Origin of the sequence: Maridesulfovibrio bastinii DSM 16055, from assembly GCF_000429985.1 — a bacterium.
GTDB lineage: Bacteria > Desulfobacterota > Desulfovibrionia > Desulfovibrionales > Desulfovibrionaceae > Maridesulfovibrio > Maridesulfovibrio bastinii.
Genome location: NZ_AUCX01000024.1, coordinates 1 through 54151 on the forward strand (window position 1 = coordinate 1; position 54151 = coordinate 54151).

At 41.8% G+C, this 54151-nt stretch carries 42 protein-coding genes, 1 tRNA gene, 2 rRNA genes and 1 CRISPR repeat array; of the genes, 19 read left to right on the forward strand and 26 right to left on the reverse strand.

Going from position 1 to position 54151, the window contains the following annotated elements; all coding sequences use genetic code 11:
* Both G496_RS0112425 and rrf read left to right on the forward strand, forming a co-directional pair.
* Window positions 1-151 (forward strand): 23S ribosomal RNA (locus G496_RS0112425); the annotation flags it as partial.
* 40 nt (window positions 152-191) lie between these two features.
* Window positions 192-306 (forward strand): 5S ribosomal RNA (gene rrf / locus G496_RS0112430).
* A 255-nt stretch (window positions 307-561) separates the two neighbouring features.
* Window positions 562-1124: a CRISPR direct-repeat array (repeat unit 28 nt; unit sequence TTTCTAAGCTGCCTATCCGGCAGTGAAC).
* Between the two features lie 303 nt (window positions 1125-1427).
* Here the strand turns inward: rrf and G496_RS0112435 are convergent.
* The 8 genes from G496_RS0112435 to G496_RS20630 all read right to left on the reverse strand — a co-directional run bounded on the left by G496_RS0112435 (window position 1428) and on the right by G496_RS20630 (window position 10338).
* Window positions 1428-2597: a hypothetical protein gene (locus tag G496_RS0112435; RefSeq protein WP_027179569.1), complete on the reverse strand. Its 1170-nt coding sequence runs from the start codon at window positions 2595-2597 to the stop codon at window positions 1428-1430.
* Between the two features lie 36 nt (window positions 2598-2633).
* Window positions 2634-3155 (reverse strand): adenylyl-sulfate kinase, encoded by a 522-nt coding sequence (locus tag G496_RS0112440; protein ID WP_027179570.1) that lies wholly within the window; start codon window positions 3153-3155, stop codon window positions 2634-2636.
* 2 nt (window positions 3156-3157) lie between these two features.
* Complete coding sequence (locus tag G496_RS0112445) at window positions 3158-3928, reverse strand: class I SAM-dependent methyltransferase (RefSeq protein WP_027179571.1); 771 nt, start codon at window positions 3926-3928, stop codon at window positions 3158-3160.
* Between the two features lie 15 nt (window positions 3929-3943).
* Entirely contained in the window at window positions 3944-4690 is a 747-nt protein-coding gene (locus tag G496_RS0112450) for a phosphocholine cytidylyltransferase family protein (RefSeq protein ID WP_027179572.1), read from the reverse strand.
* An 85-nt stretch (window positions 4691-4775) separates the two neighbouring features.
* Window positions 4776-5411, reverse strand: coding sequence for a gamma-glutamyl-gamma-aminobutyrate hydrolase family protein (locus G496_RS19645; protein ID WP_051295017.1), 636 nt, complete (start codon window positions 5409-5411; stop codon window positions 4776-4778).
* A 2-nt stretch (window positions 5412-5413) separates the two neighbouring features.
* Window positions 5414-7807, reverse strand: coding sequence for a PEP/pyruvate-binding domain-containing protein (locus G496_RS0112460; RefSeq protein WP_027179573.1), 2394 nt, complete (start codon window positions 7805-7807; stop codon window positions 5414-5416).
* A 114-nt stretch (window positions 7808-7921) separates the two neighbouring features.
* A complete protein-coding gene (locus tag G496_RS20625) occupies window positions 7922-9244 on the reverse strand; it encodes a glycosyltransferase family A protein (RefSeq protein ID WP_169725759.1) in 1323 nt (440 codons plus the stop codon).
* Between the two features lie 35 nt (window positions 9245-9279).
* On the reverse strand, window positions 9280-10338 hold the full coding sequence (locus G496_RS20630; protein WP_051295019.1) for a glycosyltransferase: 1059 nt from the start codon (window positions 10336-10338) through the stop codon (window positions 9280-9282).
* A gap of 238 nt (window positions 10339-10576) precedes the next feature.
* Between G496_RS20630 and G496_RS0112475 the strand changes: the two genes are divergently transcribed.
* Window positions 10577-11638 carry a Gfo/Idh/MocA family protein gene (locus G496_RS0112475; RefSeq protein WP_027179574.1) on the forward strand — a complete coding sequence of 354 codons (1062 nt, stop codon included), beginning with the start codon at window positions 10577-10579 and terminating at the stop codon, window positions 11636-11638.
* 69 nt (window positions 11639-11707) lie between these two features.
* Window positions 11708-12817, forward strand: a complete 1110-nt coding sequence (locus G496_RS0112480) for a DegT/DnrJ/EryC1/StrS family aminotransferase (RefSeq protein WP_027179575.1) — start codon at window positions 11708-11710, stop codon at window positions 12815-12817.
* 64 nt (window positions 12818-12881) lie between these two features.
* On the opposite strand, the gene G496_RS0112485 is transcribed toward G496_RS0112480, so the two are convergent.
* The gene (locus G496_RS0112485) at window positions 12882-13343 is read right to left on the reverse strand and encodes an acyltransferase (RefSeq protein ID WP_027179576.1); all 462 of its coding nucleotides are present in this window, start codon (window positions 13341-13343) and stop codon (window positions 12882-12884) included.
* A gap of 195 nt (window positions 13344-13538) precedes the next feature.
* Window positions 13539-14600, reverse strand: a complete 1062-nt coding sequence (locus G496_RS0112490) for an HD-GYP domain-containing protein (RefSeq protein WP_027179577.1) — start codon at window positions 14598-14600, stop codon at window positions 13539-13541.
* Window positions 14601-14999: 399 nt separating this feature from the next.
* Between G496_RS0112490 and G496_RS21150 the strand changes: the two genes are divergently transcribed.
* Window positions 15000-15179, forward strand: coding sequence for a hypothetical protein (locus G496_RS21150; RefSeq protein ID WP_156900649.1), 180 nt, complete (start codon window positions 15000-15002; stop codon window positions 15177-15179).
* Entirely contained in the window at window positions 15157-15948 is a 792-nt protein-coding gene (locus tag G496_RS0112500; protein WP_027179578.1) for a substrate-binding periplasmic protein, read from the forward strand. The genes G496_RS21150 and G496_RS0112500 overlap by 23 nt, the downstream gene beginning before the upstream one ends.
* A gap of 86 nt (window positions 15949-16034) precedes the next feature.
* Here G496_RS0112500 and G496_RS0112505 read toward each other — a convergent pair whose 3' ends face one another.
* On the reverse strand, window positions 16035-17777 hold the full coding sequence (locus G496_RS0112505) for a chloride channel protein (protein ID WP_027179579.1): 1743 nt from the start codon (window positions 17775-17777) through the stop codon (window positions 16035-16037).
* Between the two features lie 613 nt (window positions 17778-18390).
* Here G496_RS0112505 and G496_RS0112510 point away from each other — a divergent pair.
* A complete protein-coding gene (locus G496_RS0112510) occupies window positions 18391-18849 on the forward strand; it encodes a chemotaxis protein CheX (protein ID WP_027179580.1) in 459 nt (152 codons plus the stop codon).
* Window positions 18850-18918: 69 nt separating this feature from the next.
* A complete protein-coding gene (locus G496_RS0112515; protein WP_342665379.1) occupies window positions 18919-20469 on the forward strand; it encodes a HEAT repeat domain-containing protein in 1551 nt (516 codons plus the stop codon).
* A gap of 656 nt (window positions 20470-21125) precedes the next feature.
* Here G496_RS0112515 and G496_RS0112520 read toward each other — a convergent pair.
* Window positions 21126-21950, reverse strand: a complete 825-nt coding sequence (locus G496_RS0112520) for an esterase/lipase family protein (RefSeq protein ID WP_027179582.1) — start codon at window positions 21948-21950, stop codon at window positions 21126-21128.
* Window positions 21951-22122: 172 nt separating this feature from the next.
* Between G496_RS0112520 and G496_RS0112525 the strand changes: the two genes are divergently transcribed.
* A complete protein-coding gene (locus tag G496_RS0112525) occupies window positions 22123-23160 on the forward strand; it encodes a DUF1786 domain-containing protein (RefSeq protein WP_027179583.1) in 1038 nt (345 codons plus the stop codon).
* A gap of 133 nt (window positions 23161-23293) precedes the next feature.
* Window positions 23294-25492 carry a PAS domain-containing hybrid sensor histidine kinase/response regulator gene (locus G496_RS19660; RefSeq protein ID WP_051295020.1) on the forward strand — a complete coding sequence of 733 codons (2199 nt, stop codon included), beginning with the start codon at window positions 23294-23296 and terminating at the stop codon, window positions 25490-25492.
* A 25-nt stretch (window positions 25493-25517) separates the two neighbouring features.
* Here G496_RS19660 and G496_RS0112535 read toward each other — a convergent pair whose 3' ends face one another.
* The gene (locus tag G496_RS0112535) at window positions 25518-25937 is read right to left on the reverse strand and encodes a hypothetical protein (RefSeq protein WP_027179584.1); all 420 of its coding nucleotides are present in this window, start codon (window positions 25935-25937) and stop codon (window positions 25518-25520) included.
* Window positions 25938-26060: 123 nt separating this feature from the next.
* On the opposite strand from G496_RS0112535, the gene G496_RS0112540 reads away from it, so the two are divergent.
* A complete protein-coding gene (locus tag G496_RS0112540) occupies window positions 26061-26477 on the forward strand; it encodes a secondary thiamine-phosphate synthase enzyme YjbQ (protein WP_027179585.1) in 417 nt (138 codons plus the stop codon).
* A gap of 53 nt (window positions 26478-26530) precedes the next feature.
* Here the strand turns inward: G496_RS0112540 and G496_RS0112545 are convergent, their stop codons facing one another.
* The 4 genes from G496_RS0112545 to rocD form a co-directional block, all read right to left on the reverse strand.
* Window positions 26531-30733 (reverse strand): hybrid sensor histidine kinase/response regulator, encoded by a 4203-nt coding sequence (locus tag G496_RS0112545; RefSeq protein ID WP_245577920.1) that lies wholly within the window; start codon window positions 30731-30733, stop codon window positions 26531-26533.
* Window positions 30734-30973: 240 nt separating this feature from the next.
* Window positions 30974-31609, reverse strand: coding sequence for an HAD family hydrolase (locus G496_RS0112550; RefSeq protein WP_027179587.1), 636 nt, complete (start codon window positions 31607-31609; stop codon window positions 30974-30976).
* A 198-nt stretch (window positions 31610-31807) separates the two neighbouring features.
* Window positions 31808-32770 carry an AEC family transporter gene (locus G496_RS0112555; RefSeq protein WP_027179588.1) on the reverse strand — a complete coding sequence of 321 codons (963 nt, stop codon included), beginning with the start codon at window positions 32768-32770 and terminating at the stop codon, window positions 31808-31810.
* 311 nt (window positions 32771-33081) lie between these two features.
* The gene (gene rocD / locus G496_RS0112560; RefSeq protein ID WP_281171280.1) at window positions 33082-34269 is read right to left on the reverse strand and encodes an ornithine--oxo-acid transaminase; all 1188 of its coding nucleotides are present in this window, start codon (window positions 34267-34269) and stop codon (window positions 33082-33084) included.
* Window positions 34270-34502: 233 nt separating this feature from the next.
* Between rocD and G496_RS19665 the strand changes: the two genes are divergently transcribed.
* Together G496_RS19665 and G496_RS0112570 are read left to right on the forward strand one after the other, a co-directional pair.
* Window positions 34503-35684, forward strand: coding sequence for an HD domain-containing phosphohydrolase (locus G496_RS19665; RefSeq protein ID WP_051295021.1), 1182 nt, complete (start codon window positions 34503-34505; stop codon window positions 35682-35684).
* Entirely contained in the window at window positions 35681-36973 is a 1293-nt protein-coding gene (locus G496_RS0112570) for a cyclic di-GMP phosphodiesterase (RefSeq protein ID WP_034633211.1), read from the forward strand. The genes G496_RS19665 and G496_RS0112570 overlap by 4 nt, the downstream gene beginning before the upstream one ends.
* A gap of 76 nt (window positions 36974-37049) precedes the next feature.
* Here the strand turns inward: G496_RS0112570 and G496_RS0112575 are convergent, their stop codons facing one another.
* The 4 genes from G496_RS0112575 to G496_RS0112590 form a co-directional block, all read right to left on the reverse strand.
* The gene (locus G496_RS0112575) at window positions 37050-37649 is read right to left on the reverse strand and encodes an LOG family protein (protein ID WP_027179591.1); all 600 of its coding nucleotides are present in this window, start codon (window positions 37647-37649) and stop codon (window positions 37050-37052) included.
* A 29-nt stretch (window positions 37650-37678) separates the two neighbouring features.
* The gene (locus G496_RS0112580) at window positions 37679-38527 is read right to left on the reverse strand and encodes a hypothetical protein (protein WP_027179592.1); all 849 of its coding nucleotides are present in this window, start codon (window positions 38525-38527) and stop codon (window positions 37679-37681) included.
* A complete protein-coding gene (locus G496_RS0112585) occupies window positions 38524-40695 on the reverse strand; it encodes a SpoIIE family protein phosphatase (RefSeq protein WP_027179593.1) in 2172 nt (723 codons plus the stop codon). The genes G496_RS0112580 and G496_RS0112585 overlap by 4 nt, the downstream gene beginning before the upstream one ends.
* 64 nt (window positions 40696-40759) lie before the next feature.
* Window positions 40760-41443, reverse strand: a complete 684-nt coding sequence (locus G496_RS0112590; protein ID WP_027179594.1) for a DUF554 domain-containing protein — start codon at window positions 41441-41443, stop codon at window positions 40760-40762.
* A 344-nt stretch (window positions 41444-41787) separates the two neighbouring features.
* On the opposite strand from G496_RS0112590, the gene G496_RS0112595 reads away from it, so the two are divergent.
* A tRNA-Leu gene (locus G496_RS0112595) sits at window positions 41788-41874 on the forward strand.
* A 391-nt stretch (window positions 41875-42265) separates the two neighbouring features.
* On the opposite strand, the gene G496_RS21350 is transcribed toward G496_RS0112595, so the two are convergent.
* From G496_RS21350 to G496_RS0112610, 3 genes are all read right to left on the reverse strand, one after another.
* Window positions 42266-42625, reverse strand: coding sequence for a hypothetical protein (locus tag G496_RS21350; RefSeq protein WP_211233847.1), 360 nt, complete (start codon window positions 42623-42625; stop codon window positions 42266-42268).
* Between the two features lie 98 nt (window positions 42626-42723).
* Window positions 42724-43764 (reverse strand): non-hydrolyzing UDP-N-acetylglucosamine 2-epimerase, encoded by a 1041-nt coding sequence (gene wecB, locus G496_RS0112605; RefSeq protein WP_027179596.1) that lies wholly within the window; start codon window positions 43762-43764, stop codon window positions 42724-42726.
* A 10-nt stretch (window positions 43765-43774) separates the two neighbouring features.
* Complete coding sequence (locus tag G496_RS0112610; RefSeq protein WP_342665380.1) at window positions 43775-45337, reverse strand: Gfo/Idh/MocA family oxidoreductase; 1563 nt, start codon at window positions 45335-45337, stop codon at window positions 43775-43777.
* A gap of 480 nt (window positions 45338-45817) precedes the next feature.
* Between G496_RS0112610 and G496_RS0112615 the strand changes: the two genes are divergently transcribed.
* Together G496_RS0112615 and G496_RS19670 are read left to right on the forward strand one after the other, a co-directional pair.
* A complete protein-coding gene (locus tag G496_RS0112615) occupies window positions 45818-46054 on the forward strand; it encodes a hypothetical protein (protein ID WP_027179598.1) in 237 nt (78 codons plus the stop codon).
* A 570-nt stretch (window positions 46055-46624) separates the two neighbouring features.
* A complete protein-coding gene (locus tag G496_RS19670) occupies window positions 46625-49642 on the forward strand; it encodes a hypothetical protein (protein ID WP_034633213.1) in 3018 nt (1005 codons plus the stop codon).
* A 116-nt stretch (window positions 49643-49758) separates the two neighbouring features.
* Here G496_RS19670 and G496_RS19675 read toward each other — a convergent pair whose 3' ends face one another.
* Both G496_RS19675 and G496_RS0112630 read right to left on the reverse strand, forming a co-directional pair.
* The gene (locus tag G496_RS19675; protein ID WP_084407566.1) at window positions 49759-50058 is read right to left on the reverse strand and encodes a TIGR03905 family TSCPD domain-containing protein; all 300 of its coding nucleotides are present in this window, start codon (window positions 50056-50058) and stop codon (window positions 49759-49761) included.
* Between the two features lie 192 nt (window positions 50059-50250).
* Window positions 50251-50676 carry a hypothetical protein gene (locus G496_RS0112630; RefSeq protein ID WP_027179599.1) on the reverse strand — a complete coding sequence of 142 codons (426 nt, stop codon included), beginning with the start codon at window positions 50674-50676 and terminating at the stop codon, window positions 50251-50253.
* Window positions 50677-51245: 569 nt separating this feature from the next.
* Here G496_RS0112630 and G496_RS0112635 point away from each other — a divergent pair.
* The 3 genes from G496_RS0112635 to G496_RS0112645 form a co-directional block, all read left to right on the forward strand.
* Window positions 51246-52664 (forward strand): NAD-binding protein, encoded by a 1419-nt coding sequence (locus G496_RS0112635; protein ID WP_027179600.1) that lies wholly within the window; start codon window positions 51246-51248, stop codon window positions 52662-52664.
* A 2-nt stretch (window positions 52665-52666) separates the two neighbouring features.
* Window positions 52667-53824 carry a cation:proton antiporter gene (locus G496_RS0112640; protein WP_027179601.1) on the forward strand — a complete coding sequence of 386 codons (1158 nt, stop codon included), beginning with the start codon at window positions 52667-52669 and terminating at the stop codon, window positions 53822-53824.
* A 77-nt stretch (window positions 53825-53901) separates the two neighbouring features.
* Window positions 53902-54151 (forward strand): transposase (locus G496_RS0112645; RefSeq protein WP_169725760.1); only part of this gene is annotated, 250 nt, incomplete at its 3' end.

Genomic DNA, 54151 nt, shown 5'->3' on the forward strand with positions numbered 1-54151 from the left:
AGCATCTAAGCGGGAAGCCTGCCTTGAGATTAGTTCTCCCTATGCTTAGCATCTAAAGATTCCAGGTAGACCACCTGGTTGATAGGCCGGAGGTGTAAGAGCTGTGAAGCTCTCAGCTGACCGGTACTAATAAATCGTGAGTCTTATCTTTCTTCTCTTCCCTATTTTACTATATATTTTTAAATATTTGTCCTTGCGACCATAGAGGAGGGGCCACACCCGATCCCATTCCGAACTCGGAAGTTAAGCCCTCCATCGCCAATGATACTGCTAGGTAGCTAGTGGGAAAGTAGGTCGTCGCAAGGACTTTTTTTTTAAAGCCCTGAGTAATTCACTCAGGGCCTTTTTTTTGCCCTCTGATAAGTTCTCACGCATCCCAACCGTAAATTTCTCCCTCTTGGTATACCGCAAACGACCTCATCAAAATCCCACTGGATTCACGACTCTCCGGAAAGAATCCTTACAATCAAAATAGGTACTGTGGATAAGAGACTAATAATGTGAGCAATCTAAAGATTAACCGCGGTGGTAGGCATTTGATACCTGTACAACTTGGTGAGTTTCTATAGCTGCCTATCCGGCAGTGAACTCACTGATGAAATAACAACTTTGATGCAGGAATTTTCTAAGCTGCCTATCCGGCAGTGAACGATATATTCGTGTAAATATTCCTAATTTAATATTTCTAAGCTGCCTATCCGGCAGTGAACCACAAGTATTTCAAGCTTTCGTTAAAGGACTTTTTCTAAGCTGCCTATCCGGCAGTGAACATTCAATTTTAGGATCAGTTGAAATTGAATCCTTTCTAAGCTGCCTATCCGGCAGTGAACTTTACTGCGAAATGGAACTATACATTAAAAGCTTTCTAAGCTGCCTATCCGGCAGTGAACCCTTTGATTTGAACGGTTTCGGCTATCTCTCCTTTCTAAGCTGCCTATCCGGCAGTGTATAACCCCGGAACGTACAGTTTTAAACTTTTCTAAGCTGCCTATCCGGCAGTGAACCAGCATTAAGCATGTCTGCAAGCAATATCCGTTTTCTAAGCTGCCTATCCGGCAGTGAACGCCTGATGCTAACGGAGTTTGGATATCTTATTTTTCTAAGCTGCCTATCCGGCAGTGAACTAGAGTAGTTTATCTATTCTTCGTTAGAAATCAAAGGGTATGCCCCAAATAGTAAAAAAAACCTTTTTTTTATTATCTTTCATAACATGTTAAATTTTATGATTTAATTTTGACGCTTAAAAAAAGGGTTAAAAAGGTAAGATATTGTATGATAGCTTTTTAGAAGATGCAGCTGGTAAAAAAATCAGCAAATACAAATAAAGTTGATTCACATTAAATAATGAGTGTTTAAAATATTTTCCCAATCAATGAAATTCGAGTTTAGCATATCAAAAGTCCGTGGGTGTAGAGGCGAAAAATTTATCACATGGTTTTTATCAAATATCCATCAAGCCCAAAGGTTCCTTTACTGTATGCACTTAAAATAGACTTAGCTGTTTTAACGTCTGCCCCTTCAAGTGTGTAGTCTCCGAAACATCTTTTTTGAATTATAGGCAGTTTTTCGTAAAAATTATCCCAATAGGACTGACTGCTAATTATACTAATAAGATTTTCTGTATTTTCTATATCAAAAATTTGGCCGTAATAGTGGATACAACGATGACTGATGGATTTGTATGGTGGGGTAGGCGCGAGAGCTTTATATGATTTTAGCTTCTGGCTATCCCTGCCTGCGTGGAATACCTGTTGAGTATGATAGGGGATAACATTTAATCCTAACATCAATGAAGAAGCAAACGTTCCTGAACAAAATCCGGCAAAAATAAAATCAGCGCTGAAGCGTAATAAGTTGGGAGCCAATGATCTGTTTTTCCAGAAAATAACATCTTCACTTAAAGCTTCCAGACAGGGGTCAAATCCTCCAACGGTTTTATAGATAACTGTGGCATGCTTAGACAATTTTCTTAGGCCACGTATGACAGCTTCATCATCTGAAATCTCATCACGGAAGAAAACAACCAGAGGTTTATCAGTATCAAGTTTCAATCCTAAAATTTTTTCAAGCTTAGGTCGCAGTTCTTCTTTTGGGGTATTTCGTTTTTCAAGCCATTTGCCGATGTGATAGGGACCGGTATAAGTATATTCCAGTTTTTGATTTACCGGTAGCTTCATAGCTTTTGAAAAAAGTTCCTTTTCTTTTATCGTGACAGCCGTACTCCAATATTTCGAACTGCCATAATCTAAACTGGCTTTATGAGCACCAATAGTAAAATTTACATAAGGTGAATCATGAATATCGGCATCAGTAGCATGCACCAATCTGCATACTGTTTTTCCATGTAGAGATTGCGGTGTTAAAGTTGAAAATCTTGATTGAGGTAAATCCCCTGCATCAAGAACGATAAAGTCATAGTAGCTCAGTAGGGCGATGTTAAATGGTATAAAATTATACCCTTTTTGGATGAGCTCTTCAGCTTCAACTGGGAGGTAGTGATTATATAGAATATGAATCAGGTCCGGCGGAATGTTTTCAATAATAGGCTTAAAGAATTTGAATGTAACGCCTTGTACAATGAAGGCTATTTTTTTCATTTTGTAAAAGACCTTATGCTTATTTTTGATGGTTGATCATAGCAGATTACATTTTTTAAGTATTTTTTGTGCATTCTTTTCAACTTCGTTTAGCTGACCGTTATTTTCTATTATTAGGTCAGGATTTAAAGGAAATTGGGGTTCCAAATCCATTCCGGGGAGATTTTCGGCTTTTCCACTACTAAAATTTTTGTAAAGCCCTTTAGGATCTCGTTGTTTTAATGTTTCTAAATCCGCCTTAATAAGGACCTCAAAATAATCTGGGAAGTTATTACGATTCCAGCTATGGATTTCATGGTAAAGGGACATGGTGGCCACAATTACCACCAGTCCCTGCCGTGAGAATAAATTGGCAAAGCGGCTAATTCTATATGCGTTTATAATCCTGTTTTCAGGATCATGTCCACAATTGTGATCAGCAATAGCCTCGCGGACCTCATCTCCATCAAGACGTATTGGAATAATTCCCTTACTATGGAGAATTTGCTGCATCTTCCGGGCTATGGTTGACTTACCAGACGCAGACAATCCTGTAAGCCAAATTACTTTGCCTTTCATAATTATTTCTTTTGCGCGATCCATGCGCGAGTTTGGTAGTGAGCGTTAATGTGCTGCTCACCATTTGTTCTTTCTTTTATGTAATCAATGAATTTTTCGAATCTTTCAGGTCCGGCCTGAACCTGAACATCGTTTACGGAGCGCCATAGTCCGATATAATGTTCAAGAGTCTGTTCTTCAACATGAAAACCTTCTAAATATGCTGCATCTGCAAAATTTTCACATTTGGCCAGTCTGTCTGTTAAATTATCACAAAAATCAGAACGGCCTGAAGATTTTCTTTTCATTTCAGGAACAAGTTCCTTCAGGTATTGCTCGATATCTGCCGTAACCGGGTCTCTCTCCACAGCTCTTGTATTCCAAAGAGCTGTAAAGAACCCTCCGGGCTTTAAAATTCTATTGAATTCCTGTGTAGCCTGATCAAAATCAGGCCAATGGAAGGAAGAAGCCATGGTAATCAGATGGCAGGAATTGTCCTTTATATCGATTTTTTCAGCAGGGCTTTCAATGTATGCAACATCATGGTTTTCACAATCCTTGATGCCGAATTTGCGCATATCATCATTTGGTTCAGCTGCTACGACAGAAAAACCTCTCGCTGCGAGCATTCTGCTAAAAATACCGGTACCGGCCCCAGCATCGAGAGCCTTTAACTCTTCATTCCTAAATTTTCCTTTTACTGCGTCGCTAATAATATCAACAACAAACCTTGAATATCCGGGCCGGTAAAGGCTGTAGTTTTCTGCCAGCCCAGTAAAATCACCATGTTTCATTTTCAACTCCTTTGATTACCGCCAATCATGACTCCATTCTTTAACCTGAGATAACGTATTTTCATAGGCTGCAATGTCTTCCATGGAATCCGCTTCCGCCCATTTGCCGGCAACTGAAACCACGCCTATTTCTATTCCTCTATCAAGCAGCAAACGCAGCATAGCTGTCATGTCCAGCTTGTCCACTTTTTCCTGTCCCAGCTCTGAAAACAGGTTAGACAAGATAGTCCATCCACGGTTGGTCAAACGCAATAACCCCATATATTGACCTTTTATTTCGTCAATGCTTGATGCCTTGCCCCCAATTTCTAAAAGTTTCCCGTCCTCTGCGCGAAAAGTTTCCGCATCGCTTAAAGGATCCTCAAAGCGTATTTTCCAGAGATTTTCCCATAAGGTGTCATAAGTTATTGAAATGTCATACTCACTTTTGCTCAAGGCTTTTATGTGTTCTGCACTGTAAACAATATCGGAATAGGAAATAATGGATGATCCTTTTTCCAGCCATGCTGAGGCGTGACGCAGTGTTTCAACCATATTTGAATCAGCCCAGCGCGGATTATCCACGGTAGAAAAATCACCATTCAACTTTTCTGCCATATATCCACGCACGATAAGAATATCGCTAACCCCGCCCTTGCGTAAGGCTTCAAGCTGCCAGTGCAGGAGTGGTTTACCCATGAGTTCTACAAGACATTTGGGCCTGTCCTGAGTTGCTTTTTTCATTCGTGAACCGCGTCCTGCGGCTAATATAATCGCCTGCATAGTGTTTTTGCCTTCAGAGTAAATCGAATATCTCTTTTAAAATTTGCTTTTTGGTTTTATGTAGCTAGATTTTTCATTGATCATGTTATTCATGGCCTCCTTTGCCAAAAACAAGGTGAATCAATTCATAATCAATCGGGCTTGGCTCAAATGTCCGTTCCGGGTGCCACATAAGTCCCAGTATTTTATTTTCAAGTTGAAAAAAGGCTTCTATATTTTCATCGTCATCAACTGCAATGGGACTTAAATTCGGAGCCAGATCATTTTCTTTTATCCCGTTGCCATGAAAGGAATTTACTTTAGCTTTTGTCGCACCGTAAATTTCTCTCTTTAAAAATATTGTATGCTTTGTTGCTACATGTTTTTCTTTGGCAACGGAAGAAATCCGCCCCCCGAAATAAATATTTAGTACCTGCATTCCACGGCAAACACCAAGTACCGGGTAGCCGTTTTCAAGACAAAACCTGATAAGCTCAAACTCTGTTTCATCACGAGCAGGGTTTTCACCAAAATTTTCCCCGCCTGTAAGGATTAAACCGTTAATTCCAAAACCCTTTACATGGCGCACCGTTTCTTTTCCCAGACTTGGGATTGCTGTCCAAACTGCCTCTGGAAAAGCTTTTCTCATGAAGTCAATCCAATCAAGAGCTAATCCCTGACGAGGTTCCACATAATCCACTGCGTCACAACTGCGCATTGTCAGGCCAAGTTTTAAGGACATGGTTACTGCATCTCACAAGGGGTTATTTTCTTTAGATCAGCATCAAGGCAGCAAAAGCCGGCACTGCTTATTTTTTCATAGAGCAATTGACCGCAACCGATTGCCGCAGGTAATCCGTATTCCGCACAACGGATGGCCATGTGGGAATTTGTTCCACCATACTTTGTGACCAGCCCGGCTATTTTTCTGGTAAAAATCCAGTCGTATCCAGGATCAGCGCTTTCAATGCAAACAATTGCTCCAGCCAGCTCCTCACTTTCAGTGGAGGTGCTGCTCACTTTGACTATGGGGGCTTCTACTCTTTTGCTGGAAATGAAATTTGGAGCGCAGCGATGTTGAGGAACAACATAAACATCCGCTGAAGAACGGATTAAGTAACTTAATTTAAAATAGTTAGCCAACTCGTACTGTTTTTTCCCTTTGCGGACTAATTCTTCATAATGCCCATAAACGGAGCTATCGAGGTGGGAGTAAAGTGAGTCCATTATGTCCGGCAGATTGAGCATGGCCACTTCTTCCTTGATCAGCCCGATTTTTTCTCCCCACAGAGCAAGGCCGTCAAGAACAAGGGACAGGTTTTTGGTGAAAATAAATTTTGCATACTCCCTTCCGGAAATTGATTTGGCTGCGTAATTAAGGAAGATATCTGCATCAACGCTTTTTATTCCGCTTTCTGATAAGATTTTATTAATGTTTCTGCGTTCAGTCGGACTTAATACAAAATCTTTGTGCATCTGTACTGTTACCTGACTGCGCGAAACGTTTGAAAATAAATTGTGTCTGTCTGAATATTTGAGTGAAAGAATGTCGTAGGTTCCCGGACGCAGGTGACCGTACCTGTCCAGAAAATCTTTTTGGGCGGCTTCATCGGCGGCACTGTTTGAACAGATTTCATTAAAATGTCTACTCATTTCACCGGAGACAGTTTCAATGGATCTTTTGAATTCATCTACCCGTTTCCTGCTTATTCCATTTTTATTTATGAGGCTTCTTAACAGTGACTCCGTAATAAAACCATGCCGTGCAATAATAGAAAATGGAATTGTCCCGAACTCAATGCAATCATTCAGAAGTGAGCGGAGGATGGAAGTCAGCTCAAAAAAGTTTATAGCTGAGTTGAGCTTAGGATACGTTTTTTGCCGAGACTTTAACTGTTCAATTTTTTCATAAGCCGGCAAAAGGGTGTTTTCAGGTTTTAAATTAAAATTTGTCAGTTCGAGTAGTTTTTCTCGGTACTGGTTGAATTCAGATTCAGTTAACAGACCGGGATAACGATTTTTAAAATTTTCATCAAAACATGGGTCATAGACCGTTGCTGCAATTTCGAACTCCACTTTATCGTGGTACTGAGGATTATTGTCCAAACGCTCAATATATGCGCTAACCACTTTCTCAGCTATTTCTGGCTCCAGATCTGCCGGCAGAAAAGAGTTGAAACTATTACGAACATCTATATAGGGCCTCCCTGCTACCAGAACCATTAATTCTTCTGGAACATTTTTTCTATAGCCCATAATTTCCCTACTCTTTCTCCATGTAGAGCGGGTGATAAGCTCACGGTACAGCGAGGCTGCAAGAGGTTTCGGGGTTACACCTATTATCTCTGCCGGGTTCCAGTCGGGCATTACTCCCAGTATGGTACGTTCGCCAAAAACTCCGAACCGTTTTTGAAAATAGTTGGAAACAAAATTTTCAACAAAGCTGATCTTGGTTGAAACTATACTCTCCACATTGGGGTGCCAGTTTTTAACCGTGCAAATTTTGCGGACCTGAAAAAGGTGCATTTCAAGATTGCGGTCAAGGGCAAATTCAATATCCAAGGGGATATTAGGAAAGACCTTTTCCAGAGCATAAACAAGCTCCATCATTTTTTTGACGCGATTAGAGTTGAAGTCACTCAGAGAAAAACCTTTGTATATGTAAAGTGTTTTGCTTGCGCCGCTTCCACCGGTTATTGAGTCGGTTTTACCTGATTCATCATCGTAGTTTATAACATAGTATGGAGAGCCGTCTTCAAGGCAGCGGGTCATAATCACTCCGCTGGCTTCAATATTTGAGATCATGGGCTGGATCAGCACCTGATCTCCTTTAGAGCTGTCGTAGGAGGCAATAACTTTTTCTATGGAATCTTTAAGGGCTGTGCGGTCGCGAATGTCAATATTAAGGATGGATTCAAAAGCACCTGCAGCCGAAGCTTCATGGCCATCTTCTGCAATGGAACTGCTGCGCACAACGATAGCTTCATATTCGGAAAACTCACTGATAATACTGTTTAAAATATCATCAGGATCATACTGCCAATCCTCGGTCCCAAAATAAAAAACTTTGGGGACGTTAAATCCTGCGCCTAGTAAAGCTTCTAAAGTTTCTGCTTTTGTGCCGAGGTTGAGGTGCATAAAAACTCCGTTTTTTGACGTGAAAAAAGGATGATATCAATTTTAATGCAAATTAAATACCAAGACTTTTTTAGAATCCTAGTGCCTGGAATTTTATGCTTTTTGCTGTAGAATTTAATTTATGGTGTCTAAAAGATTTTCATTCCATGGCATCAGATCAAGATAGAAAGAAGCTGCACTAAGAGCCTCATTTAGAAAACCAGCCTTGCGCAAGCTGTTTATAAAAAGGGTAACGGCGTTTTTTTTCAGCGGATAAAGTGAGAGCAGCAGGGCGCTTAGATCAAGTGCTGCATCTGGATCATTCTGCTCGATTTTTAAAATTCGTGCATTGAGCTGGTTGTATAATTTTTCAAATTCCTCAGCCTTACCAGTTCCACTCTCGGGGGCGGAAAAGCGGTTTTTTAGCTGTGGCACTATAATGCCTAAATGGTTTAGAATTTTTTTGGCAAGTGCGGATTGGTCAACCTCTGGAATATGGCGCAGTCTGATTTTAAAATCAGGGCGCACCAGTTGTGGAGGAATCCAGTTTGAATAGGTCATTTCCGTCATAACCGATTTTAATTTTGATTTGTCGTATATATCAGGATGCAAGAGTATAATCTGGGTTTTTATGGCTACATCGCGTTCCCTTGAATCGGTGATCATTGAATTTTCTTTGCGGCGATAGAAAAAAAGCGGTTCTTCTATCTGGGTCCCCAGCCAGCCCATTTTTGTTGCCCTGATCCACAGTTCCCAGTCCTCATAGCCGTTGACCATTTCCTTTTCATAGCCCCCGACTTCTTCCCACATAGATTTGCGGAAAAGAGTGGTGCAGGTCTGCTGGTTTTTAGAAATGAAAAGGACCGGTTCAAATTTTGGCCTTGGCCAAATCAGATTTGAATGCCCGAAAAAAAGAGCCAGGGTGCTTACATAGCCAAGATGGTTGGATTCATTTAAAATTTTTACTGTTTTACTTAAAAATGACGGTGCTAAAAGATCGTCAGAATCAAGAGGAAGAATATATTTACCTTTAGCCAGCACGCAGCCCCTGTTGCGGGTGTTTACCAGCCCGCTGTTTTCCTGCTCCACGTAGCGAATCCGGTAATTGCTGAATTCTTTCACTAATCCGTTAGCCACTTCATTAGTGTTATCAGTGCTGCCATCATTTATGATGATTATTTCAAATGCAGGAAAATCTTGCCGCAAAACAGAAAGAACTGTCTCACGCAGGTAACTGGCTTGGTTGTAGCAGGGAATAATGCAGGAAACTATAGGCTCCCCGGAATGAGGCGGCAGCAGTTCTCCTGCTGCAAGCAGGCTGTCCATAACCCACTTTGTCAGAATTTCCGAATCTCCTTCATTTCGTAAAAAATCAACTACAGCCCTGAACAGATTTTTAGGAGATTTTCTATTGGGAGGAAGTTCTTTAACCGCTTGTTCCAGTGTTTCTTTATTCATGGGCATTTTCTCTGCTGAATACCGTAATTTTCCGGTTACATTGATTCTGTCAGTTTATTAGAAATTATACCTAACAATTGTCTGGCTCTGTTGCTGATAGACTCCTCAGTTTTTTGGGATAAAACTTTCTTTATATGCGGCAGAGCTTCTTGATACTCGGCCTCATTTATAAGCTGTTCCGCTTTTCTGAGATGGTAAATCATTAACAACTGTCCGGCACCTTCTTTTATCTGGAGGGGTGCATTGCTATTTAGAATTTCATTTATATAAGTCAGGGCAGACTCGTAATCTGCGCAGTTAAAAAAGTTTTCTACCAGTTTAATGCGGTAAAACATGGGTGCGATTTCGGCAGGTACATTAAATCCGGCGTTGGAAGCCAGCGCTTCGATGGAATGGGTACTTAAAAATTTATTTACAGCTGCGGCAGCGTATAGATTGCCTATGGGTTTTTCACCAAGTGAAACACGAGTCCTACGGTAATAAAATGAAGTAAAATCTGAGTGTCTTATTTCAGTATGGCCTGAAACCCGCATAAACCATTCATAATCCTGAGACCTGACGAAATCTGGGTCATATCCGCCAAATTTATCATAAAGTTTTTTCCGGCAGACCGCGGCCGGGTCATGCAATCTGTTGCCAAGAGGCAGCAAGGCCTGAAGCATGGCTTGGCGTCCAACCCAGTTTTCGTATTTCATTTCCCGTGTGGGAGTCAGATTTTCATCTGTCATAAGCATATTGCTTTGAAATATGTCTGTCTCAGGAAATTCATTTATGAGGGCTGCGTATTTTTTAAGGGTTCCAGCAGCAAGAACGTCATCAGAACTGAACCATAAAATATATTCGCCGCGGGCTTCTTTGATACATCTGTTTCTTGATTTGGGACGCCCGGAGTTTTCTTTATAAAAATAGCGAAGTTTTGGATTTGAGTAGCCTTCTATAATTTCAGCTGTTTTGTCTGTGGAACCGTCATCGACAATAACAAGCTCAAAATCGTCAAAATCCTGACTAAGAATACTTTCAATGGATTCAGATACAAATTTTTCACCATTATAAACGAAAATACAGACGGAGATTAGAACTTTATTTTCAAGCAAAGTTAACTCCTTATACAAATTACATTATTAATTGGTTGATATTTTTTTATTTATGACAAATCAAGAGAAATGATGCACTATTCTTGCATGCTTTTTTTTACTATGCTTGGGTACAAGTAATTAGTTTAAAAAAACAGATTGCTTAGAACCAGAAGATGGATTTTAATAAAATATAATTGAACAAGGTGGCAAGCTGCTTTGGCTTTTCGCATTTAACTTAGACTATAAGGACAATAAAATGCTTAGATTCGCATTAGTCGGATGTGGTCGCATATCTAAACGGCATTCAGAATTATTGGGCGGTAACATAATTCCCGGAGCCTGCTTATCCGCTGTCTGCGACATTGATTCCGAAAAAGCAAGAAAGCTTGGGGAAGCTTATGACGTTCCATGGTTTACCGATATGCATGAGATGATGCGCAGACATGGTGACAATATAGATGTCCTGACCATCCTCACCGAAAGTGGTAACCATGCCAGACATGTAGTCGAGCTGGCGCAGTATCATAAGGATCTGGTCGTTGAAAAGCCAATGGCTTTAACTCTGGATGACGCGGACAGAATGATCGAAGAGTGCGATAGGTACGGGGTTAAACTTTTTGTTATCAAGCAGAACAGATTTAATGTTCCTGTTGTTAAACTTCGTGAAGCTCTGGAAGAGGGCCGTTTCGGCAAGCTCATCATGGGTACCGTCAGGGTTCGCTGGTGCAGGAAGCAGGAATATTATGATCAGGACGACTGGCGGGGAACATGGAAATATGACGGTGGCGTTTTAACCAATCAGGCCAGCCATCATGTGGATTTGCTGGAATGGATGATGGGCGAAGTTGACAGTGTTTTTGCGAAATCCAGAAGGGCTTTAGCCGACATAGAAGCCGAAGATACAGCTGTTGCCGTACTTAAATTTAAAAATGGAGCACTGGGCATAATTGAAGCCACTACCGCAACCAGACCCCGTGATCTTGAAGGAAGTATTTCCATACTGGGAGAAAAGGGAAGCGTTGTTATTGAAGGTTTTGCCGTAAATGAGATGAAAACATGGAATTTTACCGAAGAAAGGGAATCCGATAAGGATGTTCTGGAAAAATATTCTGTAAACCCTCCGAATGTTTATGGTTTTGGCCATCAGGAATATTATAATCATGTGGTTTCATGCATAGATGAAGGAAAAAAACTTCTGGTTAACGGCCTTGTGGGGCGCAAAAGTCTTGAACTCATTTCCGCGATTTATGAATCCATTGAGACAGGCAAAGAAATAAAGCTCAGATTCTCCCCTCAGAAATGCAAACTTGGCGGCTAAGCCTGAGTTTTACATCTGTTGTTAACAGCTTTCTATCTTTAAAATTAACCTTAGTGTTGAGATTCTCTAATGAAAATACCTTTAGTGGATTTAAAAGCTCAGCTTGAAACTATCCGTAGTGAAATTTATGAGGCCATTGGCGAAGTTGTTGAGAGTACCGCCTTTGTAAAAGGGCCTCATACAAAGAAATTTGAAAATGAATTTGCCGCCTTTGTTAAAGCTTCTCATTGCATCGGAGTAGGCAATGGCACCGATGCTCTTGAAATAGCCCTTCGTTCTTTGGGCGTTTCAGCTGGTGATGAAGTTATTGTCCCGGCAATGAGTTTTATTTCAACTGCTGAAGCTGTGACCACCGCCGGCGGCAAAGTTATTTTTGCTGATATAGATCCACAGACAAAAGGTCTTGATCCCGCAAAGCTTAAAGCAGCGATCACCCCGAAAACAAAGGGAATGATAGTCGTTCATCTATACGGTTGTCCTGCGAATATGGAAGCGTTGAAAGCTGTTGCAGATGAGCATGGCTTATGGATACTTGAGGATTGTGCTCAGGCTCACGCCGCGCATATCGGCGGGCAGCATGTAGGAACTTTTGGGGATATTTCTTCGTTTTCTTTTTTTCCGGGAAAGAACCTTGGAGCCTATGGCGATGCCGGAGCCATTGTTACCAGTAATGAGGAATTGGCGTTAAAGGTCCGCATGGAAGCAAATCATGGGCGAGTTGGCAAATATGACCATGAGTTTGAGGGCAGAAATTCACGGCTTGATAGTATTCAGGGCGCGGTGCTCTCTGTAAAGCTGCCCAGACTTTTGGAGTGGACTGAAAAAAGGCGTGAAGTGGCTGGCAGTTATAGAATAAAATTGCAGCAACTGTCGGAAAAAGGTCTGCTTAAATTACCTGCGGACATACCCGGTCATGCTTATCATCTATTTGTGGTTGAAACACCAAAGCGTGATTCGCTGCTCGAGCATCTGCACAGTAAAGGTATCGGGGCCGGAGTTCATTACCCCATTGCCCTGCACAATATGAAAGCTTATGAATATTTACAGCATAAGCCTGATGATTTTCCTGTAGCTGATGCCCTGTCTCAGCAATGTTTGTCCCTGCCGATTTATGCAGAGCTGACAGACTTGCAGCTAGATTATATCTGCAAGGAAATTATAAATTTTTTAGCTGAATAGGCTTGTTTATAAGTAATACTAGGTGGTTATATCTCTATTAGTTGCACCGTGAAGTTTTTAAGATTTACAGGCTGCGGAGAAATTTTGCAGGATTCCCCACATAGACTCCTGCTTTGGTGATGTCTTTAGTTACCACGGCTCCAGCACCGATAATTGTATTATCACAGATAGTTACCGGAAGTATGGTCGCATTGGAGCCGATGCTGACATTATTGCCGATAACCGTACTTTCCCAAGACTCTTTTATGCCTCCGGAAGGACCTCCGGCAGAGAATCTGTCATTAATGAACATAACTCCATGTCCGATGAAGCAGTCCTGCCCGATTGTAACCAGCGAACAGATAAAAGAATGAGACTGGACTTTAGTCCTAGCCCCTATATGCGCATCGCACTGTATCTCAACAAAAGGTCCGATAAAGCAATCTGATTCGATTTTGCAGCCATACAAATTGCAGGGTTCTATTATTCTGACATTATCGCCCAAAGCAACGTCATCTTTGATACATACTTTTTCATTTTTATTCATAAAATATCCATAAGCCGTTAAGAGCCGCATACTTAATTTCGGAAATTAAGCTCGGCTTATACTTTACAGAAAATACTTAATGTAACCCTCAGTGTCATATCCTTATTGATAGCCTGCCTTATTTTGTCCAGTCAAAAGTAACACTTGCAATGGAGTGGAGAGTTAAATTAAAAGATGTTTTATGGCGTTTTAATGCTATTTCGACATGTTAGCGGCTAGCTCATGTAGTTTTGCCAGCTTCTGCTTATCCTGAATTATTTGTTTCATTTCAGAATTATGAGAGATGATGAACTTGAGCAGGGCGTTTACCACATTTTTATCAAACAACTCAGACTGTTTAGTTAGAACAATAGATGCCAGAATAGGGTTGATCGGGTTGCGGTACGGCCTTGATGATATCATGGCACAGAAGGCATCAGCCACAGCACATACCCGTGATTCAAGGTTAAGCCGGTCAGCTTTTTTACCTTTGGGGTAGCCGGAACCGTTCAACCTCTCATGGTGATCAGTGATACAAGTGAGGGTTGTTTCATTGGTAATTTCAAGTCGGCTGACCATTTTTTCAGCTATATCTATATGTTCCTGTATCCGTTGCTTTTCCTTGTAGAGTAGTGCTCCCTTTTTATTTATCAGTGATCTGGAGACCTGCGTCATACCCATATCGTGCAGAATAAGGCCGAGAGCAAAGTCGTTAGTGACTTTTAAATCTGTTTTGTTTTTATTAAGTGCCAGATAAAGAGATATCCCGGTAAAAAGAGTATTGACTGAATGCTCTGCCAGCGATCCGTTTTTATCCAGTGCGTTAAAGAAAAATAATGCCCTCTCCTGATCTATCCACAAGTATTCATTAAATATTGCCAGATTATTTTTGATTTCTTCAAGGTTGTCAAAAATAGGGTTACTGAAAAAAGCTCTTATATTTTCTGTGAGTCCGTCATGGAAAATTTTTGCTGCAACGGATTCATCAAGAAAATGTTCAGTTAACAGGGAACCAAGATTTTTACTGAGGTGCTCTGCTAAAATCTGATATTCATTTTTAGGGACAAACAGATTTCCGCTGTCGCATAATTCAACAATTTTTTCTTTTTTCTTAGGAGTGATGCGGGTTTCTTTTTCAAGATAAATTTCAACCCTGTTCATTTCATCTGAAAATGTGCAAAGTGAAACAGGAATTCTGCTCTTGAAAGTAGAAAGTATGTTACTGCTTATTTGCAGATATTCTTCTGCCGAGATTTCTTCGTTTATTTTTTCAGCCATACTTAAGACTCCTGAGCAAAAAAATATTCTAATTTAAAACATCTCTGTATATTTGATAATTTAAATTATATTTTTTAACAATAGTTGTTTTAAAATATATAAATACTAAAAACTAACATGGCCGTTTAATATCCATAACTTGCTAGTATATTGGTAATTAATAGTTTCAATTAATTATGCTTGGGATCATAAAAAATCCTGAATCGACTTGCCTGAATATTTTGTGATAGTTGGTGGATTTTGAAAAATTGATGGTTTTGCCATGATCTTTGCGGATGAAAGATTTAATTATCCAGTTGTATTAAATTATAAAATATTATTAAAATAACAGTTTTATGTTTACATCTGATAATCTGTGCTATAAAAAATAATCAAAAGTCTTACTCGGAAGGTGTGATTTTGGGATTGAAACTGTCTGATAAATTTCTCCAAAATTCTAGAGAGATAATGGATATTTCTCCTGAACTATATAAGATTCTTCAAGTTAAAATGGGGAAAGCCGCAAACAGAGCCCTGCACGATAAAGGATTGGTTGAATCTGGAAAATCAGTTGAAAATGAAGTTAAGAAAACTAAATAAATTTTTTTTCAGGCTTTTTATTGTAATCTGTCTGGTTGCCACCTCTTATCCCGCCTTTAGTGAACCGGTTGTTAAAATTGCAGTAGGTAATTTTCCCCCCTGGGTTTATATGGACGGAAATGATGTCAGGGGAGCGGATTATGACCTGATTGTTAAAATATTGGATAGGATGCATATAAAATATGAATCTGAACCAATGATATTTTCCGATATTATTGAAGGGCTTAAAGAGGGAACCGTTGATATTTCTTCAGGGCTTTTTTATCGTGAAGATAGGGACAAATATATTCAGTATGTCTCCCCTCCGCTACGGACAAGAAATATGAAAGGGTTCTATGTGCTCAGGTCCGGTAATGTCCATATAAGCAAATATAATGACCTGTTGGGCAGGAGAGTGGCGGTATGTTCCGGGGTAAGATATTTTCCGGTGTTTGATGTTGATCACAGGATAGAGAAAGTTCAGACCACTTCTCTGGAAGAATCACTGGATTTGTTATTGAATAAGCGTGTTGATGTTGTTGCCAGCGGATTACTGCTTGCTGACAGTGTGATAAGCAGCCTTGGAATGCGTGATAAGGTCATAAGGTCTGACTTTGTTTACAATCCCAGATCAGCTCCGAGTTATCTGGGAATATCCAGAAAATCTTTTCTGCTTGAAAGATCTGAAGAGTTAGGTGCTGTTTTAAAGCTTTTTCAAAAGAACGGCGAGCAGGAGAGGATAATGAGGAAATATCTTGGGGCTGATGCTGATAAGTATTTGATTAAATAACGTTGCGAACTTCCTGCCGGGTTTTCTCAAAAGCCTTGTAAACTTTTCAGACCGTATTCCCTAATTCTTTAAGGAAAGATGTTATTTTAGAACAGGTGATCCTGCTGGGAAGCCATCTTCAGCTCTTTTCTGTAGGCATTAAGTATATCACCTTTGGTAATTATTCCTTTGAATTTTCCGTTTTCGACTACTGGAAGTGTATTTCGGTCACTTTTTTCCATTATTTCTATTATTTCAGCAGCTCCCATGTTCATCGTAATTTGAGGGGCATTCTGGTCCAGAGCAATTTCACTTATATAGTTCTCAGAGCGGTCGGGGTTCAGGATTGAAGCCCGTGCGGCGATGACATCAACCATTCCTTTGAACGCCCCGGTATCTTTTTCTATTATGGGGATATGTGTCTGGTATGATGACTGGAGCAGTTTTATAAATGTCTGGACGGACATGTCAGGTTCGCTGGTGACAAGGTCGGAGCGGATAAGATCCTGTGGATTTATATCGGTTAGAATGCGGGCATCGGTTTTAGGTCTGATAAGCATCCCTTTTTCAACCAGATCTTTAAAATAAAAAGAGGTTGGCTCGAATATATGGGTGAGAGTGGAAGACAGGAATGCCGCAATCATTACATGTATAACCGCATGGTAATCGTTTGTTATTTCCAAGACCAGAAAAGTGCTTGTCAGCGGTGCCTGCATCACTCCACTGACTATTCCGGCCATACCCAGAAGAGCGTAGCTGCCTTCACCGGAGATATCGGCAGACATAAACGGCTGGACCATGCGGTGGAAGGTAACTCCGAAAAGTGAACCGATAACAAGGCAGGGAGCGAATATTCCTCCCGGTCCACCACTTCCCAGAGTAAATGAAGTTGTCGCAATTCTTGAGATCAGCATCACCACCATCAAAGCGATTCCCGGTTGAAAGCTTCCGGTTATGGCATGTCGTATGGAAGAATATCCTTCACCGAGTGCATCGGGAAACCAGAGTCCTATAATGCCGACCGCCAGACCTCCCAGACATGCCCGTAGCCACGGGCGCGAGGTTATCTTTGTAGCCAGACTTCCGGAAAGCCTTATGGAACGGACAAAAAAGACCGAGATGATTGATGCGCCAAGAGCCAGCAGAACTGATGTCTGGAGATCAACTATTCCCATGTGCGGCAGGGTTTCGCCAAAAGGGATGACATTTCCTGTCAGGATTCTGGCCACTTCTGTGGCAACAACTGAAGAAATAGCTATGGGAACAAGGTTGTAGGGCGTCCACTCCCCGAGGATTATTTCAACCGCGAATATCATGCCTGTAACAGGGGCATTGAAGATAGCGGAAATAGAGCCTGCGGCTCCGCAGCCAACCAGAGTCATGCGGGACTGTCCGCTCATGCGGAATAAACGCGCAAGGTTTGAACCCATTGACGAACCACTGACAACGACCGGGGCTTCTGGTCCGGCTGAGCCTCCGCTTGAGATCGTCAGCAGACAGGTCACAAGTGCGCTGATCATGGCAATGGGTTTTACAACACCTTTTTTGAGGCCGACGCTGGCAATAATTTCTCCAACACCATGTGCTCCTGATTCGTGAAAAATCCTGCGGCTGAGGACCACGGCCAGAGTTGCTCCTATTGCCGGAAGAAAGAGCATCCACCAGCTGTCAGTGTACGAGACTCGGAGATTTCCCAGATATTCCAGAGAAAGGTTCAATCCTGTTGCGGCCAGCGCTGCGCATGCTCCCACCGCGGCGGCAACAATCAGTATGGAGAGATTGTTAAGCGGAGTACGGCGGTGAAGGAATCTTTTTAAAAGTGGGGTGCTTTCTGAAGTTTCTGCGGGCATGCGGTTATGTAAAATCCTTTTCTTGTTTCAATATAAAGTATCTGAGGCGGCACATTGCTAATTAAGAAAATCAATCAGAATCGGGACTCAGTATATCATTTTATTTCTACATGGCAATTGGCGGTTTATTGTGCCTTTAAGCTGTGAAGCTGCAAATTGGTAGCAGTGGTAAATCCTTTTATGAATATGGAACTTAGAAGAAAGTTTAATCTGATCTGTTTATTTTTTTAACTATAAGAATCTTCCCCGATAATTTATTACAATCCAGTATTTCAATGTGTTTTTAAGAATTATGGTGAAGAAAAAGAACACATAAAAACATATAAACGATTCAAAGGTTATCTATAACTGAAAATACTTCAATAACAGTAAATTTTTAAAACAAATAAGCATATTATGATGGGGGCAATCATATCTTCGGGTCAGTTTATTTTCGTGGTTCAGGTCCTTCCTTTATGATAATCAGATTTTTTGCTTTGAAATTATCTCCAACTGCCTTGAACCTTTTCCAATTAGCAGTTAAAGTTTGTTAGATGTTTAATAGTGTCTTGATGCAATGTCCGGTCGGGACCGGGGTTATCCTGTCAGATAAGGGGTCAAAGGGAAATTTAATATGAAAGTTGAATATGCCAAACCGTTCGTTAAGGCTGTTACAGACGTACTTTCCATGATGGCGATGATTACTCCCAAAGCAGGGAAACCGTATGTCAAAAAGGGGAATACGGCAAATGGAGATGTTACGGGACTTGTTGGAATAACAGGTGAGCTTAACGGCAGTATCTCCATTACTTTTACAAAGTCATGCGCTGTGGCAGTTGTAAAGAATATGCTTGGTGGGGAACTTCAGGACGTAATGCAGGATGTCAGGGACGCTGTCGGTGAAATAACAAATATGATTTCAGGTCAGGCCCGTGCAGGTCTGGCAGAGCAGGGGCTGGTCTTTTCAGGAGCTACTCCTTCAGTTATAATGGGTGACAACCACACTATAGCTCATGTGGCCAATACTCCGGTAATGGCCATTCCATTTTCATGCGAGGCCGGTGATTTTACAGTTGAATTCAGTTTTGAGTAGCTGAAAATTTGCAGATAAAGAGAGAGTTGATATATGTCTATTTTGAGCGGATTTCGGGATAAATCGTTTTTGGATAAGATTACCATACTCAACGATATTGCCACAAACAGGGACGCGGCGGAGCTTGAAGGGCTTCTGGAACTTTTTAATAATCCTCTTGGTGACACATCCGTTGATTATATGGTTGTGACGGCCCTGAACGGGGTTCTATCCACTGACGAAAAAAATGTGGTTGATCTTCTGGAATCCGAAAATACCAAGCTGAAAACCCTGTGCATCAGGTTGAGCGGAGAGTTCGGATTCAAAAGTGCTGTTCCCGTGCTTGTCAGAATGGCACAGGGAGAGAAGGATTCTGATCTCCTGTTTGAGGAAATGACGGCCCTTTCACGAATCGGGGACCCTGAAGCCTTATCTGTTTTCAGAGCTAACCTTGATAATGGTGAAGATCTTGTACGAGCTTTATGCATCGAGATGGTTGGAGAGCTTGGCGACACTGATTCTATCCCGCAGCTTAAAAAGATTATTGAAATTAATAATGAAGATGGAAATTATGAAGTCTGCGATCTGACCACATGGAAAGCTGTGGAGGCCCTTGCCTTTATAAAATCAGATGAAGCCCTTTCATTTATCGTTGAGAATCTTCATCACAGAAATCCAACAGTGCGCCGTGTTGTAACGGATTCACTTGTTGATACCGGCGAGGACTCTCTCAAGTTTCTTAAGAAGGTCTTTTCCGCAGACGCCAATGTTGATGACATGATTCTCTCTGCCAATGTTATCGGTTTCATTGGTGAGAAAAGTGGCCTTGATATCCTGATGGATGCTCTTGATAAGGGATTCATCAAAGATCCCAACGTAAAATACGCTGTTTATGAAGCTCTTGGCAGAATCGGCACCATGAAAGGCGTTATTCGGCTTATGGATGGTCTTGAGGAAGACGATGAGCTGATTATGATAGCTTGTGTCTCCGGCCTTGATTCACTGATTAACCCCGGAGTGGTTAAGAAATTGGTGGAACTTATAGGATCAGGTGGATCGCGCGCCGGTAAAATTATAAGAGCCATTGTAACAGCCAAGGCATTGAATATTTTTGAACAGCTGTATGCAGAGGAAAAAATCGGCCGTTTTGTTATGAATGCGGTTGTAGCTTCTAAAGACAGCGAGATTCATAGTGCATTCAGAGGAAAGCTGCTTGAGATCGGTGGTGATAATTCCACAAAGGATATTGAGCGTCTTCCTGAAGAAACACAGGATGTTTTAAGAAAAGCTCTCGCCGCTGACGACTCTAAATCAATGCTTGCTCTTTACCGCAGTATCCTTACTGGTGTCGGCTTTGAACCATGCGTGGCTGAAAATGGTCAGGTTGCGTATGAATTTGTAGAGCAGGGTGAAGAGTTTGATATCATCATAACTGATATGAATATGCCGGTGATGGATGGCATGGAGCTTGTCTCAAAACTGCGCAATACTCCCGGATTTGAAGATAAACCAATCATTATGGTTACTACGGAATCTGAATCTTCACAGCGCGATCTGGCTGCGAAAACTGGGGTAACAGCTTTTATCACCAAACCTTTTACTCCTGAACAGCTGCGGGCAAAGATCGCAGAACTTGTTTAAAATAGATTTTTAAATCGAAATTAAAAACGCCCTTTCGTTTGTTCGGAAGGGCGTTTTTTTAGCTGAGTAAAAAGCGAAAGTTGAGTTTTGAAAAGTCAACATGCCGCCTCCGCGATTGAGACAGAAGGGGGAGGCGGCATGAAGGGGGCATGTTATGCGGAAATTTGGGTTCGCTGATTGAACAGCAATTCAATTAGTTCAAAACAAGTCAAAATGCAACTATGAAGTTGCTGGTTATAATCAGGTCGGTTCATGGAGGAATAAGATTGTGATTAGTGATGTACTATAATGGATGGGAGAGGATGAGATCAATATATGGGGAACTGCAAACAGCTGTACTAAAAGAGATCAGATCTGAATATAATCGCTCATTTTTTCTTGGGGTTAAGCTGAACGATCATTCAGTATTGAGATTATCGCGAGGATAGTTTTTCACCTTTATAGGTGAATGATTTCTTTATCATTTTATAAAAAGACCCTTTGTTTATTCCAATACTTTTCCCGCACGATTCGCAACGAAGTCTGTCTCCGTCCGTGGAAGATTTATATAGCTGGGTGATCCTGCTTTTATGGCAGCGCAGTACCTCTCCGGGACCTATCTTCTTATATTTAAACAGCTTTGACCTGCAATAAGCGCATTTTATTATCAGCATTAATTAGTGACTCCCCTTAATGATCGCTATCAGCCGAGAGACTGTTTCAGGATTATAAAGCATGGAAACGTGGCTGACAGGCGGAGTCTTCACAATATCCCATTTTGTAGCTGAATCCTGCGTATCCGGGACAAGGTTCTTCCATGGAAGGACCATTTCATCAACAGGTGAAATCAATGCTGTTTTAGAAAAATTTGTGTCCCGGCAAAATTCTTTACCTGCATTGAAAATATGGCTTTGGGGGTTAAGACTGCGCCCGAGATGCCCAAAAGCAATGACCGCAAGTATGCTCCCTCTGTACGGTGTGCCGAGTGTAATCAATTGTTCACATAAGGTTGCTGTTTTTATATCTGACGCCGCTCCGGCCGCGATCAGGCCGCCAAGACTGTGACCTATCAGGATTACTTTTTCATTTTTATTGCTGGAGGATATCTTCGCGATCATTTTCTGGGCTTTGAGAACCAGTTCAGGATATGAGCTGGTAAAGCTGTTGTAGTTCAGCGTGTGAATGTTCGTCATTCCGGCTCTTTTGAGTCGTAATTTAATATAAATCCATGCTGTTTTATTGTGATAGAGGCCGTGGATAAGGAGAATCGGCTTTCCTTTAATTTCATGCTTGAAACCCAGATTTAGAAATAGAAATGGCCTTATCAGCAGTGCTACAGGCAGTGCCGCCACTGCTGTCAGGTAACCGCGGATAAGATTCTTAATTGTTACGGTGCTCCATTCAGTTCTGATTTTTTTGAAGTTGGCGGCAACTGTAGTGATGTATAAAACTAAAGGAATTAATATAAAAAAAAGAAGTATGGATATTAAAATTTCAGGCATGGTTCGGCTAATTTTCTTCAACTCTCATTGAATGGTTTGATTTTATAATTCAGGCAGGTTTAACCTTTTTTTTTAAAAGGTTAAAGCCTTCAGCTTATTGCCTGAGTGTAAATGCAGTGATATGTAATTAACTGTGCTGGTTGCATAAATTACATTTAATGGAGTGGTTGAAGTGTCTCAAAGTATATTATGTCTGGATATAGGAAGTGGAACGCAGGATGTGCTTTATTATGTAGATGGTTTTGAAATTGAAAACTGTCCCAAATTTATTCTTCCCTCACCTGCGCGCAGGGTTGGAGCTCGCATAAGGGAGCTGACCGCGGCAGGTAGAGATATTTACTTGAGCGGAACAAATATGGGTGGTGGATTCACCCGTGCTGTTACGGCTCATGCCAAAGCCGGTCTGAAAGTCTATGCCCATCCTGAAGCAGCTCTGGCTCTTGGCGATGATCTCAAGTTTGTTGAGGCTAAAGGTGTTTCCATTACGGAAAGCATGCCCCGGAATACCGTTCAGGTCCATCTGGCCGATTACGATTCCGGATTCTGGAGGGCTTTTCTTTCCGCCGCAGGGCTTGAGGAGCCTGACAGAATAATGGCCTCTGTTCAGGATCATGGTTTCCATCCGGGGAAAAGCAATCGTATCGGCAGGTTTAATTTGTGGAAAAAACTGCTGATTGAAGATGAAGGACGTCCAGAATGCCTTTTATTTGATAAGGTTCCTGTAGAGTTCACAAGGCTGGCCGTTTTACAAAAATCAATAGGTTACGGTGTGGTCTGTGATACTGGGGCCGCGGCCGTGCTGGGAATTCTTTATGATGAAGATATTTTGCGGTTGAGCTTTGAAAGGGGAATATGCCTGCTGAATATTGGCAACAGCCATATTATCTCTTTTCTGCTCTTCGCAGGAAGGATTTATGGTGTTTACGAGCACCACACAGGGCTTAGAACCGCAGAAGAGTTATGGGCTGATTTAAAACAGTTCAGAGCTGGCAGACTGACTTTTGAAAATGTTTTTGATTCCAGAGGTCATGGCTGCATTACTCTTGATCTCCCACCGGAGGCTGCCGGTTTTGAAAAAACTTTTGTTATCGGTCCCCAACGCAGACTTCTGGAAGGATTCGACGCTGTTTATCCGTCTCCTGGAGGGGATATGATGCTTGCCGGATGTTTTGGGCTGCTCAAAGGAATGGAATTAAATAATGAAAGATGAAATAAAAAAGCATTCCATCCTTGCACAGAAGTCTGAATGTCTATACTAAACATTAAGGTATGTAGGCAGCACTTTATAGTTACGGTAAAAAAAATATATTTTATTATAAGTCTGAAAGTCTTCGATAGATTCGATGAAGCATATACAAAAGTTTTTCTCTTTTTGCGGGGCTTCTGCTCTGCTTCAGTCACTTTTCTGTGTCTCCGCCTTTGCGGACGATCAGTCCGGCTCTTTTTTGGGTAGCGGAGGATTCAGCGGGTTAAGTGGACCGCTTGTTATTGTCGGCGCAGTTGTCATAATTTTACTGCTGATAATAATTGGTATGCTGCATGCCAGCATCAGTCGTAGAAAACTCGTGGAAAATGAGCTGAAGCGGGAGCGTGATTTAATGGGCAGTATTATGGAGACAAGCCCTGTTGGAATCATCGTTCTCGGTTCAAACGGAGAAATTACTTTTGCGAACGATCTGGCGGCGCGGGTCCACGGAATGTCCCGTAAAGAGATACTCGGCAGGCCGCATAATGATCATATCTGGAAAATAGTAACCCATGACGGGACACCTTTCCCGGAAGACCGTCTTCCTTTCAACCGGGTAATGGAGCTGCGCAGTCCGGTTCTTGATATCCGTATGGCTGTGCACTGGATGGATGGCAGGAGAGTATTACTTTCTGTTAATGCCTCTCCGCTTTTCGGCGATGATGGTAAAATCGAAAAAGTTGTAGCCACTGTCGAAGATATCACTACCCGCAAGAGGGTGGAGGAAGCCCTTAAAGAAAGTGCTCACCGCTTTCGTTCTCTGGTTAAAACAGCTGAAAGTCTTATTATTTTACTTGCTCCTGACCGCAAGATTCTGGAATTTAACCGCATGGCCGAAGAATTTTTCGGGTGCAGCAGGCATGAAGTTCTTGGACGTAACTTTTTTGAACTGTTCTTACCGGAAAGTATCTGGATTGAAGCCTCTAAAAGTTTGAAAAAAGTACTTTCCGGCTTTCCTGTGAGAATGATTGAATACCCGGTCTGTACCAAAGAAGGGGAAGAACGGCTTGTTCAATGGTCCATGTCCAGCCTGCAGGATGCCAAAGGTGACTCTTTAGGCGTTCTGGCTGTTGGCCAGGATGTTACCGAGCAGAAGGCTTCTGAAGTTGAGCTGCGTAAAGCCCGTGACGCTGCGGAAGAGGCTAACAAGGCCAAAAGTGAGTTTCTTGCCAATATGAGCCATGAAATAAGGACACCTATAAGTGCCATTATGGGTATGACTGAAATGGCTATAAATACCGACCTTAATGATGATCAGCGCAGCTACCTAAATACAGTTAAAAGGGCTGCTGAATCTCTGCTGCACATCATAAATGACATACTTGATCTTTCAAAGATTGAAGCCCGCAAAATGGAATTGAGGTATGAGGACTTTGATCTGCATGCCGCCCTTGCCAAACATATTTCCGTATTAAGGGTTCAGGCCGAGGGTAAAGGTATTGAACTGCGCCTTGTTATAGATGCTGGCGTATCACGGTGTTTCAATGGTGATGAACACCGTCTGGGGCAGATCATAACCAACCTTGTGGGTAACGCCATCAAATTTACTGATAAAGGATATGTTGAACTTTCAGTTTTTCATGCCGGATGCTGGTCCGAGGGTGAGGTTCTGGAATTCCGTGTGAGGGATACCGGAATAGGCATTGCCGATGATAAAAAAGAGAAGCTTTTTGAAAGTTTTGTTCAACTGAATTCAGGTTATTCAAAGAGTCATTCCGGAAGCGGGCTGGGGCTTGCCATTTCAAGGCAGCTGGTTCAGATGATGGGCGGGGAGATAGATGTTACCAGTCGTGAAGGTTGGGGCAGTGAGTTTAGATTTACGGTAATGCTTAAACATTGCCTCGGCAGTCTTGCTGATTTTCGTAATGATGAAGAACAGATAGAATCTCTACCTGTGGAAGAAGACGACCAGACGGTCAGAATCCTTCTTGCTGAGGATAATGCCACCAATCAGCTTTATATAACCCATTTCCTTTCGGAAAAAGGATTTGAAGTTGAAACAGCTGATAACGGACTTGAAGTCCTTAATGCTATTGAAAAGAAAAATGATTTCGATCTCATTCTGATGGATGTGCAGATGCCGGAAATGGATGGGATGCAGGCTACACAGGAATTAAGGAGCAGAGGGATTGGATTGCCCATTGTTGCCTTGACTGCATACGCCATGGAAGGGGACCGGGAAAGATTTCTTGATAGCGGGATGGACGACTATGCCTCCAAACCGGTAAATATTGACGATCTAATTGAAATAATAACAAAAGTCCTGTCTGAAGCTAAGAGCAGGAGACAGGACTGATCTGAATTTTATTTTGAAAATGTATTTACTGTTCTGTTGATTCCGTAGGTGTTTTCTGGTTGAGGTCTTCTGCCAGAATAGATGCGACCTGTTCCTTGTAATCCATAAGACCTTTGTTATTGATTCCGGAAAGAATATCTTCAGCTGATTTTATTTCTGCAAATTCGATAGGAAGTGAACATATAAGGTGGATTCCTATTTTTTTGCCTTCTACATCAACTGTAGCCATTATATTGGATTTCTTTAACTTTTTTCTTATGCTTTGTGGAAGGTTAGGAACGCCGAGCAGAACTTCTCTCGGGTAGAAAATATATCCAAATTTAAAGTCCGGACTTGTAAAAGCGTCATTTTGAAATCCTGACTGCATATCAAGTCCCTGTTCTCTGGCACTTTCAAGCATATTCATAATATCGGACGCAATGCTTTCAGCGTAACTTTTGTCCATTGTATTTCCTCCGGATGAATGATGTTTTCCTTTAGGAAGTGGAATCAAGCATCTCTACAATGTCGATGTCAAGGCTTCAAGTCATTTCATCCTTCAAATTTAAAAAACAGGCATGGAGATTTTATGAAATCTTATCGAAAAGAGCTTTGGTTGGAGGTCCCCACCAGGAGAGCATTTATCAATCTGACTCCTCAGGTTGAAGAATGTCTGCAGCAGTCAGGAATCAAGGAGGGACTTTGCCTTGTCAACGCAATGCATATTACTGCAAGTGTTTTTATAAATGATGATGAATCCGGGCTGCACCATGATTATGAGGTCTGGCTGGAAAAGCTTGCCCCGCATGCCCCGGTGGATCAGTATCAGCACAATGGCTATGAGGATAATGCGGATGCCCACATGAAACGTCAGGTTATGGGGCGTGAAGTTGTAGTTGCTGTTACTGATGGAAAACTTGATTTCGGAACGTGGGAACAGATTTTTTACGGAGAGTTTGACGGCAGACGACGTAAAAGAGTTTTAGTAAAAATTATAGGTGAATAATTTAATGAACAGGATGCACTGCCGGCTATATATTGCAGTGCATCCTGTTTTTATTATTTCCGGGTAAGTTTTTTAATTTCTCTTATGAGCTGGTTTTTATCCATGGGTTTGGAAATGAAGCTGTCGGCTCCGGCATCCATACTTTTTTCTCTACTGTCGGCAGAAGGGTAGGCTGAAAAAGCCAGTACCGGCAGTCTGCTTTTCTTTTTAGCTTTTTCTTCCGAACGTAATCGCCCAAGAAAACTGGAGCCGTCCATGGACGGAATCTCCATTTCAAGCATAACCAGATCAAAATCATTATTCAGAGCCAGCTTCAAGGCTTCTTTACCGTCAGAGGACATTACAATTGTTGTCCCGTACGGTTTTAGAAAATGACGTATAAGTTCGCGGCTGGGAATATCGTTTTCCGCAACCAGAATTTTTAAATCCGGCAGAATTTCAGTTTCATCCTTACTGTTTATCTCAGAACCTTCATCACCGTGAATAATGTCGATCAACTGTCTCAGTAGAAGCCTGCGCGGGACAGGCTTGGGGCATGAAGCGGGTATAAGGTATTCCAGTCCCTGTATTCTTTTTTTCGAGCTGAGACCTCTGGTCAGCAGAATTGATTTAGGAGCGTTGATGCTGTTTTTACCTAGCTGTGATTCAAGGATAAAAACACTGTCTGTTTCATCAATTTCCTGATCAACTATAATTGCGTCTATAGGTTTGCGGCGTTCAATTTCAAGCTCGCTTTTAAATTCCACTGCTGAAGTTGAGCAAATTGTTTCAGCTCCATATAATTCCACAAGTTCCGTCAAAGTTTCAGCCAGTGTCTCGTTATTTACCGCTACAAGGATAGTCTTACCGGAAAAGTCCGGAGCCAGCAGGGATTCTGATTCAGGATCACGGGGAAGGGGAATCTCAACAATAAAAGTACTTCCATGGCCCGGTGAACTTTCAGCTTTTATCCTGCCTCCCATAAGTTCCGTTAAACTTTTGCTTATGGATAATCCGAGGCCGGAACCACCGAATTTTCTTGTTGTTGAAGATTTTGCCTGAGAAAACGGAGTAAAAATATTTTTGATTTTATCCTGCTCTATCCCTATCCCTGTGTCGTGGATGGTAAAGCACAACATATCGGCACTTTCCGCATCAGGCTCTCTGGTTACATATAAGCTTACTTCACCTTTAGGGGTGAATTTAGTGGCATTTGAAATGATATTTAATAGAATCTGCCTTAAACGAGTCGGATCACCGATAACGAATTCAGGCACATCAGCCCCGAAGCGGCAGATCAGTTCCACCTGCCGGGAACTGGAGGCAACAGCCTGTAAAGTCATAACAGATTCAACTTCCTGAAACAGGTCAATGGGTATCTGCTCAAGCTTGATATATCCTGCTTCAATTTTTGAAAAATCCAGAATGTCATTGATGATTGAAAGCAGAATTTCACCGGAAGATTTGAATATATTGACATATTCCCTCTGCTCTGAATCAAGCCCGGTATCCCTTAACAGATCAGCCATACCGATTATTGAGTTCAGCGGAGTTCTGATCTCGTGGCTCATATTGGCTAGAAAACTGCTTTTTGCTTTATTGGCTTCCTCTGCTTTTACAATAGCTTTTTCGAGCTGGATTTCCGTTTTTCTGTGATTCTCAATTTCTTTTTTAAGCTCTGCCGTACGGGCTTTGACCTCTTCGGAAAGTTTCTGCTTTTGTTTTGTGATAACTCTGACTTTTAAGCGAATAAAAAGAAGAAGCAGCAGTACAGCCGCTACAGCTATCAGTGAATAGAACCACCATGTTTTCCAGAATGGAGGTGTTATGATTATTTTGAGTTCCGTACCTTTTTCGTTCCATACTCCATCAGAATTACAGGCTCTTACTTTGAATACATAAGTTCCCTGATCAAAATTGGTGAAAGTTGCTTTATGGGTATAGGAGGATTCGATCCAATGTTCATCGAACCCGGCAAGTTTATATTTGTAGCGGATGTGTTCAGGGTTCTGGTAGTCCAGAGCAGCAAATGAGATTGAGAACATAACATCTTTGTATGACAGGGTTATTTCTCTGGTATTGACCACATTTGTTTTTAGCTTCAACGGAGAGTTCATCACACTTATACCGGTGATTACAACCGTTGGAATGGTGTCATCTTTGGTTATGTCCTGTGGATAAAAATAATTCAGTCCCTTAAGTCCTCCGAAGTACAGTCTCCCGCTAGCTCCTTTAGTATATGCGTTTGTCCAGAAATCGGCACGTTGAAGCCCGTCATAGGTTCCGTAATTGGTTATTTCATCCGTTGCAGACTCAATTTTTGAAATTCCCTTAAATGAACTCGCCCAGACATTTCCTTTGGCATCAATGGCCAGACCCTGAATAACATCATTGATCAGGCCGGACTCAATTGTATATCTTTTGAATTTTCCGGATTCAGGATAAAAGTGGTTGATTCCTTTATCCGTTCCAATCCACAAGGTTCCATCAGCGGCTTCGGCAATGGGCGTGACCAGATTGTTGGATATGCTGTCAGGATCAGCAGGGTTATTTTGATGATGTTTGAAAGTCTCAGCCGTCCTGTCCATAAGGTCAAGTCCGCCATTGGTGCCTATCCAGAGGTTACCACGGCTGTCTTCAAAAATATTTCTGACCCTGTCATGCGCAATACTACGGGGATTTTTTTTGTCATGTCTGTAATGGCGGATTTCTCCGGTCTCGGGATCAAGCCTGTTAAGGCCTTTTTTACTGGTCCCTATCCATATATAGCCTTTGCTTCCTTCGTATATCCACCAGACGATATTATGACTGAGTGTAGATTCATCTTCAGGATCATTGATATAGTTTGCAATCAGTCCTTTTTCCTTGTCGAGTACGAAGACTCCCTTGTCCCTTGTTCCTGTCCAGATATGATTTTTTGAATCCTGAAACAGGCAGTTTATAGCATTGGATGGAATTTTCCACGGGCCGGCAGATTTGGTGTTTACAGGCATTATTTCACCCGTTTCTGGATTGTATATATCAATACCTTCGGTATAGGTGCCAATCCAGATCAATCCGTCATTATCTTCGAGAACCGCGCTGACCTCGTTGCCGGACAGACTGTTTTTTATTCCATCCAGATGTTGCAAGAGCATGAAATTTCTCATTTTGGGAGTTGCTTTGCAGACACCGTCCGTATAGGTGCCGACCCAGAGCACCCCGGAGGAATCTTCCATAATTCTGGTAATCTGATTGGAGTTAAGCCCCTGTGGATTGGATGGCTCATGCCGTATGAATTCGAATTCCGATTTCGCAGAGAGTGTGTTCGTTTTGTTGCTGTTTTTGGGGTAGGCCAGACCTTTGGATGTTCCGATCCAGAAATTTCCGGATCGATCTTTATATATATGATTGATTTCAAGGCCATTCAGACAGGTTTTGAATGTTTTAAGCTCAGGATTGAACACCTTCAGTGAATTTTCAGTCCCGACCCACAGCAGGCCATCTTTAGCTGCAAAAAGGGTCAGAACAGCATTGTCGCCAAGGGTTGAGGATGGTGACTGGTCAAAATATTTCGTAAATTTTTGTTTCCGGCGATCAAATCTGCTTATTCCGGTTGCTGTGCCTATCCATAAATTACCACTGTTGTCTTCGCATATAGCCCTGACATCATCTGAATTTATGCTGTCTGTTTTACTTTCACTATGCCTGTAACTTTGAAATTTTTTATTTTCTCTGGAAAAAAGGTTCAATCCTTTATCCGTTCCAATCCATAGATTTCCACGGCTGTCTTCATATATGCATTGAACGTAGCGTCCGGAGATACTGTCAGGATCATTTTTATCGGGGACAAAAGAAGTGAAGGTATCCAGCAGACGGTTATAACGGTTGAGGCCCCCGTCTTTTGTGCCGACCCACATTATTCCTGCACTGTCTTCATAAATGGCCCGAATGTTGTTGTCAGACAGCTGTTTATTATCTTTCCTGTTGCCATAAATTTTCATTTTGATTCCATCATAACGATTCAGGCCGTCATAGGTTCCAAACCATAGAAAGCCTTGAGAATCCTGAAGCATGCACAGAATAGATGATTGTGATAATCCGTCATTAATGGAGAGGTTTTGAAAACGCAGATGTTTTTTAGAGGCCAGAACTTCAGATGGGGTCAGCGCGGAAAATAAAAGTATAAATAGCAAAATGACAGCAGTAAAAGTTGAATTTACTGCCATGACGGGGTCTTTAAATTCAGTAGCTATTGTATGGTTATGCACAGCAAAAGAACAACGTGATTCTGACATGTCTTTTCCATGGGCTTATGCGTGTCTTTATAAATAGCGATTGCCGGATGATAGACATAACTATACTTAAAATTCAATTGTATTAATTATAAATATTAATTTTTAAATTGTTGATATATTTTTCCGAATTAAATCAATTGAGTGTAAAAAAGGCTGTAAGAGAATTCTTACAGCCTTTTCAGATTTCAAACTTCCCGGATCATTGTTTCCGGGTTTGTCGATAATGATTTTATATGCATATTAAACATTTAACTTATCGATAAGTTCTTGAATATTGTCTGCGGTGTCATCAGGGTTGAGTTTCAATAGCTGCTCTTTGCTTAGAAAACCGTGGGTCATTCCAATCGTATAAACTCCAAGAGCTTTACCGGTATTCATATCTTCTGCCGTGTCTCCTACAAAGACATCGTCTTTATGGGGGGTAAGTATATCAGTTACCAGTTTCTGCTTTGTTGTCTTGTTTTCGGTTACCAACATTCTGGTAACAAACGGAGTAAAGCCTGCTTCTTTTATCTGTCTTTCAGCTTTTGGAATATTATTGCGAGCAGTGACGATATAAACATCCCCTGCTTCAGAGCAGTGTTTCAGAACTTCAACGGCATCAGGATACGGTGTATCCATTTCCATAAGGTGATCGTCTTCTTTGTGTTTCAGCCATTGCTCCGCATATTCTGCCAGTCTGGATTCATCGGCATTATGGAATTTTTTGAGCATCTCGGCATCAGATATGTTGTCGCGTCTGTTTTTCCAATACTCATCAAAAGAAATGCTGCCTTCCGGAACAAGCTCGTTAAAGAGAGCATGCAGTCTTTTATGAGAGTTGATCAGAGTGCCGTCCAGATCAAAATAAAACCGTTTTTTTGCTTTGCTTTCCATCTTATTCTCTTTGTCTGCGTGATTAATTCTTCAGCCGTGCCAGACGGCCTGTATCTGCCAGACGTTTCCGTTTCCTTGTGAGTGAATGCTTTATAGCATCGATTAAGTCAAGGCAGTCCGGTCCTCAGTCCATTTTACGCAATTATAAAATAGTTACCGATAAGTGTTGATGAAGGAGCGCTGTTAATAATTCCCGGATTACATTACTCCGGCATTTTGAAGGATTCCGGCTATTATCGTCAGTGTAACCAGATTAAGAACATTGGTAATAACTGCAATCATTGCAACTTCTTCAGAAATAAAACCATAAATTTCAGAGATGACATAAGTAACAAGAGCTGTTGCCGTGCCGCACTGTATAACACCGACAGCCAGCCATATACCGCTGACGCCGAATAGGGAGAGCATATACCATGCTACAATAGGGTTAACCACGAGTTTTATTACTGATGCGATTGTAAAACGGGGGATTCCTGATTTCCAGTTGCCGGACAGGGCTACGCGAACTTTTTTTCTCAGGTCCAGCCCCAGTGCAAGGAGCATGCAGGGGGCGGTAGTGTCTCCAACCATCTTCGCCGCCTTATCCAGTGGCTGCCAGATATGGACACCGGAAAAACATAGAATAAAACCGACTACTGTTCCTACCATAAGCGGGTTTAGCAGCACGGCTTTCACTATTTTAGCTATTTTGTCGTCACCATCTTTTCCCGTGAGGTATTCCATTTGAATCTGACATGGTATTGAAATGGCGTTAGGGGTAATTACTGCAATTCCGGCTGCGACTAGGGCTTCATGATTGCCGGGAAAAAGAGTCATGATAACCGGAAGGCCTATGAAAGCCACATTGCAGCAACTGCATGCCATTGCTATGGAAGCTGCGTTGCCATGTCCCCGTTTTGAAATAAAAAATTCTCCGGCATAGCTTATGACATAAATTATCAGTTGTGCGGAAATTACTCCGGCCCAGAATCCACCATGCAGAATTTCGTCAACCGAAGATCCGGCAAGCACCCGGATAAGCAGTATCGGAAGGGCAATGTATAGAACATATCCTCCAAGGATTGATCCGGTCTGTTTGGGGAGGATGTTTGCAATGTCGATTATGACACCCAGAAAGAGTATCAGAAAAACCGGCAGGATCAGAATTAGTGAATGTAACATTTTTAAGCTGTTTGATTGTTAATTTTATTGTGTTCCAGTGATGACTTTTAAACATGGCTGTGCTCAATCCCCGGTAGTTCGTACCTATCAGTCGGAAAAGTCAAATTGAAATTTCTACTATGATTGTATCATTAATATTAAGACTGAGTTTCATTTTTTGGAACAAAGTGTAGTCCGCAATGAAGAGCAGAGGCTGATATCCTTTATTTTATAGGATGTTAATCAGTATATCTAAAATTATATACTGATGCTCTCCGTATTGTTTCAATCGCGTCAGTTATATATAGTATGTATAAAAATCAGCTTGCGTGTCATTCGGATTTTGAAATTACAGGAATAATTCTATCTAAAGCCCAATCCACTTCTTCGCGTGTTATAACCAGCGGTGGAGCAAATCTGATTATGTTGTCATGGGTTTCTTTGCACAAAATCCCCTGATCCTGAAGATTCCTGCAATACTTGCGCGCTCCTCCTGCTCCCGGCTTGAATTCGACAGCCATCAGAAGTCCTTTACCCCTGATTTCTTTTATCTGATTATTCTCTGCCTTTTTAAGGCCATCAAGAAAATATTTACCCATCTCAGCAGCATTTTTAACAAGATTTTCATCTTTAATCACTTTAAGCGCGGCACGGGCAACTGCACAGGCAAGTGGATTTCCACCAAAGGTGGAACCGTGCTCCCCCGGCTTGAGAACTCCCAAAACTTCATTATTGGAAAGAACTGCCGAGACAGGGTAAAAACCGCCGGAAAGAGCTTTTCCGACAAGAGTCAGATCGGCTTCAATATTTTCATGTTCCTCAGCCAGCAGTTTACCGGTTCTGCCAAGCCCGGTCTGGATTTCATCGAGTATCAGCATTATGTTTGCGGAAGAACAAATTTCTCTAACCTCTTTGAGGTACCCGTCCGGTGGAATAATTACTCCGGCTTCCCCCTGTATCGGTTCTGCCAGAAAAGCCACGGTATTCGGGGTGATAGCTTTTTCAAGGGCCTTGGCGTCTCCGAAAGGGACTATTTTAAATCCCGGAGTGAAAGGACCGAAGCCTGATCTTGAAACCGGATCTGTGGAGAAACCGACAATTGTTATTGTGCGTCCGTGAAAATTGTCGGCGCAGACTATTATTTCCGCTCTGTTTTCCGGAATTCCTTTGACCTCGTATCCCCACTTTCTGACAGCTTTTACAGCAGTCTCCACCGCTTCGGCTCCGCTGTTCATAGGCAGAACTTTATGCGATCCGGTCAGTTCGCAAATGTCCTGATAGAAAAGAGCCAGCTGATCGTTTCTAAACGCCCTTGATGTCAGGGTTAGTTTTTGAGCCTGTTCCTGCATGGCCTTAAGGATTGCGGGATGGCAGTGGCCCTGATTTACAGCTGAGTATGCCGAGAGGCAATCCATATATCTCTTTTGGTCTATATCGTAGACCCAGACTCCCTGACCTCTGGAAAGGATTACGTCCAATGGTTTGTAATTATCCGCTCCGAGTTTTTTTTTCAATTTCAATAAAATTATATTTCATTTGATTCTCCATGAAAGTTTAAATTATTAGCAGTATAGCATCTATATAACCTTGGGGAAAGCAGAGGAAATAATCAGCAAAGGTAGATTTTATAAAATTAAAGCTTGTGTTAAAGTTAATATAAAAGTGTGCTAAGTAAGAAATAGTAACAGGCAAGATGAATAGGTGAATCTTTTTTCTATAATTCTGCTTTAAAACTTTGTTTTCCGGGGGAAGTATGAAAGTCCTGCTTGTTGATGATGACGTCGCTTTTTTGAATCTTTTCGAGAATATGGCAAAAAACAAGCTTGATGTTTATACAGCCGAAGACGGTAAACAGGGCCTGAAGTTACTTCACGCCTGCGGCCCTTTTCCTGTTGTTATTTCAGACTACAGAATGCCGGGTATGGACGGACTTGAATTTTTGGAAAAAGCTTTGGAAGAAAGCCCGGAGACAGTACGAATTCTTTTAAGCGGGCAGGCGGATACTTCAGTTCTTCTGGAAGCGGTGAATGTCTGCAAAGTTTTTAAAGTTCTGATTAAACCATGCAATAAAAAGGATCTCTCACAGGCTTTACGCGAAGCGTTTGTTCAGCACAGGCTCATTTCCGCAGAAAAGGAGCTTATGGGTAACACCCTTAACAGTATCGTCAAAATGGTAGGAGATGTCGCTTCAATCCTCCGTCCCGGACTTTATGACAGAACTTCCAGAATATTGCCCTTGGCTCGTTCCATAGCCCTTGAAATGAATGATCCTGATTTATGGGCTACTGAAGCTGCTGCTTCCCTTTCCATTCTGGGTTACATTTTTTTATCTGAAGATCTGCTTGAAAAATTAGGTCGGGGACAGATTCTTACCGGGAATGATCATAAAAATTTCAAAGTCCATGCAAGGGATTCCGCTCGGTTGATTAGCCGTATCCCGCGTTTCGAAAAGGTAACTGAAATACTCTCCAGTCAGGAGGAAGATTACAGCCTTGAAATTACTGATTCCGGACTGGCCGGGGACAGCCTGCCTCTGGGGTCAAGAATTTTAAGAGTTGTCTCTGATTATGACCGTCTTTTAAGCGGCGACCGAGTTATCGGCGAAGTTGTTTCAATTTTAAAATTGCGCGAAGGACGCTATGATCCGAAGGTCCTTGGGACTTTGGAGAAAGTTCTTGGTGAAGAAGCTAAATTTTATATCCGTGAAGTTTATCCCCTTGGACTTGAAGCCGGAATGGTGCTGGCTCAGGATATTATCGGCAAAATAGACGGTAAAAAAATAAAATTGGTATCCAAAGGTCAGAAACTGAATGAAACAGTCATAGACTACATTCATAAGCATGCTGAAAACATGCTTGATATAACAAAAAAAGTTTTGATTAAAGAATCCTCCGACAGGAGAGTAAATGATGGTTCCGCGGAGTGTTGCAAATGAGTAGTGAAGGTCCGAAAGAGGTCAAGGTTGAGATTGACCAGCTTCGTCCGGGGGTATTCATACGTCTAGAGGGAATACCGTGGTACAGGCATCCGTTTCTTATGAGCAGCTTTCGTATAAAGGATGAGGAGCAGATTGAAACTTTGAGGTCCTTAGGCCTTGAATATGTGGTGTGTATTTTGGGTCGGTGCACAATTCCACCCATTGAAAAAAAGAAAGTGCGCCCTAAAGCCAAACCTTCCGTAAACGAATCAAGTGATATCAATGATGAGATGTTCGCTCTAAAAAAGAAGCGCATGGAGCGGCTCAAGGAAAAACGGGACAGGATTCAAAGGACTGAGCGGTATTATTCAACTTCGATCCACGAAATTGAAAACCTGATGCAATCGATAAACAGGGGAAATTCACAATATATAGAAGAAGCACGCCGTTTTTCCAAGGAGCTTAGCGGATATTTCAGCAAAGATAGTGAGTCTATTCTTCATGTTCTTAATTTTTATGATAGCAACGTTGATAATTTATATTACCACTCTTTGAACACAACGGTTGTTTCTCTTATCTTGGGAAAATCCTGCGGTCTTGATGAAAAGGATTTGCATGACCTGAGCTTCGGGGCTCTTTTTCATGATCTCGGTAAATCAGGAATTGATAAGCGCATTACCAGAAAACAGGGTAAGTTTACATCTGCCGAGCTGAAGGTCTTGCACAGGCATCCTTTTCTGGGTGTGGAAATTTTATCCAAAGAACCTGATTTCCCTAAAAATTCGATGCAGGTTGTGTATCAGCACCATGAAAGGTGGGATGGGCGTGGATATCCCAGAAAGCTCAAAGGTGAGGAAATCAACAGGCTTGCCCGGATTATAGCTGTTGCCAATGTTTATGACGGCCTGATCAATAAAAGTGATCCGGCTAACTCCATGACCCCGTATCAAGCTCTTTCGTATATGTTTACCAAGCTGGACGGACAGTTTGAAAAAGAAATTCTCACTCTTTTTATTCACTGTATGGGCATTTATCCTCCGGGTACAATCGTGCGTTTGAATACCGGACTTATTGGTATGGTTATCTCTGTTAATCTTGGAAAACCTTTGGCGCCGAGTCTAGTAATCTATGATCCTCAGGTTCCCAAAAATGAGGCTATCATTATCGATATGGGAGAGGAAAATGATCTTGAAGTAGAAGGTTCTATTCATCCGCGAGATTTGCCGCTGGAGGTTTATGATTACCTATCGCCGCGGACCAGAATTACATATTTCGTAGATCCTACAAAGTTGGATAAAAAAGATTGATTTCAGTGGATTATAATTAAAAAAAGCTGGACAGAGGGTGATGATCTTCTGTCCAGCTTTGAATTATCTAACTCGCTTAATGTCTTAGACTTTTATCTTTCAGTTCTTTTTCAGTCCATTTGGTTACTGAAGGTGGTGAATAATTTGAAAATGAATCAAGAATTTCTTCAGGTGTTGACCCGAGGATAACCATGTCCTTGTGAACCTGCTTAAGAAATCCTTCCTGCACCACGCTATCAAGAAAATCCATCATCTTATCATAATAGCCGCCGATATTCAGGAGACCGCAGGGTTTGCCGTGAAAACCAAGCTGTGCCCAGGTGAAAATTTCAAAAAATTCATCAAGTGTTCCGATTCCTCCGGGAAGAGCAATAAAACCATCTGATATTTTGGCCATCATAGATTTTCTTTCATGCATTGATGAGACCACATGAAGTTCGCTCAAACCGTTATGAGCGACTTCTTTTCTGACCAGAGATTCAGGGATGACTCCTGTAACCCGTCCTCCTGCGGCAAGTGCGCTTTCAGCAAGAACACCCATCAGACCCATGTTCGATCCACCGTAAACAGTGGTGATATTTCTTTTAGCCAGTTCCTGTCCGAGATTCCGGGCCGCCTCGGTATAAATTTCGCTGTTTCCGGGGTTTGCGCCGAGGAATACGCATATTTTTTTCATTTTATCTCCTGATATTAGCTGGTTAACGGTTAACCTTCTTTTCGGTAAAAAGTATTGAAAGCAAGAGTCAGCAGCACAGCAAAAGCCGCAGAGCTGACTCCTAAAATAGCATTGTAATATGGTGGTGCGGCAAGAGACATGCGGATTAGCAGGGTCGCCAGCGCAAAGCCAGAGTTTCTGAAAACGGCTTGAAATGAGGGTAGAAATCTCTGAGAGATGAGTACGAGGAGAATGTCACTGAAAATGAGTATGGTGTAAAAAGTGCTGAAAAATTGAAACCTGTGCTCACCGCGCAGCGGAGCAGTTGCATCATATATTCCTAGGATTGCAAAGGTTGCGAGCAGAATCAGTGCCAGTAATTTTTTCATGGACACATATCTGAATCTTCTTGAAGGCGTAAGTTTCAAGCCCGGTTTTTGTATTTTGTAGTAAATTCCCAGAAGGACGAAGACAATAAAAGCCCCCATTCCATCTGAAAGTAATTTCAGGATCGGTTCAAAATTACCTGTAAAATAAATTGGTTCAGGGAAATTGACTAATTCTTTAAATGAATCACGCATCAATATCAGACAGAGAATTTCAAACTGTTTTCCCAGAGCTTTTGAAAAAGAGCACGGTAATATAAATATAAGACTTATGACTTCAAGGATAAGGACCATGGTAAAGGCTATACCTATGGCGTGATAATGATTGTCGGGAGTCTTTATTGCCAGAAAGTCCGGCAGCAATCCATGTCTGGCAAGCTCTATACCGGCAAGTGCTCCAATGTAGCAGAGGATAAGCAGTCCGGCCACGGAGCGCTGGGTTTTTGGTTTTTCCCAGAAATAATGAATGGGGTCGAAAATGTAGGTTGCCAGCTCATAAATGGAGTATTTCATAAAAATTTTACCACGATAACGGTATAGTCATCTTCGGTTGGCAGTTCTGCACAATGTTTTTTTACTTCCGCCTGCATTTTTTTTACGATCATTTCCGCAGGTTTTTCCCAGTTGTCTCTGATTGTTTGTTTAATCCCTGTTTTACCGAATTGAAGTCCTGCCGGGCTGTGCGCTTCGCATATACCATCGGTGTACAGCACCAGAACCTGTCCCGGCTCAATTCTGGTGACGTTCTCTTCATAGTCATAATCAGGGTCAATTCCCAGAGCCAGACCTTCTCCAATAAGTTCCCTGAACTCGTCTGTTTCAGGGGTATAAAGCATACCCGGATCATGACCGGCCCTGATCCATTTAAGGGTCATTTTGTCAAGATTACATACAGCTGTCATCATAGTAATGAAGTTGCTGGATTTGGCACAGTCCCTTGATAGCAGGCGGTTGGTCTTCTTGACTATTTCAACAAGGTTGTAGCTTCCAGTCAGTGCTCTCAGGTAGGCTCCGGCCGTTGTCATCAAAAGTGCCGCAGCTATTCCATGACCTGAAACATCACCAATGCTCATAGCAAATTTATCCTTGCCACAGATGGAGCTGTCAACCAGATCATAATAATCTCCACCTGTTTTTTCAGAAAAGACACAGCTAGCTGCAATATCAGCCCGCTCAAGTTCCGGCATTTTATCCGGCAGGAAATTTTTCTGGGCTTCATCAGCAAGGGAAAGAGCCTGTAGGATGGCCGCTCTTTCTTTCAGCTGGGGCACCATGTGATTGAACGTATCCGCCAGCTCTCCAAGTTCATCAGTTGAGTTTATATCAACCCGTGTGGACCAGTCTCCTTTAGCAATACGGTTGACTGCTGCGGAAATTTTTCTGATTGGCGTTGAGAGCCCCATGGAGAGCAGGTAGGCTGATGCCAGCAGGGTGAGTATGGTTACCCCGAAAATGATGGTGACAGTATATATGTGGCTTGAAATACTGCTTTTAACGTATTGTTCAGCCGCATCTGCTTCTCTTGTTAAAGTCGCTGTAGGGGTCACCAGCAGAATGGCCAGACCGTTGTTGACAGGATTATAAGTCCATAAAGACTGTTTTCCGGCAAAGGGCATCTGCAGCACTCCGGGATTCATGTTTTTTATGTCGGTAACAAGAGTTTTAAATTCCGGACTTTCTTCGTAGAGCCATTCTTCCCTTTCAGGTGTCTGCCAGAAATGTCCCATAGGCTGGGAACCTGAATCAATTTTTCTATTAGAACCGTACTTACCAAGAATAAGCAGTCTGTCTTTTTGAGGGGCTGCAAAATTGGTTGAAACCAGAAATGTGCTCATTTCACCGGTGAATCTGGTTATGGACTTGTGATCTACCGGTGAATCGACTGGAACAACAATAGAAGCTGAACCTATAAAATGCCCTTCCTTGTCCAGCAGAGGTGTCGTCAACCTATGAACAAGGGAACGTGTCGCGGGGTCTGTTGTGGGGAGACTCCAGCTTGTTTGGCGGGTCTTTTTAAGTTCTTTGTACCAGTGGCTTATTCTCGGGTCGTATTTGTGCGGAAAAGAATTGTGTGCCGGATAAGATACTGTAAGGCCGTTATCCAGATTAATTTCAAGCCACAAAAAAAGGTCTTCAAGGGTTCCATTACAGGACTGGAACAAAAGCAGGAGCGGTTCCAGCTTTTTTATCAGTGGCATGACCTGGCTGACATCAAGTCCTTCAGGAATCCAGAATGATATATTCGTTTTGGATATGGGAAGATCAGAGAACACGGGACGGTCTGATTTTCCAGACATCATTTGCCGTCTTCTCAGGTTCAATTTTTTGTAGTTCGGGTCCGGTGCTAATTTCGGGGTGTTTAATTCCTTTTCTGGAGTGATTATAAATGGATTGAGCTTTGTTCCTAGAGTTTCATTGTCATTTAAAAGCTGCTCTGCACGTATTTGTATAGATTTCAATGAGGTGCGGTAAAGTCTGCCTTCAATGTTTATTATTTCAGCTATACTGTTTGAAAGGTGGGTGAAATCTTCCATGGTCCGATCCAGAAGGGTGATTCTGGTCTGATTCTGAAGGTCTTTACCAAGAGAGGTAAGACTGTTGACACTATGAATGCGCATCACAAGCAGTGGAATGAGTGAAAACGCAAGAAGTATCAGTAGTAATTTCCACCTGATTTTCATGTCTTTATATTAGTCAGTTAGAAGTCTTCTATACAAGGATTATCCCTTTTAAATTAATTTTAGCTCAACTGAAAAAAACTGTGAGAACTATTACCACACCAAGAGAGGGCAGAAGGTTTGAAAGGTTTATTTTTTTTATTTCAAGGAGAATCATTGAAATTCCTAAAATAAGCAGTCCCCCTGTCGCTGTCATCTGGTCAATCATCAACGGTGTGAACCATGCCTGAAATGTTTGAGCAAAAATGGTCAGAGTTCCCTGATAAACAAGTACCGGTATAAAGGCGAAGAGAACTCCTGTTCCATAAGTGGAGGCCAATGCAATAGAAGCAAAACCGTCCAGTATGGATTTAGTGTAGAGCACAGTTGTATCGCCGCGAATTCCTTCATCAAATGAGCCTATTATAGCCATTGCTCCGATGCAGAATATCAGCGAGGCTGTAATCAGCCCGTCGGTAAAAGCAGAGTTTTCTGATTTTACAATATTTTTGAGTTTTTGTGCAAGGCGTTCAAATAAAGTATCAAGTTTAAGCAGTTCACCGATAATTCCGCCTATGAGTATACTGAATATGATGATCAGAATATTCTGAACTTTTAAGGCCATCTGCAAACCGATAAGAATAGTGCAGAGTCCGAGTCCCTGAAAAACTATCTGTCTGATGTTTTCCGGAAACCTGCTTCTTAAGAGAATACCGATCATGGAGCCGCCGATTATGGCGGCACTGTTAACGATGGAACCATAAGGGATCATTTTATTTACCTTGAAGATTATAATTGGATGGAATCAAAAACGCCTATCAGCAGATATTAAGCAATACAAGCCTAAAAAAGGGTGATGAGTTGCAGAGTTGCTATTAGATATGGTTATCCTGCTTAACTTTATGATTTTATCCTAAGCAATTGGTTATCACTTTTTTACCGTTCTGCAATTGTAGATATCTGGTTGTGAAATAAGGTTACAGCCTTCGATTACAGATATTATATAAAAAACGTAACTTTTTATTAAAAATGATTTTTTTGAGCTGAAAAAATGAGTGATTGAAATAAATAGACTTGACACCGGTTTTTACTTTAAATAAGTAAAGCTCTCTACATGCCGGGATGGCGGAATTGGTAGACGCAGCGGACTCAAAATCCGCCGGGTTCACGCCCTTGAGAGTTCGAGTCTCTCTCCCGGTACCAGATAATATAAGGACTTACAGTTTTATGACTGTAAGTCCTTTTTTTGTGGTGTTTTGCAGGATTTCTGTACAACTTTTTTTTGTGGGGAATTTTCCAAGTTCTGCTAGATTGCAGTCTACAAAATTTTAGTGAAAAAAATCGTGGCTGCTACAGTTACAAATGCTGTAATTATTGCAATCAAGATTTTTTTCATAAGACCAGATGGCTTTTGGGTAGAGTCCTTTCGACAAGCCGCATCAAATGCGACGTCAAAAGGGACTATTTTATTCAGAAATTTGTTCCAAAGCGGTCTCCAAGTCGCGTTACCGAGAGTGTCACAGTATTTTTTAAATAAAATCCATATTTCTAGCATCTGTACCTCAGTAAGATTTTTGTCTTTTAACGATAAATTTTAACTCCAGGAATAGTAATGAGTTATGCCCCTGAATACCACTGGTACAAAAGGACAACAAACATAACCCCCTACACAGAAATTTTCCTCAAACTCGTGGCTACTATCGCGTAATAAAAAGTATTTAGGGTTTTCTCTGTACTTTTCACTCAGCACTAGGGGGCAGTATTCCTTGCTCTTTTTCACAGGCTCGGTTTTGTTCTGATTATTTAAAGCAAGGAGCAGGGCACTTAAATTCAGGATGTCCGGTAGAACGCTTTGATCACTATTTTTGTATATTGAACAAACTGCGTTCAGATAAAAGGCGTGAGTATCTGGGGATGTATGAGGATAGTAGATGTCGTTTTTTTGTACAACCATACCCCGGACTTGTCGTTCCGCATAAGCATATTCAGTGACGTGGCCGGGGTAGAGTTGGGCTCTGAATTTAGAAAGGATATGTTTCCTACTGCGTGTTTTTAGAAATATTCCTTAATGATGTTAATCGCTTGTTCTGCTGCATGCCCGTCTCCATAGGGGGCTATGTCGCGTTTGGGAAGAAAATTGGGTGTGTGCCACAATCTATTGTGGCCGGCTTCTACTGTTTCGACCCACTCGGTTTCGTCTCTAAGGGTAATACATGGGGTTTGTAAAAAGAAAGCTTCCTTTTGCAGTCCTCCGGAATCCGTATAAAGAGTCGCCGCATGCTGAAGAAGTTGAATCATGTCGAAATATCCGACCGGGTCAATCGTGGTCAATCCTGCAAGTGAAATCCCAAAGCGTTCTGCTGCAATACGGGTTCTCGGGTGGAGTGGGAAAATAACCGGTTTGCTTTGTGCGGCTTCTTTAATATAAGATATTGCGGCCTGAAGTGTCTGCTTTGAGTTCGTGTTCTCTGCACGATGAATTGTTGCCAGATTGTAGCCCTGTTTTTTCAGGGCCAGCTTTTCAAGTATTGTGGATATTGTTCCAGCTTTACGGGAAGCCAGTAGGCACATGTCATACATAACATCCCCTATATTGTGAGCTTTGTCCGTAATACCTTCTTCTTTTAAATTTTTCATAGCTTCTTTTGTGGGACAGAGCAGGAGGTCGCTGGCATGATCCACAAGAACACGGTTCACTTCTTCGGGCATTTTGCGATTGAATGAACGCAGGCCAGCTTCGATGTGGGCTACGGGAATATGCATTTTTACAGCGCTCAGGCAACCGGCGAGGGTACTGTCGGTATCTCCGTAGATGATGACCATGTCGGCTTTCAGCTGAGGTAGGATTTCATCAAGAGCTTCCAAAATGCGTCCGGTTAGTACTCCATGAGTTTTGCCGTTGATACCCAGATTGACTTCAGGAGCCTGAATGCCTAGCTCTGTGAAGAAAATTTTCGACATGTTGGCATCAAAGTGCTGGCCTGTATGGATAAGACTGTGGCGAAAGTTTTCAACCTTGGCCAATGCCATTCCCAGAGGGGCGGCTTTAATAAACTGGGGGCGCGCTCCAACTATAGTCACAATGTTTTTCATATGGCTCTCTTCACCCGGCTTTGACGATTCCGTCGTCTGTTTTTACATATTGCAGATTGCAGGATTCGCAGAACAGGTCCTCGCCTAGCTTTACCCCGCAATCACACACCCACCCTGTTTGCCGGGCTGGGGTGCCGATCATCAATGCATTGGGTTTAACGTCTTTGGTTACGGTGGCTCCCGCGCCGATCATTGAATATTGCCCGATGGTGACACCGCAGACAATTGTGGAGTTGGCCCCGAGTGTGGCCCCTTTTTTTACCAAAGTAGGACGTAGTTCATCCATCCTTGGTATGTGTGCTCTTGGGTTGAAGACATTAGTGAAGACCATGCTTGGGCCGCAGAAAACATCATCTTCAAGGGTAACACCGTTGTATACGGAGACGTTGTTTTGAATTTTGCAGCCGTTGCCGATGGAGACGTTAGGGCCGACAACAACATTCTGCCCTATTGATACACGCTCACCTATGCTCACATCTCCCAGAATGTGGGAAAAATTCCAAATCTTTGTCTTAGCGCCAATGGTCACGCCTGAATCTATAACCACGGTCTCGTGGGCAAACCATTCCTCATTATCCTGTTTTTCGGAAATTTTGATTACTTTGCCGTTTTCGTTCATAGACAGTTGTGCCGCATTGAGCACTTTAAGGACATTGAGGCCTTCAATTCCGTTAGTATAGGGCTCTTTTCTGGTTTTGATGGAGTCAATGAACTGGGCGCATTCTGAGCGCAGGGGCTCTTTTTCCTCAATGTCTACTTTTTCTGCATCGGCCTTAAGCGGAACAGGGGAGCCGTTTTTCCATTCAATTGAGTGTGAGTATATTAAAAGTTTTTCATCCCATGGTTTTGTATCGTCAAAAACGGCCATTTTTTTGTCACCGACTACAACCAGTTTCTGTTCCTTGAAGGGGTGCAGCCATGAAACAAAGATATGTGCTTTCAGATCGGAATTGAAATCCAGATGTGTAGTGGTTACGTCGGCTATTTTCTTGCGCAGATAGCTTCCGCCTGTTGCCATGACGGATTCCGGAAGTTCTCCGGCCAATGAAAGGATCATAGATATATCATGAGGGGCAAAGGAGAAAAGGATGTTTTCTTCCCGGCGTATTTTTCCGAGGTTCAGTCTGTTGGAGTAAATGTAGTTGATGCGTCCCAGTTTTCCGTCCTTAGCCATCTCTTTCAGGCGGATGAATGCCGGATGGTAGTGCAGTAAATGCCCAACCATAAGGATGCGTTCTTTTTCTTTTGCCAGCGCAATCAGTTTTTTACCAGTGGCTTCATTTAAAACAAGCGGCTTTTCAACATACACATCTTTGCCCGCATCAAGAGCTTTCTCTACTAGTTTGAAGTGTGTTTCAGCCGGAGTGGCGATGACTATGCCTTCGATTTTTGGGTCATCCAGAATGTGTTGGTAAGAAGTGGTTGTTTTCACTCCCTTATACTGCTCAGACATTGCAACGAGAGTATCTGTGGTGCTGTCACACATTGCCCGCAGGACTCCGAGTTGGTAAAAATTACGGACAAGGTTCTTGCCCCAGTATCCTGTCCCAATTACGGCTATATTTTTTTTCACAATTGTCCCCTGGAGTAATGCTGTGTTTTTTATGTTTAAGTATAGCAAAGTCCTTCGGCACAGCCTGCTAGAATAATCATCGCAAAATATTGAATCATTAAGATATTTTCTTGTCAATCAGTTTAAAGTATAACATCAGCAAGTGACAGGAATCATTCGGATTGATGTTGGCTCAGTCACATGTTTTTTTACTAAATTTTATTATTCTTATGGGTCATATTGTCTCGATGTTGTTTTCCACTTGGCGTAATTGCTTAGGCGTAAAGCTCTAAATTGTAGTCTTCCGTGTATTGGTATAACAGGAAAAAGAATAGTGGCGGTGCAAATGTTTTTGGCTTGTTAAGCTTTATGTTCTACAGGCTCAAGAACGACATTTAATAGAATTTAGTACCACCTGATGAAAACTATACTATGGCCGGATTACGGTCGTTGGTTGAAAAGGCTCTAAGGCATAAAACTACGAACTCATGAGGAAATAAAATGAGTAACGGACAAGAAGATATTCAAAGTATTTATAGAGGTTACCATCCTCGGACACATGACGGTAGTGCTCCGCAAACCCGCAGTTTTAGCGAAGCTGTCGCTGTTATGGAAGCTTTCAATAAGGAACAGAGTGAGGATAGATTTCGTGCTGAGCTTGTGAAAATTGCCTACACCGATCTTTGTGCCGTTGCAGTCAGGGAAACTAAAATTGATAAGGTCTGGCAGTATATCTGATTTTTAGTTTGAATTATTTTATATGCTTAAGCTGACCAGCTGTTAATGAATTTTTAAAACAGGGGAGGGGTGACCTTCCTCTGTTCTTTTATCTGGATTTGTATTTATATCTACCTAGTTGATATCCTTTTAATATCTGTTCTATAAAACTATAATAGTTGATCAAATTGATAACAGCTAAAGCAAAATGTATATTCGTTATAGTCTATTACCCTCTGAAAATTTAAATATATTTTCTTAATATTTGTTTTTTGATCTAACCAGTATAGAAATAGGAAACATTAGTCCTTTTTTACACTATGCTTCTCTGATTTAACTAAATGGATCAGAAATAAAAAATTTAGTTAACATATAGGTAAGATACTTAAAAATAGAATATTAATATATCCGTATATTACCATTTGGGCATGATGAGCATATCTATATGCTGTGCTATATTGATTTCTCAAAAATTAGTCGTTTTATATGTCTGGACTCTGCAAAATAAGTTCTATACTGTTTAATTAGCTGATTTACCTGTTTTTATTTTGTCATCAAGCTAATATCTATTTGCGTTGGAGCCACTTTTTAATGAGAACTTTGTTTTTTGATGCCAATGATTACAGATTGCTGGAGTTACTTAACGATGCCCTGAACAGTGATCTGGATAGTGGTCAGGTTGAAACTCTGCTTACTCCTTATTTACGTCCGCATGGAATCAAGGAGTTGGCGGCTTCTTCCGGATTGCGTATCGCATATGCAACTGTGCATCTGCTGGAGTCGCTTAATTCAAGGAAAGCCACAGAACGGATCAATGCTTTAACCGCATTGCGGGATGAAGTTTTCAGCAGTTCCAAGGGACAGTTGCGTCTTAATCGTGCGCGGGTAATGATTCAGATTATTAAAGAACTGATACGTTCCAAAGGAAACCCCGGACGACAGCTGGAGTTTGCCCACGATTTCAGATCCGTTGCTTCAGGACGGCCCAGTTTTGTTAGGGATCAGCTGCGCAAATATCATCTGCTTGAGATGCCAGAGGATTGGAATCAGGTCTCTTTTGACAACCGTGTTCATGATGCAAACAGCAAAGGGCGCAAATCTGCTACCCACTTGATGATGGATGCATGGATTAAAGGCATACGAAGATTAACGGTTGTTTATTATAATTATGTGGATCGCAAGGTTCTTGAAGAATTATTCAGCTCCGCAGCAATACTGGGTATAACTGTTCAGGTTGCAATTGAATTTAAATCAGTGTTCAGAGGAAGATTTGTAAAGCTTGACTGGACTCCGTCAAAACTGAGGGACAAAAGTGATATCGAGTCCTTTTTCAGTCATCCCGGTGTGTCGGCCCTTATGGAGGACGGAAAAAAAGCTCAGCAGAAAACAACTGATTATGTGAAGGATCTTGCCGCCCTTTTTAATTCCAAGCATAGGGCATCTATTGAACAGGAATTCGGGATTAGTCTCCCACATATCGATTTTGATGAAATGGTCCGCTCGGAAGATTGTCTGCAACCTTCGGTGCTGCATCTCGGTAAGTATATTCATCGTCTTGCCCTGCCTTTATTTATAGAAAAGGTGAAGGCGTTTAAGAAAGAGTATCCGGAAGCTTCCTACGACAGGCAGGCTGAGATAGCTATGCACGTAGAGTCCTTGAAATCTCTTGATGCTGATACAATTGTTGCCAGATATCTGCAGCCTTCTGAAAATACGGAACTTCCTGATCCTGACAAACCGGGCAACTCTGAGAATGAACCTTTGCTTTTAAGGATGACGCCAAAGGAACTCTCAGACAGAATTCATCATATATCCCATTCTTCTGATCTGACTTTGATACTTTCCGGGTTGAGTGTCGCTGATGTAATTGAAATTATTTATGATTGTAAAGGCAAGATCAACTATTTCGAAACATTCAGTATCAAGACTTATCAAGGTTCTTCATTGCTGGACAGACTGCCTTTCAACAGTCTTCAGAAGGCTTTGAATGAGCAGAATGCTGTTGTTTTAAAGAGAATTATACATGATTGTATCGATGGCATCCGCTCTGAAGAGGAAAAAGATCCGGCCAGAGAATTAAGATTGCTGGAAATACTGGATGATTTTGATTCATTAAGATCATTCTACAAATTTTCTCCGCTGCGAACTTCCATAGGTTCAGGTTCAACCGGGCAGTCCAGTAGAAATATCGGTATGGGCTTCGTTGTCCTTGAAACTCTTCCACGTAAAGCTCAGAAGGAAGCGAAATCCAAGAATAAATTTATACCGGCACAGGGTAAAATTTCTTTCATAAAAGAGTTTGTCCCGCCCAGCCATGCCACAGGTTTGCGCAGATTATTGAAACCATTTTATATGGCTCCGCTGGTACGTTCCTTATATTGCCGGGTAGATAAGCTCTGGGAAGTGAAAGATTTTGAAATAATTGATGAAGGCACTGGTAATCTGGTCCCTCTGGGGGGTATCAATTATGAACTTGGAAATGATTTTGACCTTTTCGATGACGATAAACCTGTAAAACCAAGAAGGTCTTTCCGGTATTTAAATAGAAATCTGATTAATATTTCAAAAGTCCTTTGCGGTTTTATTCCAGCCTTTCTGACTTTTTCGCTGACCAAAGACTGGTGGGTTCTGGCATATCTTGGTGCTTTTATCTGGTTCGGCATTACCGGTGTCAGAAATATTATTCAGGCTGTTCTGGGCGGTGGAGGATTTAAAAGATCACCATTTCTGCCATGGAACGAATATGTAAGCTGGGATAGGATTGCTGATTCTCTTTTTTATACAGGATTTTCAGTTCCTCTTCTGGACTGGCTTTGTAAGACTCTGCTCCTCAAGGATCAATTCGGGATTGATACGACAACTGCTCCTTTGATTTTATATTCCATAATGGCCCTGACTAATGGGATGTATATAACAGGGCATAATATATTCAGAGGTCTTCCATCCAGTGCTGCGGCAGCAAACTTTTTCAGAAGTGTACTTTCCATACCTATTGCTCTGGTTTTCAACTGGATTATTGGGCTAGTTCTTATTTCAGCCGGGCATGCTGATGTGGATGTCACTCTGCAATTGTGGGCGGCTGTTATTTCAAAACTTGCTTCGGATTGTGTTGCCGGAATTATTGAAGGTATTGCTGATCGTAATCAGAATATCAAATTGCGCCGTTGGGATTATTCCGAGAAATTACACCAGATTTTTGATACTTTTTCAGCTCTGGAAGTTTCAAATCCCCAGTTGAATATGCTGGATATTTTTGAACAGCCGGAGAAGATAGTTGATGTTGCCGGTCCTGATTGCGTTGTCCCGGCTACAACCATTGTAGCTAATGCTCTTGATCTAATGTATTTCAGATACTACCAGCCAAGGGCTTCGGATTTCCTGCAGATTACAATCTGCTCAATGAGTGAGGATGAAAGGCGGATTTTCTTTGCCTATCAGATGGTTTTATCACAGGAAAAAACAGTGGCCAGAATGTTTGTAGATGGACTTGTCGGGAAGAATTTTTCCAAAGCTCTTTCTTTCTACCTTCTTAAGCATCGCGACTATCTGAATGAAATAAAAAAACGTATGAGATTTTGCCTTATGGATGACCGGCAGAAAATAAATTGAGTCCTATTTTAAATTGGACCTAACCGTTTTTATGCAACTATTTATGCTTTAGCAGTAATAAAAAACTCCCGCTTTTTTAAACAGGAGTTTTTTATTATCTATTTTGGGGTCTGTTGTTATTTTTGTGCGTAAGGGCTGATTGCCTGTGCAAGCTGGTCCGGACAGGATGTCTCTTTATTGCCGCAACGAATTCCAGACAATTTTTCAACAATCTCTTCAACCGGCATTCCTTCAACCAGTTTACCTATTCCTTTCAGGTTACCGTCACATCCTCCGGTAAAAGAAACGTCGTGGAGTTTTCCACTTTCAACTCTGAATCTGATAAGTTTTGAACAGACTCCCTGTGGAACAAAAATATCGGAGTCGTCAGCATCTGGGCGTGATGATTGATCTAGTTTTATTTCGTTAAGATTCATTATTATTTTTCTCTCAGTAGTTAATATTGAATTCAGCCGGTCCGGGCTGAAAGATTTAATGGCCGGAAGCATAAAATATAGGCATGGATTCCACACTGTCAATATGGAGAGCTTGAACTTCAATTTTAGGGATTTTTTCTGAGGCACGAAAACGGGCCTCCTGTTTGGGTGCAGGAGGCCCTATTTAAGAGCTTAAAGAACATCATGAAAACGGACAGAAGAGGCATTCGCCGTAAGTAAGCGATTCATCCATTTATCTCGGTGTTCAGGGGTCTGAAGATGTTCTTTACCTGCTCTCAAAATGTAATATATTTCAACATCGACATTGCTTAAATTCCCGATTTCAGGACATCCGGCAGATTTAAATCTGACTATTTTCTGACTGGGATAATCAGAGCAATGCACTGAATTTTGTAGAAGATCAGAGTAGATGATCAACTTTCTTGATGGAATATTTGATGAGAATTTATGCCATGAAAGTATATTGTTTATAGTTTCAATTATCGGAGAACTCGGGCTTTTAATACGGCCCAGAGTACTGTTGCTGGAAGTCTGCATAAGCGGGTCCAGAAATTCTTTGCGAAAGATTTCTCTTTTGTTTGCTGTCAGAATAGACATCCAGCCTCTCCTGTTTTTTTATCCTATAATTTATAAAAAATGTTTTCAACTATAAATAACAATAAATCTATTCTATTTGAAATGATTAAAAGATTTTATGACAGCAGTTATTAGTTTTAGGACTTTGAAGGTCTAGCTTCTAAAAAAATATTTTTATAGAATAATCTATTAAAATTGGTTTTTATTCGGTATTTTTGGGGGCGTCGATGGTTATATGCGGTAGAATATTGAAAACGCTCCCAGCCTTATTTAAGGATGGGAGCGTTTTCAATCCGGACATTTGGGACAGGTTTGGCGTATTGCCGCCAGATTTGATAGTTGCTTATTGGGTCATATAGTCATCCGGTAGTGGTGTTTTCTTTTAGCATTCATCCGCTGCACATCATTACACGGCGGTTACAATATGATTACTAAACTGAGATATTCTGCATTTTGTTCTCCACAAAAAGGAAGCTTGCCAAATTTTTGATTTTACTTGAAAGGTATAAAAGGTGTAATGTTTAATCATAAGTGAAATTTGAAACTCCATAATCAGGGTAAAAAAGCCCTTACAGGTAGTATGTGCAATTATGAAGTTATTAATCTGCGGAGCTGGGAGTATCGCCCGGGAACTGTTGAAGCAGCTTGGTGATGACTGGGAAGTTACTTTGGTGGACAAATCTTCTGAGGAGCTTGAAAAAACGGCATCCATATTTCCGGATATCGTAAATACTCATGTCGAAGACGCATCCAGTGCAGCCGTTATGGAAAAGCTTGATGCCGGTAACTATGATTATGTTCTGGCTCTTACCGCTGACGATAAAGTTAACTCGGTTATTGCTGAACTCGCCGGAAAGTACGGAGTCAATCACATCTCAGCTTTTATAAAAGATGCTGAAATTGCTGCGGCTCTCAGACATGAAGGCACTCATGTCATTAGAATGAGCAGTCTGGCTGCCGGGCAGCTTTATCATTATCTGCAGGACCCCAGAATGAGAGTTACACCTCTTGGTCTCGGGCCTGCCAATGTAATGGAAGTAAAAGTCTCAGATCATCCTTCCGTTTCGGGCAAGAGGGCAGGATTTTTAAGACGCAGGGGAGCGCGCCTTGCAGCGATATTTCGTGGAGAGAAACTCATTTTTCCAAAAACAGATACGGTGATCAGTGATGAAGACCGACTGGTAATAATTGGTGATACTTCAATTTTTCAGACTGTATGCGGAATACTTGAATGTGGACTTCCCCGTTTTCCTCTTGCATACGGTTCAGGTATTCTTGTTGCCCTGCGTGATTCAGAAAAACGGGAGGGCGTTGCCCCGGAAGCGACAGAGGCTTTATATCTGGCCCAGAATATTCATATCAAGCATGTAACTCTCTTAAACGCTGAACCTGAAGACAGATATGTGGAGCATATAGCCACATGGCCTGATAATTTGAATGTGGCCATGGAATCTGCTGAAGGGACAATTCCTGAGATAATAAGATCTGAATGCCGGCGTGGAAGTTATGGAATGGTGGTTACAAAAGTTTTTGAGAAAAAACTTTTGAAAAGCTTCGGCAGACCAGATTATGTCAGGCTTTCCAATGAAATTGATCGTCCTCTGCTTATTTCAAGGGGAACAGTTCCCTATGAAAAATTTCTGGTTCCTTTCAATGGTTCGGCTATGGCTGAGCTTGCTGTAGAAACGGCAGTTGATATCAGTAAACAAATGGGAGGTGAGATTACTATCGCCATCGTTGAACAACCTGATTTTATAACCGGTGATGGTACCAGCGAGTGGAAGGACAGGGTGCTGGCAAGAGTCAATGAACTCAGCCATGTTCATAAAGTAAGGTTTGATGTTGTCATCGGCAAAGGGAATCCTGTCAAAGAGATTGCCGCAATGAGTTCTGATTTCGGGCTTATGATTGTCGGCAGTAATAACCGCGACCGGGGACTTCTTTCTCCAAATGTCGGTGAAAATATTGCTGCATCGGCTGAATGTTCAGTCCTGCTGATGGCGTTTTAGATATGACAGTTAGCGCAGAAACCGGACTCTTCATCATCGCAATGGCTGCAGCTCTGCTGCCCGGAATAAGCCGTAGGATAGGCTTGCCGTCATCTGTCGGGGAAATTCTCTTCGGAGTAGTTATCGGCCGCAGTTTTCTTGGATTGGAAATGGAGGGCGACTGGCTTCCGTTTCTGGCCCATCTGGGTTTTCTCGTCCTTATGTTTCAGGCTGGAATGGAGATTGATTTCAAGCTGCTGAAAGGTCAGGGGCGCAAAGCCATGGGCTTTCATGGCATGCTGTTCGGGTTGACTATTATTATAGCGTGGTTGTGTGCGGTCTTTCTCTCTCAAAGTGTTTTTATCGCTCTGGTGCTTTCCACAACCTCACTTGGTCTGGTCATGCCGATATTGAAAGAGTCCGGAATTCAAAGCTCCGACTTTGGACAAAGAGTTCTCATCGCAGCGACAATTGCTGATTTTATCACGCTTCTGGGAATCACTTTTTATGTACTATGGATGCAGAAAGGAGTTGGAATTGATCTGCTGATTCCTCTGCCCCTTTTTGTGGCTTTTGCTGTTCTGCTATGGTCTGCCAGATTGTGGGCGTGGTGGAATCCTGAAAAAGCAGAAAAGCTTCTGCTCACTGAAACCCTTCAGGAACAGGGTGTCAGGGTTTCACTTGCTTTGCTGTTTCTCTTTATCTGTCTTTCAGAAATAGTGCATCTTGAGCCGGTTCTCGGGGCTTTTATGGGCGGGTGCATCCTGTCATTTGTTTTGCGTAAAAAGGAAAATCTTGAATCAAAAATTTCAGTCATCGGTTTTGGCTTTCTGATTCCAATGTTTTTTATAAACGTTGGAATGGGATTTGAAATTCAGAATATTCTGACTCCGGAAAGAATATTTTTTACGATGCAACTTTTTGCAGCTTCGTTGCTGGTAAAGTTTGTTCCGTGTCTGATTTTTCCGTTATGGGGAATGAAATTATCTGAAGGGCTTAGAGCCGGGGCTCTGCTTTCTTCCCGTCTAAGCCTCATCATAGCTGCCGCTGCTGTTGGTCTTCAGGAAGGGTATATCAATATCCAGACAAAGGATTCTATTATCCTGCTAGCTCTGGTGACCTGTATCACCGGACCGGTTCTGTTTAATAAATTCAGCAAGCTTTCCAGACGTTCTGTTTAATAGAAAAACCCTTGAAAGGGTTTCAGATTGATGACAAAGTCCTCGCCTTTTGGCGGGGACTTTTTTATATTATTTGCATGTTAAAAAATTCTGATCAAAAGCAAGTCACTGTTGAGCTAGTAACAATTGAAGAGCTGGTTCCTGAAAACCATTTACTTCGAAAAATAAATAAGTTTATCGACTTTTCATTTATTCGAGAGAAGACCAAGCATCTTTACTGTGAGAACAATGGTCGTCCAGCAATTGATCCAGTTGTTCTTTTTAAGATGTTATTTATTGGGTATATATTTGGAATTCGCAGTGAGAGGCGTCTTGTCAAAGAAATAC

Coding starts and splice junctions, on each gene's coding strand:
- G496_RS0112635 (WP_027179600.1), top strand. CDS start 51,246: ATGAAGTTATTAATCTGCGGAGCTGGGAGTATCGCCCGGGAACTGTTG.
- G496_RS0112585 (WP_027179593.1), bottom strand. CDS start 40,695: ATGAAAATCAGGTGGAAATTACTACTGATACTTCTTGCGTTTTCACTC.
- G496_RS0112485 (WP_027179576.1), bottom strand. CDS start 13,343: ATGAATAAAAATGAAAAAGTATGTATCAAAGATGACGTTGCTTTGGGC.
- G496_RS0112450 (WP_027179572.1), bottom strand. CDS start 4,690: ATGCAGGCGATTATATTAGCCGCAGGACGCGGTTCACGAATGAAAAAA.
- G496_RS0112435 (WP_027179569.1), bottom strand. CDS start 2,597: ATGAAAAAAATAGCCTTCATTGTACAAGGCGTTACATTCAAATTCTTT.
- G496_RS19660 (WP_051295020.1), top strand. CDS start 23,294: ATGAAGCATATACAAAAGTTTTTCTCTTTTTGCGGGGCTTCTGCTCTG.
- G496_RS0112575 (WP_027179591.1), bottom strand. CDS start 37,649: ATGAAAAAAATATGCGTATTCCTCGGCGCAAACCCCGGAAACAGCGAA.
- G496_RS0112480 (WP_027179575.1), top strand. CDS start 11,708: ATGAAAATACCTTTAGTGGATTTAAAAGCTCAGCTTGAAACTATCCGT.
- G496_RS0112570 (WP_034633211.1), top strand. CDS start 35,681: ATGAGTAGTGAAGGTCCGAAAGAGGTCAAGGTTGAGATTGACCAGCTT.
- G496_RS0112590 (WP_027179594.1), bottom strand. CDS start 41,443: ATGATCCCTTATGGTTCCATCGTTAACAGTGCCGCCATAATCGGCGGC.
- G496_RS0112580 (WP_027179592.1), bottom strand. CDS start 38,527: ATGAAATACTCCATTTATGAGCTGGCAACCTACATTTTCGACCCCATT.
- G496_RS0112630 (WP_027179599.1), bottom strand. CDS start 50,676: ATGTCTATTCTGACAGCAAACAAAAGAGAAATCTTTCGCAAAGAATTT.
- G496_RS0112510 (WP_027179580.1), top strand. CDS start 18,391: ATGAAAGTTGAATATGCCAAACCGTTCGTTAAGGCTGTTACAGACGTA.
- G496_RS21350 (WP_211233847.1), bottom strand. CDS start 42,625: ATGGTTGTACAAAAAAACGACATCTACTATCCTCATACATCCCCAGAT.
- G496_RS19645 (WP_051295017.1), bottom strand. CDS start 5,411: ATGTCCTTAAAACTTGGCCTGACAATGCGCAGTTGTGACGCAGTGGAT.
- G496_RS0112615 (WP_027179598.1), top strand. CDS start 45,818: ATGAGTAACGGACAAGAAGATATTCAAAGTATTTATAGAGGTTACCAT.
- G496_RS0112535 (WP_027179584.1), bottom strand. CDS start 25,937: ATGGACAAAAGTTACGCTGAAAGCATTGCGTCCGATATTATGAATATG.
- G496_RS0112445 (WP_027179571.1), bottom strand. CDS start 3,928: ATGAAACATGGTGATTTTACTGGGCTGGCAGAAAACTACAGCCTTTAC.
- wecB (WP_027179596.1), bottom strand. CDS start 43,764: ATGAAAAACATTGTGACTATAGTTGGAGCGCGCCCCCAGTTTATTAAA.
- G496_RS0112520 (WP_027179582.1), bottom strand. CDS start 21,950: ATGCCTGAAATTTTAATATCCATACTTCTTTTTTTTATATTAATTCCT.
- G496_RS0112440 (WP_027179570.1), bottom strand. CDS start 3,155: ATGAAAGGCAAAGTAATTTGGCTTACAGGATTGTCTGCGTCTGGTAAG.
- G496_RS19670 (WP_034633213.1), top strand. CDS start 46,625: ATGAGAACTTTGTTTTTTGATGCCAATGATTACAGATTGCTGGAGTTA.
- G496_RS0112460 (WP_027179573.1), bottom strand. CDS start 7,807: ATGCACCTCAACCTCGGCACAAAAGCAGAAACTTTAGAAGCTTTACTA.
- G496_RS0112555 (WP_027179588.1), bottom strand. CDS start 32,770: ATGTTACATTCACTAATTCTGATCCTGCCGGTTTTTCTGATACTCTTT.
- G496_RS0112640 (WP_027179601.1), top strand. CDS start 52,667: ATGACAGTTAGCGCAGAAACCGGACTCTTCATCATCGCAATGGCTGCA.
- G496_RS0112500 (WP_027179578.1), top strand. CDS start 15,157: ATGAAGTTAAGAAAACTAAATAAATTTTTTTTCAGGCTTTTTATTGTA.
- G496_RS19675 (WP_084407566.1), bottom strand. CDS start 50,058: ATGAATCTTAACGAAATAAAACTAGATCAATCATCACGCCCAGATGCT.
- G496_RS0112475 (WP_027179574.1), top strand. CDS start 10,577: ATGCTTAGATTCGCATTAGTCGGATGTGGTCGCATATCTAAACGGCAT.
- G496_RS0112505 (WP_027179579.1), bottom strand. CDS start 17,777: ATGCCCGCAGAAACTTCAGAAAGCACCCCACTTTTAAAAAGATTCCTT.
- G496_RS0112490 (WP_027179577.1), bottom strand. CDS start 14,600: ATGGCTGAAAAAATAAACGAAGAAATCTCGGCAGAAGAATATCTGCAA.
- G496_RS0112540 (WP_027179585.1), top strand. CDS start 26,061: ATGAAATCTTATCGAAAAGAGCTTTGGTTGGAGGTCCCCACCAGGAGA.
- G496_RS19665 (WP_051295021.1), top strand. CDS start 34,503: ATGAAAGTCCTGCTTGTTGATGATGACGTCGCTTTTTTGAATCTTTTC.
- G496_RS0112550 (WP_027179587.1), bottom strand. CDS start 31,609: ATGGAAAGCAAAGCAAAAAAACGGTTTTATTTTGATCTGGACGGCACT.
- G496_RS0112545 (WP_245577920.1), bottom strand. CDS start 30,733: ATGTCAGAATCACGTTGTTCTTTTGCTGTGCATAACCATACAATAGCT.
- G496_RS20625 (WP_169725759.1), bottom strand. CDS start 9,244: ATGAATAAAGAAACACTGGAACAAGCGGTTAAAGAACTTCCTCCCAAT.